This is a genomic window from Paenibacillus sp. ACRSA, assembly GCF_022346845.1.
Lineage (GTDB): Bacteria > Bacillota > Bacilli > Paenibacillales > Paenibacillaceae > Paenibacillus.
Map to the genome: position 1 here is coordinate 1 of NZ_JAKRNP010000011.1, position 57671 is coordinate 57671.

At 44.2% G+C, this 57671-nt stretch carries 58 protein-coding genes, 1 riboswitch and 1 other annotated feature (1 of these 60 running past the window's edge); of the genes, 19 read left to right on the plus strand and 39 right to left on the minus strand.

What is annotated here, in order from left to right; all coding sequences use genetic code 11:
• Window positions 1-222: 222 nt before the first annotated feature.
• The 3 genes from MH215_RS23510 to MH215_RS23520 all read right to left on the minus strand — a co-directional run bounded on the left by MH215_RS23510 (window position 223) and on the right by MH215_RS23520 (window position 3822).
• Window positions 223-1152, minus strand: coding sequence for a response regulator (locus tag MH215_RS23510; protein WP_239293574.1), 930 nt, complete (start codon window positions 1150-1152; stop codon window positions 223-225).
• Window positions 1149-2972 carry a histidine kinase gene (locus MH215_RS23515; protein WP_343224610.1) on the minus strand — a complete coding sequence of 608 codons (1824 nt, stop codon included), beginning with the start codon at window positions 2970-2972 and terminating at the stop codon, window positions 1149-1151. The genes MH215_RS23510 and MH215_RS23515 overlap by 4 nt, the downstream gene beginning before the upstream one ends.
• Before the next feature lie 208 nt (window positions 2973-3180).
• Window positions 3181-3822, minus strand: a complete 642-nt coding sequence (locus tag MH215_RS23520) for an NAD(P)-dependent oxidoreductase (protein WP_239293663.1) — start codon at window positions 3820-3822, stop codon at window positions 3181-3183.
• A gap of 255 nt (window positions 3823-4077) precedes the next feature.
• Here MH215_RS23520 and MH215_RS23525 point away from each other — a divergent pair, with 255 nt between their 5' ends.
• The gene (locus MH215_RS23525) at window positions 4078-4395 is read left to right on the plus strand and encodes a hypothetical protein (protein WP_239293576.1); all 318 of its coding nucleotides are present in this window, start codon (window positions 4078-4080) and stop codon (window positions 4393-4395) included.
• Between the two features lie 112 nt (window positions 4396-4507).
• Here MH215_RS23525 and MH215_RS23530 read toward each other — a convergent pair whose 3' ends face one another.
• On the minus strand, window positions 4508-4864 hold the full coding sequence (locus MH215_RS23530; protein ID WP_056702365.1) for a HesB/IscA family protein: 357 nt from the start codon (window positions 4862-4864) through the stop codon (window positions 4508-4510).
• A gap of 560 nt (window positions 4865-5424) precedes the next feature.
• On the opposite strand from MH215_RS23530, the gene mqnE reads away from it, so the two are divergent.
• Complete coding sequence (mqnE, locus tag MH215_RS23535) at window positions 5425-6531, plus strand: aminofutalosine synthase MqnE (protein WP_056702363.1); 1107 nt, start codon at window positions 5425-5427, stop codon at window positions 6529-6531.
• A gap of 298 nt (window positions 6532-6829) precedes the next feature.
• Window positions 6830-7891 (plus strand): NAD(P)/FAD-dependent oxidoreductase, encoded by a 1062-nt coding sequence (locus MH215_RS23540; protein WP_056702361.1) that lies wholly within the window; start codon window positions 6830-6832, stop codon window positions 7889-7891.
• Here MH215_RS23540 and MH215_RS23545 read toward each other — a convergent pair.
• Window positions 7888-8142, minus strand: a complete 255-nt coding sequence (locus MH215_RS23545) for a YuzB family protein (RefSeq protein ID WP_053783252.1) — start codon at window positions 8140-8142, stop codon at window positions 7888-7890. The genes MH215_RS23540 and MH215_RS23545 overlap by 4 nt on opposite strands.
• A gap of 80 nt (window positions 8143-8222) precedes the next feature.
• Between MH215_RS23545 and MH215_RS23550 the strand changes: the two genes are divergently transcribed.
• On the plus strand, window positions 8223-8468 hold the full coding sequence (locus MH215_RS23550; RefSeq protein ID WP_053783253.1) for a NifU family protein: 246 nt from the start codon (window positions 8223-8225) through the stop codon (window positions 8466-8468).
• Between the two features lie 129 nt (window positions 8469-8597).
• Here MH215_RS23550 and MH215_RS23555 read toward each other — a convergent pair whose 3' ends face one another.
• Window positions 8598-9362 (minus strand): SDR family oxidoreductase, encoded by a 765-nt coding sequence (locus MH215_RS23555; RefSeq protein WP_056702357.1) that lies wholly within the window; start codon window positions 9360-9362, stop codon window positions 8598-8600.
• Window positions 9363-9555: 193 nt separating this feature from the next.
• Between MH215_RS23555 and MH215_RS23560 the strand changes: the two genes are divergently transcribed.
• Complete coding sequence (locus MH215_RS23560; protein ID WP_239293577.1) at window positions 9556-10536, plus strand: DUF2167 domain-containing protein; 981 nt, start codon at window positions 9556-9558, stop codon at window positions 10534-10536.
• A 313-nt stretch (window positions 10537-10849) separates the two neighbouring features.
• Window positions 10850-11851 carry a DUF2167 domain-containing protein gene (locus tag MH215_RS23565; protein ID WP_239293578.1) on the plus strand — a complete coding sequence of 334 codons (1002 nt, stop codon included), beginning with the start codon at window positions 10850-10852 and terminating at the stop codon, window positions 11849-11851.
• A gap of 160 nt (window positions 11852-12011) precedes the next feature.
• Here MH215_RS23565 and MH215_RS23570 read toward each other — a convergent pair whose 3' ends face one another.
• The 6 genes from MH215_RS23570 to MH215_RS23595 all read right to left on the minus strand — a co-directional run bounded on the left by MH215_RS23570 (window position 12012) and on the right by MH215_RS23595 (window position 17638).
• Entirely contained in the window at window positions 12012-12848 is an 837-nt protein-coding gene (locus MH215_RS23570; RefSeq protein ID WP_056702353.1) for a MetQ/NlpA family ABC transporter substrate-binding protein, read from the minus strand.
• Between the two features lie 83 nt (window positions 12849-12931).
• Window positions 12932-13591 (minus strand): methionine ABC transporter permease, encoded by a 660-nt coding sequence (locus tag MH215_RS23575; protein WP_082560583.1) that lies wholly within the window; start codon window positions 13589-13591, stop codon window positions 12932-12934.
• Window position 13592: 1 nt separating this feature from the next.
• Window positions 13593-14630 carry a methionine ABC transporter ATP-binding protein gene (locus MH215_RS23580; protein WP_239293579.1) on the minus strand — a complete coding sequence of 346 codons (1038 nt, stop codon included), beginning with the start codon at window positions 14628-14630 and terminating at the stop codon, window positions 13593-13595.
• Window positions 14631-14755: 125 nt separating this feature from the next.
• Window positions 14756-14898, minus strand: a riboswitch (SAM riboswitch).
• A 140-nt stretch (window positions 14899-15038) separates the two neighbouring features.
• Complete coding sequence (locus MH215_RS23585; protein WP_239293580.1) at window positions 15039-15779, minus strand: Cthe_2314 family HEPN domain-containing protein; 741 nt, start codon at window positions 15777-15779, stop codon at window positions 15039-15041.
• Window positions 15780-15997: 218 nt separating this feature from the next.
• Window positions 15998-16936: a COX15/CtaA family protein gene (locus MH215_RS23590; RefSeq protein ID WP_239293581.1), complete on the minus strand. Its 939-nt coding sequence runs from the start codon at window positions 16934-16936 to the stop codon at window positions 15998-16000.
• Between the two features lie 357 nt (window positions 16937-17293).
• Window positions 17294-17638: a thioredoxin family protein gene (locus MH215_RS23595; RefSeq protein WP_239293582.1), complete on the minus strand. Its 345-nt coding sequence runs from the start codon at window positions 17636-17638 to the stop codon at window positions 17294-17296.
• A 116-nt stretch (window positions 17639-17754) separates the two neighbouring features.
• Between MH215_RS23595 and MH215_RS23600 the strand changes: the two genes are divergently transcribed.
• The gene (locus tag MH215_RS23600) at window positions 17755-19026 is read left to right on the plus strand and encodes a DUF2515 family protein (protein ID WP_239293583.1); all 1272 of its coding nucleotides are present in this window, start codon (window positions 17755-17757) and stop codon (window positions 19024-19026) included.
• 201 nt (window positions 19027-19227) lie between these two features.
• On the opposite strand, the gene MH215_RS23605 is transcribed toward MH215_RS23600, so the two are convergent.
• The 11 genes from MH215_RS23605 to MH215_RS23655 all read right to left on the minus strand — a co-directional run bounded on the left by MH215_RS23605 (window position 19228) and on the right by MH215_RS23655 (window position 32605).
• Window positions 19228-20856 carry a putative polysaccharide biosynthesis protein gene (locus tag MH215_RS23605; RefSeq protein ID WP_239293584.1) on the minus strand — a complete coding sequence of 543 codons (1629 nt, stop codon included), beginning with the start codon at window positions 20854-20856 and terminating at the stop codon, window positions 19228-19230.
• A gap of 63 nt (window positions 20857-20919) precedes the next feature.
• On the minus strand, window positions 20920-21360 hold the full coding sequence (locus tag MH215_RS23610; RefSeq protein ID WP_056702865.1) for a DUF456 domain-containing protein: 441 nt from the start codon (window positions 21358-21360) through the stop codon (window positions 20920-20922).
• Window positions 21361-21414: 54 nt separating this feature from the next.
• The gene (locus MH215_RS23615; RefSeq protein WP_239293585.1) at window positions 21415-22164 is read right to left on the minus strand and encodes a Cof-type HAD-IIB family hydrolase; all 750 of its coding nucleotides are present in this window, start codon (window positions 22162-22164) and stop codon (window positions 21415-21417) included.
• A 320-nt stretch (window positions 22165-22484) separates the two neighbouring features.
• On the minus strand, window positions 22485-23357 hold the full coding sequence (locus MH215_RS23620) for a metal ABC transporter permease (RefSeq protein WP_239293586.1): 873 nt from the start codon (window positions 23355-23357) through the stop codon (window positions 22485-22487).
• Window positions 23357-24319, minus strand: coding sequence for a metal ABC transporter permease (locus MH215_RS23625; protein ID WP_239293587.1), 963 nt, complete (start codon window positions 24317-24319; stop codon window positions 23357-23359). The genes MH215_RS23620 and MH215_RS23625 overlap by 1 nt, the downstream gene beginning before the upstream one ends.
• Window positions 24320-24322: 3 nt before the next feature.
• The gene (locus MH215_RS23630; protein WP_239293664.1) at window positions 24323-25108 is read right to left on the minus strand and encodes a metal ABC transporter ATP-binding protein; all 786 of its coding nucleotides are present in this window, start codon (window positions 25106-25108) and stop codon (window positions 24323-24325) included.
• 72 nt (window positions 25109-25180) lie between these two features.
• Complete coding sequence (locus tag MH215_RS23635) at window positions 25181-26125, minus strand: metal ABC transporter solute-binding protein, Zn/Mn family (RefSeq protein WP_275446312.1); 945 nt, start codon at window positions 26123-26125, stop codon at window positions 25181-25183.
• 256 nt (window positions 26126-26381) lie between these two features.
• On the minus strand, window positions 26382-28349 hold the full coding sequence (locus MH215_RS23640; protein WP_481857482.1) for a peptidoglycan D,D-transpeptidase FtsI family protein: 1968 nt from the start codon (window positions 28347-28349) through the stop codon (window positions 26382-26384).
• A gap of 284 nt (window positions 28350-28633) precedes the next feature.
• Entirely contained in the window at window positions 28634-30658 is a 2025-nt protein-coding gene (locus MH215_RS23645) for a peptidoglycan D,D-transpeptidase FtsI family protein (RefSeq protein WP_239293588.1), read from the minus strand.
• A 105-nt stretch (window positions 30659-30763) separates the two neighbouring features.
• Window positions 30764-31909, minus strand: coding sequence for a transglutaminase domain-containing protein (locus MH215_RS23650; protein WP_239293589.1), 1146 nt, complete (start codon window positions 31907-31909; stop codon window positions 30764-30766).
• A gap of 240 nt (window positions 31910-32149) precedes the next feature.
• Window positions 32150-32605 (minus strand): ATPase, encoded by a 456-nt coding sequence (locus MH215_RS23655; protein WP_239293590.1) that lies wholly within the window; start codon window positions 32603-32605, stop codon window positions 32150-32152.
• Window positions 32606-32819: 214 nt separating this feature from the next.
• On the opposite strand from MH215_RS23655, the gene MH215_RS23660 reads away from it, so the two are divergent.
• Both MH215_RS23660 and MH215_RS23665 read left to right on the plus strand, forming a co-directional pair.
• Window positions 32820-34001: an MFS transporter gene (locus tag MH215_RS23660; RefSeq protein WP_239293591.1), complete on the plus strand. Its 1182-nt coding sequence runs from the start codon at window positions 32820-32822 to the stop codon at window positions 33999-34001.
• 167 nt (window positions 34002-34168) lie between these two features.
• Window positions 34169-34516 (plus strand): toprim domain-containing protein, encoded by a 348-nt coding sequence (locus tag MH215_RS23665; RefSeq protein WP_056702325.1) that lies wholly within the window; start codon window positions 34169-34171, stop codon window positions 34514-34516.
• Window positions 34517-34624: 108 nt separating this feature from the next.
• Here the strand turns inward: MH215_RS23665 and MH215_RS23670 are convergent, their stop codons facing one another.
• Entirely contained in the window at window positions 34625-35236 is a 612-nt protein-coding gene (locus tag MH215_RS23670) for an SCO family protein (protein ID WP_239293592.1), read from the minus strand.
• Between the two features lie 471 nt (window positions 35237-35707).
• Between MH215_RS23670 and MH215_RS23675 the strand changes: the two genes are divergently transcribed.
• Window positions 35708-36688, plus strand: a complete 981-nt coding sequence (locus MH215_RS23675; RefSeq protein ID WP_239293593.1) for a metal-dependent hydrolase — start codon at window positions 35708-35710, stop codon at window positions 36686-36688.
• Between the two features lie 106 nt (window positions 36689-36794).
• Here the strand turns inward: MH215_RS23675 and MH215_RS23680 are convergent, their stop codons facing one another.
• Window positions 36795-37016, minus strand: a complete 222-nt coding sequence (locus MH215_RS23680; RefSeq protein WP_056702318.1) for an alpha/beta-type small acid-soluble spore protein — start codon at window positions 37014-37016, stop codon at window positions 36795-36797.
• 119 nt (window positions 37017-37135) lie between these two features.
• On the opposite strand from MH215_RS23680, the gene MH215_RS23685 reads away from it, so the two are divergent.
• Complete coding sequence (locus MH215_RS23685) at window positions 37136-37333, plus strand: hypothetical protein (protein ID WP_239293594.1); 198 nt, start codon at window positions 37136-37138, stop codon at window positions 37331-37333.
• A 122-nt stretch (window positions 37334-37455) separates the two neighbouring features.
• Here MH215_RS23685 and trpS read toward each other — a convergent pair whose 3' ends face one another.
• Window positions 37456-38448 carry a tryptophan--tRNA ligase gene (trpS, locus tag MH215_RS23690; protein WP_239293595.1) on the minus strand — a complete coding sequence of 331 codons (993 nt, stop codon included), beginning with the start codon at window positions 38446-38448 and terminating at the stop codon, window positions 37456-37458.
• Window positions 38449-38537: 89 nt separating this feature from the next.
• Window positions 38538-38815: a binding site (T-box leader), on the minus strand.
• Window positions 38816-39107: 292 nt separating this feature from the next.
• On the opposite strand from trpS, the gene MH215_RS23695 reads away from it, so the two are divergent.
• Window positions 39108-40082: an aldose 1-epimerase gene (locus MH215_RS23695; protein ID WP_056702313.1), complete on the plus strand. Its 975-nt coding sequence runs from the start codon at window positions 39108-39110 to the stop codon at window positions 40080-40082.
• A 216-nt stretch (window positions 40083-40298) separates the two neighbouring features.
• A complete protein-coding gene (locus tag MH215_RS23700) occupies window positions 40299-40532 on the plus strand; it encodes an alpha/beta-type small acid-soluble spore protein (RefSeq protein ID WP_024634588.1) in 234 nt (77 codons plus the stop codon).
• 76 nt (window positions 40533-40608) lie between these two features.
• On the opposite strand, the gene MH215_RS23705 is transcribed toward MH215_RS23700, so the two are convergent.
• Together MH215_RS23705 and MH215_RS23710 are read right to left on the minus strand one after the other, a co-directional pair.
• Window positions 40609-41022, minus strand: a complete 414-nt coding sequence (locus MH215_RS23705) for an O-methyltransferase (protein WP_239293596.1) — start codon at window positions 41020-41022, stop codon at window positions 40609-40611.
• A gap of 359 nt (window positions 41023-41381) precedes the next feature.
• The gene (locus MH215_RS23710) at window positions 41382-43178 is read right to left on the minus strand and encodes a M3 family oligoendopeptidase (RefSeq protein ID WP_239293597.1); all 1797 of its coding nucleotides are present in this window, start codon (window positions 43176-43178) and stop codon (window positions 41382-41384) included.
• A gap of 180 nt (window positions 43179-43358) precedes the next feature.
• Between MH215_RS23710 and MH215_RS23715 the strand changes: the two genes are divergently transcribed.
• Window positions 43359-43541 (plus strand): YycC family protein, encoded by a 183-nt coding sequence (locus MH215_RS23715; RefSeq protein ID WP_239293598.1) that lies wholly within the window; start codon window positions 43359-43361, stop codon window positions 43539-43541.
• Window positions 43538-43771 (plus strand): hypothetical protein, encoded by a 234-nt coding sequence (locus tag MH215_RS23720; protein ID WP_056702306.1) that lies wholly within the window; start codon window positions 43538-43540, stop codon window positions 43769-43771. Before MH215_RS23715 ends, MH215_RS23720 begins: the two co-directional genes overlap by 4 nt.
• Window positions 43772-43797: 26 nt before the next feature.
• Here the strand turns inward: MH215_RS23720 and MH215_RS23725 are convergent, their stop codons facing one another.
• Window positions 43798-44529, minus strand: coding sequence for a DUF2225 domain-containing protein (locus MH215_RS23725; RefSeq protein WP_056702304.1), 732 nt, complete (start codon window positions 44527-44529; stop codon window positions 43798-43800).
• A 36-nt stretch (window positions 44530-44565) separates the two neighbouring features.
• Window positions 44566-44943 carry a globin domain-containing protein gene (locus tag MH215_RS23730; protein WP_128103471.1) on the minus strand — a complete coding sequence of 126 codons (378 nt, stop codon included), beginning with the start codon at window positions 44941-44943 and terminating at the stop codon, window positions 44566-44568.
• 585 nt (window positions 44944-45528) lie between these two features.
• On the opposite strand from MH215_RS23730, the gene ylbJ reads away from it, so the two are divergent.
• Both ylbJ and MH215_RS23740 read left to right on the plus strand, forming a co-directional pair.
• Window positions 45529-46803 (plus strand): sporulation integral membrane protein YlbJ, encoded by a 1275-nt coding sequence (ylbJ, locus tag MH215_RS23735; RefSeq protein WP_239293599.1) that lies wholly within the window; start codon window positions 45529-45531, stop codon window positions 46801-46803.
• A gap of 104 nt (window positions 46804-46907) precedes the next feature.
• Window positions 46908-47711, plus strand: coding sequence for an NAD kinase (locus MH215_RS23740; RefSeq protein ID WP_056702297.1), 804 nt, complete (start codon window positions 46908-46910; stop codon window positions 47709-47711).
• A gap of 66 nt (window positions 47712-47777) precedes the next feature.
• On the opposite strand, the gene MH215_RS23745 is transcribed toward MH215_RS23740, so the two are convergent.
• Window positions 47778-48200 carry a YutD family protein gene (locus MH215_RS23745; protein WP_239293600.1) on the minus strand — a complete coding sequence of 141 codons (423 nt, stop codon included), beginning with the start codon at window positions 48198-48200 and terminating at the stop codon, window positions 47778-47780.
• 10 nt (window positions 48201-48210) lie between these two features.
• Window positions 48211-49110 carry a lipoyl synthase gene (lipA, locus tag MH215_RS23750; RefSeq protein ID WP_056702296.1) on the minus strand — a complete coding sequence of 300 codons (900 nt, stop codon included), beginning with the start codon at window positions 49108-49110 and terminating at the stop codon, window positions 48211-48213.
• 215 nt (window positions 49111-49325) lie between these two features.
• Between lipA and MH215_RS23755 the strand changes: the two genes are divergently transcribed.
• A complete protein-coding gene (locus MH215_RS23755) occupies window positions 49326-50402 on the plus strand; it encodes a peptidoglycan DD-metalloendopeptidase family protein (protein WP_239293601.1) in 1077 nt (358 codons plus the stop codon).
• A 143-nt stretch (window positions 50403-50545) separates the two neighbouring features.
• Here MH215_RS23755 and yunB read toward each other — a convergent pair whose 3' ends face one another.
• The 3 genes from yunB to zwf all read right to left on the minus strand — a co-directional run bounded on the left by yunB (window position 50546) and on the right by zwf (window position 54465).
• A complete protein-coding gene (yunB, locus tag MH215_RS23760) occupies window positions 50546-51433 on the minus strand; it encodes a sporulation protein YunB (RefSeq protein ID WP_239293602.1) in 888 nt (295 codons plus the stop codon).
• Between the two features lie 217 nt (window positions 51434-51650).
• Window positions 51651-52544 (minus strand): phosphogluconate dehydrogenase (NAD(+)-dependent, decarboxylating), encoded by an 894-nt coding sequence (gnd, locus tag MH215_RS23765; protein ID WP_239293603.1) that lies wholly within the window; start codon window positions 52542-52544, stop codon window positions 51651-51653.
• 466 nt (window positions 52545-53010) lie between these two features.
• Window positions 53011-54465, minus strand: coding sequence for a glucose-6-phosphate dehydrogenase (gene zwf / locus MH215_RS23770; RefSeq protein WP_239293604.1), 1455 nt, complete (start codon window positions 54463-54465; stop codon window positions 53011-53013).
• Between the two features lie 414 nt (window positions 54466-54879).
• Between zwf and MH215_RS23775 the strand changes: the two genes are divergently transcribed.
• The gene (locus tag MH215_RS23775; protein WP_056702287.1) at window positions 54880-55200 is read left to right on the plus strand and encodes a winged helix-turn-helix transcriptional regulator; all 321 of its coding nucleotides are present in this window, start codon (window positions 54880-54882) and stop codon (window positions 55198-55200) included.
• A gap of 205 nt (window positions 55201-55405) precedes the next feature.
• Here MH215_RS23775 and MH215_RS23780 read toward each other — a convergent pair whose 3' ends face one another.
• From MH215_RS23780 to MH215_RS23795, 4 genes are all read right to left on the minus strand, one after another.
• The gene (locus MH215_RS23780) at window positions 55406-56221 is read right to left on the minus strand and encodes a hypothetical protein (RefSeq protein ID WP_239293605.1); all 816 of its coding nucleotides are present in this window, start codon (window positions 56219-56221) and stop codon (window positions 55406-55408) included.
• The gene (locus tag MH215_RS23785; RefSeq protein ID WP_239293606.1) at window positions 56214-56702 is read right to left on the minus strand and encodes a hypothetical protein; all 489 of its coding nucleotides are present in this window, start codon (window positions 56700-56702) and stop codon (window positions 56214-56216) included. The genes MH215_RS23780 and MH215_RS23785 overlap by 8 nt, the downstream gene beginning before the upstream one ends.
• 63 nt (window positions 56703-56765) lie before the next feature.
• Window positions 56766-57161 (minus strand): DUF6258 family protein, encoded by a 396-nt coding sequence (locus MH215_RS23790; protein WP_239293607.1) that lies wholly within the window; start codon window positions 57159-57161, stop codon window positions 56766-56768.
• A 37-nt stretch (window positions 57162-57198) separates the two neighbouring features.
• On the minus strand, window positions 57199-57671 hold the 3' portion of the coding sequence (locus tag MH215_RS23795; protein WP_239293608.1) for an SMI1/KNR4 family protein. Its footprint extends 382 nt past the window's final position; 473 of the gene's 855 nt are visible here — the last part of the coding sequence; the start codon falls outside the window, past its right edge; it ends in the stop codon at window positions 57199-57201.

The following is a 57671-nucleotide window of genomic DNA, read 5'->3' on the forward strand; positions in this document are numbered from 1 at the left end:
GGAAATCCGGGGACAAACGCGACCGCGCCGCTTCTCCAGAATCAATTCCGTCCCCTCCACTACGTTGCTGCTCATGGCTACTTCTGCAATCCATGTTGAGTCGATTATTGGAGTAGTAGGGGTAATTCGGTGAGCGAAATAGCTATTGAATAACTTGTTGATAGTAAACACAAATCACAACAATCGCCCGCTACTGTTCTCAGCATGTGGGCGATTTCTTGTTCAGAACATTTTTTTCATCTCATAGTATTCCGCTTTTTTCTCATCGCCGCGTTCCCTATAAAACTGGATCAGGATATCCAATGCATTGTCGAACTTCACCTCGTAAGGCTGCTGTATGCTTAACGTCCATGAATACGGCTTATTTTCAAGTAACAAGCCTCTATATAGCTCCACCATTTGCTCAAGCATTTCCATTTTACTCTTATCTTCATTATAACGTTCACTGAAATGATCGAACTCAAGTAAATCCAATTTCATGTCTTCAAGGTTTAGACTAATATGCCCCAGTCTGCTCTTAAGCATATGTTGGATTCCAAACGTGTTGAGTCGCTTCTTCATGTAATATTGCGTCGTATATAAGTTTGCATAACCCTTTTCCATCACTAACTCCGGCCATATATCATTGATGATTCGTTCTCTAGATACGGATTTGCCGTTCATACATAACAAATAGGCGAAAAGCTCTTCTGTTTTTTTGGTTCTCCAATTGTCGTCGATCCTTTTTCCATCAATCGATACAACAAAATCGCCGAAGCACTTGACCTCAATTTTGTGTACAATGCTGCTTTTGGTTCTAATCTTCTTTATTTTTTCTAGTGTGACATAAAGCTGTTCGAACTTCACCGGCTTTACGAGGAAATCCAACGCTTTTGTTTCAAGCGTTTCGGTCACATAAGCATGATAAGCAGATGTAAAAACAAAATCCATATCTGGTCTTTTTTTAAACATCATCCCGAGCAAAGTTATGCCATCGGTCTCCGGCATTTCGATATCCAGAAAAGCTAGGTCAGGCTGTGTGTTGCTCAACTCATCCAAGGCTATTGCAGGATCTTCATACATTGCAACCACTTCGACACCAGGAATTTTCTCCAACTTGCTTTTCAAGTTCCGCAGCGCATAATATTCGTCGTCTATAATTATAACCTTCATGGCTGCTCCTTAATGGGTATAATGAAACGAACTGCCGTTCCTTTACCCTTCTCACTGACGATTTGAAGTTGTGTTCCATACTCGGCCACAAGCCGCGCGTTTATACTGGCAAGGCCAATGCCCTTACCCGCTGAATATTCAAGCAGTTTATCTTTGTCCGCCTCTTCAATGCCAACACCGTCATCTTCTACTGATATGAAGTAGCCCTGTTCAAGCTCATTGGCCCTAATCGTGACTGTACCTGCGATTTTCCGTTTACGTATACCATGTTTAATCGCATTTTCCACCAAAGGTTGAATCACCATACGTGGTACTTTTAATTGAATATTTGGATCAATTTCATAGTTGACCATTACTTTATTTGGGAATCTAGCTTGCTCAATGCGAACATAAAACTTGATTGCATCTAGCTCTTCATCGATAGAAATATATCTCTCCGAATTGCTGTAGTCGAATATATTTCTAAGATAATGGGATAGATCGTTGACCAGGTTTCCCGCTTTTTCTTGATTTTCAGCAATAACGCCTTCGATCACGTTCAAGGTATTGTGAATAAAATGTGGATCCATCTGTGCGCGTATAAAAGCAAGCTCAAACTGCTTGGATTGAATCTCCGAGTTTACATATAAAACATGATTGCGGTGCTTCTCTTCATTAAGAGCATTAATGATCTCTGCGAGCGAAAGAGCAAAAGCGATCGCCGAAACACACGAAAGAAAGAATAAATAATAACTGATAATGTAACTTTGAGGCATCACACCAAAAACCATCATATAAAATATGAGCACCGACACCAAACATAAGAGCCATGCGGTAATGAGGTGCGGCGAACGAATGGTTTTGTTCCTTATTCCTTTAAACATAATAATAAAATACAATACGTACATCAAAGCAGACGCACCTGCACCAAATGCTCCCAACTCTTTACTGACAAAAAGAAACAGCAATAACGTGATGGGGTAGAAACCAATGAGCAGCTTCAAACAAAAATCGATCTTAGGGAACCTGGTTTGGGTCTGAAAAATAGCTCTCATAAAAATCGCGATGGCAAGCGACATAAAAATACCGATGCCCGTCGAATATTCCGCAATCCAGTAGGCGTATTCAAAACCGGTAATGTTTACAAGCCCTGTCATGACTGCATTCCACAACAAGGTCGTGAATACATAAAAACAGGATTTTATAAACGTTTTGTTTCTAATAGCTACGCCCAAGAATAAGTTATAAAAAAACAAGGCTACGGCAATGCCGACCAAGATGCCCCCAGCCCAGACATTGATCATACTATTCTTTCTAAAGAGATCCTCATTTAAGATCCCTACAACAAAATTTTGTCCATATAGAGATTTGCTTGTCATGTATATATATTGATTATGATCAAAATTAGATGGAATTTTGATTGCAGGGTAAACGTAGTTAATCTCATCGGAATTGCCCTTATATGCGTATCCGAAATGCTTTGGTATGTAATCGTTACTTGTCGGGAGGTATATCGTTACATCTTCAAAAAGAGGGTTGTTTATCGTGAGGTAATTAACTTCATCCCCATTATACCGGTTTAATTTTATTTTGAACCATAATTGAACCGGGGAGTAGCCAACCTTAGAATAGTTGCTCGGTAAAGCTTTGAATTGCTCACTAACTTTAACATCGGACAAGGTCATGTTTCCTGATTTGTCTCGTAATATTTCCATACTGATCGTATCTTTGGATTGGTTCAAATCCTGAAAGTAAATGACGAAAACAAAAACGGTGCAAAGTGATATGGCTATAAATATAGTCATTACTTTCAAGAAAAATGTAGTGGATTCGGATCTCATAAACAACTCCTCAGTAAACTCGAACGCTGTCGACTTATGGAGGTAATTTTACCATGGTTCTGTCTATCCTACAAAAGGATTTGTTATAACGTTCTGTGCGAGCTAGTGCTTCACCATGCCTGAAATACTTAACTACATTATCAAGAAACGGACGTCGATCTATGGAGATCAGCGTCCGTTGTTATGTTTAATCTTTAGTTGTAACCTATTACTTCGCTTCGCCAACTACAGTAAAGCGTTCGTTTTTGTGTTGCGGATTCTCGATCTCATCTACCAACGCAATCGCATAGTCTGCATAGCTAATGTAGCTATTGCCTTCGCTGTTAACCATGATAACATCATTGCCTGCTTGATACTTACCTGTACGAACGCCTTCTGGGTTGAAGAATCCAGCCGGGCTCAGGAAAGTCCATTGAATACCAGTGGATGCTTGCAGATCCAGCAGGTTTTGACCTTGGTTTGTAGCAGTTGCTTTGTATGCATCAGGGAAACCTGGAGATTCAAATACACGCAATGTTTTGGACTCGTCTGTGAACAGACTTCCTGCACCACCAACAACGATTAAGCGCGTATTAGGCGCATCCTTCAAAATGTTGATCAACGCTTGTCCTGCTTCAACATGGCGATGCTCTTGTCCTGGAGCTGCGCCGAATGCGTTAACGATAACGTCAAATGCTTTGATATCCTCAGCAGTAAGATCAAAAACTTCTTTTTCCAAAACGTTAAGGGACTTATCTTCCACCTTCGCTGCATTACGAACGATTGCTGTTACTTCATGCCCTCTGTCTACTGCTTCTTTCAGAATTACACTTCCTGCTTTACCCGTTGCACCGATAATTCCAATTTTCATCATAATCTCTCCTTCGGCTATGTGTTGTTTTCCTAAAACTCATAATGTAACTATAGTTGTTACAACTAATCTTGTCAATACCTTAAATTTCATTATTTGAACAGAAAAATATTGTCCTTTGCTCACTTCCTCGAAACATTGCTTTCCATATATAGAAGAAGGGATTGTCTTTAGTATGTCGAATATACGTGTCTGTGATTACTAATTAACTTAACCTACGTCGAGCAATAACTTGTTGAGAAGGAGCTGAGGTATATGAGCTTTGAAGATCAAGTCGCCATGATATTAAGACAGGCGAATCGTTCCGCTATTTCCACTGAAGCACTTATTCAAAAGATAGATACAACCCTCCATCATCTGATTGAGCGATTAATTCAGACAGGTACTCAAGCAACGGTTGACCGCAGGGAAGAAACTTCGCCTCACACCTGGGAGGTTACAGTTGGAGACTTTTCCTTCGTTTTATTTTCATCAGATATTTTGGAGGCGGCTGAAGAGAATGAAGATTATATCGAGGCGGTTGTGGAGGAACTCTTTATCCAAGAACTTGAGCATGCTGTTTCTGGCGAGTAAAAAAATTTAGTGTACGTATATCGATGTCCTAAGGGGCATCGTTTTTTTTGCACACAAAAAAACCTCCACAGCGCAGTTGAACTACGCCATAGAGGTATGATCTAGCTAAATCTTAGCAATCTTTATCCGGTACGCCAGCTTCTTCACGTGTACGGAAAGAAGATCCACAGCCACATGTTGCTACTGCATTCGGGTTATGAATGGTGAATCCGCCGGTCATGCCAGACTCTTCAAAATCAATTTCGAGACCATTCAAATATTTCAGGTTCTCTTTCTCCACGACAACCTTCATATCCTGAATATCCATATAGAGATCCTCATCGGATTCTTTATCGTCAAAGCCCATGGCGTACGAAAATCCGGTACAACCCCCCGGTGCTACACCAAGACGCAGGAACATGCCAGGTGTCTCTTGCTGTGCAAGCATTTCTTTCAATCGGTCAGCAGCCGTTTCGCTGATGTTAATCATGCCAGGTCACTCTCCTTTTTCATATATAATCATGTTCAAAAAGGCATCCTTCGTAATCGTAAGCGAACTTTTTGAACAACTTTACATTAACTCTTCCTAAATTATACTCCACCCCGTCAAGGGCCTCAAGTGAAGTTTGCCCGTTTCCGCGTTCCTCCTGAACTCCTTTTTCTTCCCAGTGTATTGAACCCCCGGGACACGAGGTTTATAATGGATAGGTGGTCGCTCTGAAATGTCGATATTTTGTCATGACTTATTCAGATGATGGTCATAATTGGAGTTGTAATTTTTTTCACATTTCGAGACTGCAACGCAGTCCCCAATGCATATAGAGTCATTAGACTCCTTTTTCTCGAACAAATAAGTCATTGCACAATGCAGCATATGCTGCACCGGGTAAATAAGAGTTAGTTTAACAATAGAAGGCGGTAGTTGACCGCGTTTTTTCTATGTGAGCTTTTGCATCCATCCAGTTAGTGGTTTCAAGCTTCATTATACTGATGTAGCCCTGCAAACAGTCCTATACTACTTAATCCGGTTAAGAACAGGAGGAATAACAAATGTCTACATTAGTTACACCATTTACAGACAAAAGAATGGCCGAGATCGTCGAGAAGGTTCAAAATGGCGTAAGATTGAGCGTGGAAGACGGTGTCTATCTGTATGAGACAGATGACTTGCTCACGCTGGGTCAACTGGCTAACGAAGCCAACCTGCGGAAGAACGGTAAGAAGGTATATTTCATCGAGAACATGAGCCTTTATTTCACCAACGTATGCGAAGCTCGCTGCGCATTCTGTAATTTCCGTAAAGACCAGGGTGAAGAAGGCTCTTATACGTTGTCCGGTCAGGAAATGATTGATTATGTGGAAGAACATATTCATCCAGGCGTACGTGAGTTTCATATCGTAGGCGGGCATAATAATCATGTTCCTTTTCAATATTATGTCGACTCTTTGCGTGCTTTAAACGAAAAATATCCGGATGTCACGCTGAAAGCCTACACAGCTGCCGAGATTGATTTCTTCACTCGCATCAGTGGTCTGAGCATTAAGGAAGTTCTGCAAGAGCTGCAAAAAGCAGGTCTGAAATCACTGACTGGTGGCGGTGCGGAGATTCTATCTGATGAGTATCGCAAAAAAATGCGCGTAGACAAAGCCAATGTTGATCGCTATCTCGAAGTACACCGCACTGCTCATAACCTAGGCATGCGTACTCATACGACCATGCTGTACGGATCCATTGAATCCTACGAGGATCGTGTGAATCACATGGTTCAAATTCGTGAGCTTCAAGATGAGACAAATGGTTTTATGGTGTTTATCCCGCTCTCCATGCAGCCTAAGAGCAAAAGCGCAAGCATCATGCGTCGTAACTCTGCTTACGAAGATCTCAAAACCATTGCGATCAGCCGTCTGATGCTCGATAACATCGACCATGTTAAAGCGTATTTCATTAATATTGGTCCACAATTAACACAAGTGGCTCTCAGCTTCGGTGCTTCCGATGTGCACGGTACAATTGTACGCGAGAAGATCAGCCATGCTGCAGGTGCACTCACACCAGAGGGATTAACTCGTAAAGAGCTGATCTGGTTAGTTAAGGGTGCTGGGCGCATCCCTGTAGAACGTGATACGTTCTATAATGAAATTCAAGTATACGAGTAATATCTCTTTTTACTTTTCTCAGCCAAATTCAAGCATTGAATCGCATTCAGGTAGGATATAGCTCGGCTGCTTCTTCCCAACAATTCGTTGTCTAGGTCAGCATTTTCGACTATATCTTCATTCCTGAAGTAATCTCTAGGGTTGTACCCACGGTACAATCGTGCTGCACGATATCTGTAATTTGAAATGCATATTTTCTGATTATCAAAATAAAGACAATGGAGCAGCTATGGAAGCATAGCTGCTCCACAGGTTGCAGCCCCGCTTAACGGGACTGATGCAGAAAGGAAGCCGAGTCATGAAAAATTTCGTCGTTCTCGGAGGCGGTTATGGTGGCCTCACGATTATTAAAGAACTTCTTGAAGGTAAAATTCCAGCAGACACACAAATCGTATTGGTGGATCGCAGCCCTTTTCAAGGACTAAAGACTGAATATTACGCACTCGCAGCAGGCACCGTATCCGATTACGACCTGCGCATCCAATTTCCAGTTCACGAAAAAGTTACGTACCGTTATGGAGAAGTAACGGCGATTGATCTGGAACAGCGTCAGATTGAATTTGAAGGCCAAGACCCTTTGGAATATGATAAACTGGTGATTGGTTTAGGTTGTACCGACCGTTTCCACAACACACCAGGAGCAGAGGAATTTAGCTGCACCATTCAGAGCTTCAGCAAAACAAGAGAAACGTATCTTCGTCTCAGCGAAGTAAAAGCTTATGGACAAGTACACATCGTTGGTGGCGGTCTAAGTGGTGTAGAGATAGCCGCAGAGCTTCGTGAGAGCAGACCCGATCTGAATATCAGCATCCTCGACCGTGGTGAACGTGTATTGTCCGCCTTTCCACAACGTCTATCTGCATATGTTCATGAATGGTTTGGCGAACATCAGGTCGAAACCCGTGGACATATTGCCATTTCCCGTCTTGAAGCAGATGGAATTTATAATCGGGATGAAGAAATTTTGACGGACGCCGTAGTATGGACTGCAGGAATCCAGCCGGTCAAAGTTGTACAGGATCTGGATGTCACTAAAGACCCCCAAGGCCGTGTTGTTCTTAACGAATATTATCAAATTCCTGAATATACAGATGTCTATGTTGTTGGTGACTGCGCTAGCGTACCTTACGCTCCCAGTGGTCAAGCAGCAGAAGTACAGGGTGAACAGATCGCTCATATTCAGCATGCCCTTTGGAAAGGTGAAAAGCCCAATCCACACCCTCTTAAGCTTCGCGGCACGTTAGGTGCGCTCGGTAAGAAGGCTGGTTTTGGGCTGATGGGCAAAACGTCCATGATGGGACGTGTGCCTCGTATTTTGAAAAGCGGTGTGCTCTGGATGTCCAAGCGTCATCTCGGTTAATCGAGATCCAGCTCACTCCAAGCATCGGCTTCAGCAATTTTGGCTAAGATGGCATTGTACAGATCTTCGACCTTGTCGGTAATGACTAATTCGCCATTCACCAGTGCAAAAGGAGTCATGTAACATTGCCCACAATTGCTGAGGCAGCCGTATTCAATCACATCATAATCTGGATTCTCCTCCAGTTGATCCATGACTTCATCGGTGCCAAAATGCATATTGTTAGCACAAAATTCAATAATTGGTCTCATTTCAGTTCACCTGCTTTGTTTGACCATTTTAATTTATGGCCATTTGTAATATAATATATAGAGGAAAGGAGTTGAACAATATGAGCGAAAACGCACAAAGCACCATGTATGATGAGGTATCTGATGTGCTTGATAAACTTCGTCCGTTCCTGCAACGCGATGGCGGTGACGTGGAACTGGTCGACGTGGAGGATGGCATCATTAAGCTGAAACTGGTCGGTGCCTGCGGCAGTTGCCCAAGCTCCACCATTACCTTAAAAGCCGGGATTGAACGCGCCCTTCTTGAAGAAGTTGAGGGTGTACAAGAAGTCGTACAAGTATTCTAATCAATCCTTCACGAAATAAACCTCAAGAGCCTTTCGCTTCACTTGAAGCGGAGGGCTCTTTTTTTGTGTCTATTTCTTACTTAGTATAGTTCACATTCTTAGCTCTACCGCTTCATATCTCATTGTTCTCTAGATCGTCGGACGAATCGGATCAAGTCCTCCAGACACATCCATTATGTTACCTGTAATAAAATCCGAATGGTCTAAGCAGAGGTACGTAATGACACGTGCAATATCTTCTCCACTGCCAGGACGTCCTCTTGGTGTTTCCTCGTCCCTAATCCCGGCAATCTCATCTATCGTTTTCTCTTTATTAGCGCCGCGAATATCACCAGGACATACCATATTCACGGTTATTCCGTAAGGTGCTTCTTCCACAGCTAATGTTTTGGTAAAAGAAACCAAGCCCACCTTCGCGGCCGCATATACAGCTCGATGAGGCCATGATCTAGCTTCTCCGGCATGACTGAATCCAAAATGGATTATGCGTCCCCACTGCTTACGCCGCATCTCTGGCAGCACATACTGATCAAGCAGCATGGGTCCAAGCAAATTACCCTGTACTAACATTTGTATTTCCGCTTCTGCATATTCGGCAAACAAACGGCGCTCACGGACAAATGGCCCTGCATTATTCACAAGAATATCAATGCTGCCCAGCTGTTCTTCCACCTGTTTAACCAAAAATGTAATCTCTTCGGTCTTCGAAATGTCAGCCTGGATTGCAATACAATTAACGCCTTTGGCTATGATTTGCGCCTGAAGCTCCTCTGCTTCGAGTCGGCTATTCACGTAATTCAGGGCAATATGACATCCCTGATCCGCCAGACTGAGAGCTGTCATTTTTCCAAGGCCTTTGGCACTTCCCGTTATGAGGGCAATCTTCCCCTTCACGTCCATCCCCCTCTTCAAAGAGCAGTCATTCATTAGTATAAAAGATTTATCATCCCCTCACAACTTGCATATTGTATAGGGATTTTATTTCTGTAATTCCAGATATATCTTGCCAGTCATATATAGCTATGTTAGTGTCGGTGATATCGCGTAAAAAGGTCTTAATATGCAAGGAATATGAAAGGATTGTGAGATGATCATTTTTAAAAGAAAATGGAAAACATTTATGTTGTTACTAACCCTTAGTTTCTTAGCTTTCTCAAATGCTTCTCAAGTAAATGCAACAACCCACGTAGAGCAATCTCCGGATACGTATAACTGGATTGCTGGATCAGCTACTGTCGATTTAGACAGCAAAGCTACTCTAGAAATCCCTGAAGACTATTTTTATCTGGACAAGGCCAACACACAACGTTCAATGCTCAACGCAGGTGCCAAACCTAACGGTAATGAAATTGGCAGTTTATACAACAATAGCGAGATGGGGGCATGGTATGTTGTCTTTGAATATGTGAGAACCGGTCATATCCGAGATGACGATCAAAAACTCGATCCGAACGAACTTTTAAGTAGTTATATTCGCGGCACAGAAGCAGAGAACAGACAATCCGAGTTTGAAGATCGAACTTACGTAACGGGTTGGGAAATTGAACCTACATATGATAGCAGCAAACATCAATTGATTTACTCTCTTGGCTTCAAGGATGCTTTTGAACAGACCTTGGTCAATTACAATGTACATATACTCACACGCGAAGGATATGTATCTGCTATTTTGGTTACAGATCTGGTTAACTTCCAACAGAACAACAAGATATTCGAGGAAACTGTACTTAACCAATTGAGTATCAATGCAGGATATACCTATGAAGAATATGATGCCTCGACAGACAAAACCTCAACGATCGGACTCAAAAGTTTAATTTGGGGCGGTATCGGTTATACAGGCAGTCCAACGAACAACTTATTGCTTTTTCTCAAGAAAGGATGGCCAGTAATTTTGTTTGTTGTGGTTGGACTGATTGTTTGGATTAGGTTTAAAAGATCAAAAGGAGATGAGGAAAAGCTCTCTCCTTCCGAGCGAATGATTCTACAAGAAGCAGATGAACAACAGCATGCCGATCAGAATGAGTTATCACATTACCGCCAATCTGAGCAGTCATCTAATAAATAAATACAGCTATTAGCAACAAAAGCTTACATCTCTCATTTGGGGTACATGGTCTTTGTGCTACCCCCAACTCAAAATCATCTTATTTGCAAAAAAGTGTAAACCTCAGACTAAATACTTATATTCCCAGCCTTTACTTTGATATCAATTAGGTCTTAAGAAGTAAAATACCCCCTAAATAACCATATATACCTTGTCTGTTAAGGGTGCCTATGGTAATGTCTATAAGTCGTTTCTTTCTGTGAAAGTAATGACACAATACATATGATCATGTAAATATAAGCATTACATGGCACCTCTGAAAGGACTTATAGTAATGATGAAAAAATGTGTAGCATCCCTTATCGCAATACTGCTGGTATTTACATTACAAGCCCCCTTCTCCATCATAGCCTCAGCAGAAAGTGACAGCACCATCGAAGATTATCAATGGTTAGACGGACCACGCGATGTCGTTCTCGACAACAAAGCCTCCCTAAAACTGGTTGAAGGACTTACCTTTTTAGATGCAGCCAACACGCAACGTTTCATGGAAGATACTGAATCCTTCCCGAACGGGACAGAGATCGGTAGTATCTATGGAGCCGGCGAGAATTCGAACTGGTACGTGATCTTCGAGTACAACGACCCTGGACATATTGACGATAGTGACAAGGACAATCTCGATGCTGAAGAGCTCCTAGACAGTTACAAACGAGGTACAGACGAACAGAATGAGAGAACCACTCCTGATAACCAATTATTTATTACTGGGTGGGACATTGAACCGACGTATGATAGTTCCAAACACCATCTGCTGTACTCCATTGGTCTGAAGGATGCTCAGCAGGAAGCACTCGTTAATTACAATGTGAATGTACTGACACGTGAAGGCTATATCGGAGTTATTCTAGTTACCGACAGTGCTAACTTCGAGGAAAACCGAAGACAGTTTGAGGACAGTGTTCTCTCCAATCTTACCGTCACTACGGGGAACAAGTATGAGGAATTTGATGCTTCTATCGACAAAAAATCAGAACTCGGTCTTACCAGCCTGATCCTTGGTGGTGCAGGAGTTGCTGTTGCCAAAAAAGTAGGATTGTTATTGTTGCTCAAAAAAGGATGGTTTGTGATCGTCGCTCTAGTCGTTGGTGCATTCGGATGGCTACGTAATAAGCTGACTAGACGCAAAAAAAATGATGGTGAACATCCAACGGATGAGAACTCTCTTTCCCCTGCTGAACAGGCGTATCAACAGCATACCGCTGGGCAGGAATCCATTGAACACACCCATTCATCCACTCCCGATTATTCAGAGAATGACCCAAATAAGCGCTAACGCTCTACCCACACTAATGAATCACAAGCAAAAGCCCTACACCCTTGTTTATAAGGTGTAGGGCCTTTCTGTTTTATATCGATACGGCACTCAATAATATCATTCAACATCAAATGATATACGTGCTCGACTCTTTATGTTTCGTTCGTTAAGTTATCCCTTAAAATGCAGGTTCAACTGCACCTTGGTAACGCTCTTTGATGAATGTTTTTACTGCTTCGGAATTCAGAGCTTCTGCCAGTTTCTTGATAGCATCTGCGTCTTTGTTATCTTCACGAGCTACAAGAATGTTAGCGTAAGGGTTACCTTGCAGATCCTCGATTAGAAGAGCATCTTTTTCTGGATTCAGATTCGCTTCCAGTGCATAGTTTGCATTAATGAATACCAGATCTGCTTCATCCAGTTGACGAGGCATCATCGCTGCATCCAACTCAATGATCTCCAAGTTTTTCGGATTTTCAGTAATGTCTTGCAGTGTTGACGAGATGTTTGTGTTGTCTTTAAGCGTAATCAGACCTTCTTTTGCAAGCAACAACAATGCACGGCCACCATTAGATGGATCATTCGGGATTGCAACTTTTGCGCCGTCTTTCAATTCATCCAGTGATTTGATCTTTTTGGAGTAACCACCAAAAGGCTCAACGTGTACAGGAGTTACAGTAACGAGGTTAAAGCCACGTGCTGCATTTTCTGCATCTAGATAAGGTTGGTGTTGGAAGAAGTTAGCGTCCAATTGTTTGTCAGCCAGTTGTTGATTCGGTTGAACGTAATCATTAAATGTTACAACTTGCAAACGAATGCCTGCTGCTTCAAGCTCAGGCTTGATACTTTCTAGAATTTCAGCATGAGGTGTAGGGGATGCTCCCACTTTCAGTTCAACGGTACGTGGTGCGCCAGCAGAATTGTCTGCACCGCTATCTGCATCCTTGTTGTTTCCGCATGCTGCTAATACTGCAATCAGCATAATACTTAGTAGAGCAAATGACCATTTTTTCATGTGTAAAACCCCTTCTCCAATAATTTTTTTTGCATGCAGCATCCTTATCCAAATTGATAAGAGCGAGTCATGCTGTCTATGTGTTATTTCCTGGTGAACAATTTAACTAGACGATCTCCAAACATCTGAAGTACCTGTACTAAAATTACAATCAATACTACCGCGACAAGCATGACTTCTGTCTGATAACGATAGTAACCATAGTTGATCGCCAGTGTTCCAAGGCCACCACCACCAACCATACCTGCCATCGCCGTATAGGAAACCAACGTAACAATGGTAATGGTTATACCTGCAAGCAAACCGGGCAGCGCCTCTGGTAGCAGAACACGTCTTACAATCTGCCCTGTAGAGGCGCCCATCGCTTGTGCAGCTTCTATAACACCACGATCTACCTCACGCAAAGTCGTCTCCACAATCCTCGCGAAGTAAGGTGCTGCTGCAATGACAAGTGGTGGGATTGTCCCCAGTACACCTGTAGCCGTCCCAACGAGGGCGCGAGTAACGGGAAGTAGAGCAACAATTAGAATGATGAATGGAACAGATCGCAAAATATTTACAATAACAGACAGAATCGAGTAAACAAGAATTGATTTTGCCGATTGGGATCTTGCCGTCATGAAGAGTAGCACACCTAATGGTAAGCCGATAATTACAGTAAACAGACCTGATACAAGAAGAATCTGCAGTGTCTCAATAGACGCTTTGCCGACCTCTTCCCAATGTACAGTTGAAAAATCCATATTAACGAAGCACCTCCACATCAAGTCCCTGCTCGACTAATTCACGGGTAGTTGAGCTAATTGCAGCAGGATCTCCCTCAAAACGAACGATAAGCTGTCCATAAGGGACTTGTTTGATCGTAGAGATTGTTCCTTGCAGAATCGCGAAATCAACGCCGGTTTTGCGAACGGTGCGTGACAGAATAGCTTCATACGTCTTCTGCCCCAAGAACGAAATCTTCACCAAATGAGATTGCTCGCCATTCTTACGGCTGTTCTCTGAGCTTGCCAGACCTTCCTCTTCGAGTAACAATAAATCAGTCGCCTGACCTTGCTGCATGAAATCTCGTGTGATGGCATGCTGCGGCTTGAGGAATACTTTCGTAACTGGGCCCTGTTCAACGATGCCGCCCTGATGAATAACTGCAACCTGATCACAGATACTCTGGATCACATGCATCTCATGAGTAATCAGCACAATCGTTAATTCATACTTCTGGTTAATATCCAGCAGAAGCTTAAGAATAGAACTTGTTGTCTGTGGATCAAGAGCAGACGTCGCTTCATCACAGAGCAGGACATCTGGATCACTGGCGAGTGCACGTGCAATGCCGACCCGTTGCTTCTGTCCTCCTGACAATTGTGCAGGATACTTGTTACTATGCTGTTCAAGTCCGACCAAGGTGAGCATTTCCTTTACCTTACGGTCAATCTCCGCTCTGGGCGTATTAACCAACTTCAGTGGAAATGCAACATTGTCGTAGACCGTAGCAGATGAGAGTAGGTTGAAATGCTGAAAGATCATGCCGATCTTACCTCGTTGCTGCTGCAATTCCGACTTGCTCAGACTGGTCAAGTTAACTCCATTAACCCACACTTCACCTTCAGTAGGTCGCTCCAGTAGATTTATACATCGAATCAATGTACTTTTACCTGCACCTGAATGCCCAATGACTCCGAAGATCTCGCCTTTGCGTACATTCAGATTCAGATCCGCAAGCGCAGTCGTAGCCTTTGCGCCTCTACCATATGTTTTGGTTAGTCCCTTTAATTCAATCAAGTAATACTCTCCTTCCCACTGCCTACACCTATCTTTACCCGAAAGAGAGGAAAACTCCCATTCATGCAATAAAAAAAGAACCCTTTGCAGAAACTGAAAGGGTTCTTCGCTTGAAAGAATATACCTTCTCATCTGCCAAAATCGCGCTTAACGCCATTTTGTAGGAATTAGCACCTAACATCTATAAAGAATGACACGTTGGCCATTGTCGTTATAAATCGGTTGCCGGGCTTCATCGGGCCTGTCCCTCCGCCGCTCTCGATAAGAAATATGATATTGTAAGTTTGTATAAGTTCGTGTAATTCCGCAGTTATACTGTTCAGATAATTCATGTTGAAACATATTACATTTAATGTCCTATTAGGAACTCAGTATAATGCAAGTATTCCGATTTGTCAAAGGTAAATATTATGATTTTACACCGTTAGTGCGCTCTCTAAAACCTTGTTGAACCCACATTTTATTAATGTATCCATAAGACGCCTTCAAAGTAGTACACACCATATCTAATCCTTGACGCAATTCATTTAGATGCTGATCCAAGTCCTCCAGCTTCACTTTCCCCTGCAACGTCTGATGCAGTTGCCACAAATCATCTTGCATCTCAGAATTCATGTAATGAATCTCCATGTTTCTGCGTTTGCGTAATTTGCTCATGGGCTCTCGGTATACATCCTTAATCTCAATCAACTTCACAGCTAGTTCCGAATGCATCTTCGCATATCCAAACTGTCGTAACACGGTAAAATAAGAGAAATGCGTTTTTACTTTGGTTGTATTGAGCTGAAACAATTCATTCAGCACCGTTCCTGTCTTGTCCAAAATGGCAAAGCAACGAATGAATCCATCCTTGTAAAAATAAACATACCGGGCGTATTCCGCCTTTTCTTCACTGGTCATGTCTTCTGTAGAACCTGCTTTTACCTTTTTCCGAAAATGAGATGCTGCAAAGCAACTCTGCTCCAGTTCATCCAACGAAGAAATTAACCCCTGCGTCCAAACATATAACTTGCGATAATCATGCGTTGGGTCTTGGTTCTTCTCCAGTTGTCGTTGCAGTAAATCCAAAGTCTCCACCATTGAATCAATAGCTTCCTCCAAAATACCCTCATTTTGGCGCGGCGGTTCGCCTAGCAACGTTCGCAGCATATACAGCCTCCTCTTTGCATTCTGCTGATCATGGGATGCTTAATCATGTTAAACAAAATCGGGATCAGAGTAAATGCATGAATGCTGCTTCGCTTAGGTTGCCCTGTCATGCCTAACATCAAACAAAGTCCACCTCTCCAATGATCTACATCATTGAAAGGCAGACTCTGTATGTTGTCGTAATATCACTTCCGATATCTTGAATCTGTATACTTGATTTAGAAACGATTAACTGGACGATGCAGCTTGTATACAAGGAAACTCATGTACGTTAGAACTCCGAACAATATGGCAATATCCAACATATGAGCAAGTGCAACGAACATGTATACTTCTGGGCGCCCCATCGTAAGCATCATCACGAATCCAATGAAAACTTGGAGCAGGATGAGCACTACAGCGATAACACCTAATCTTCGAAGTTCGGTGTTATCCGGGTGTTTGCGATATGCATAATGACCCAAAATTGCGATGACAATAACCAAGGATAATGCAGCCAAACGGTGAGCGAATGCTACAGCTACCCCTCCCGATAACTCTGGAACAATCTGTCCATTACATAATGGGAAACCAGAGCAGCCTCCCGCTGAGTCGGTATGGCTCACGAATGCACCTGTGTACACAACGAGATATGTGTACACAGTGGAAAACCAGACCAGATTACGAAAGCCTTTGGTTACTCGAGGGTAATTATTCAATCTTTCTAGCCCTCCGTGACGCGCCTCCTGCCTTATTCCCAGCGCCATCATAAGAGAACTCGCGAAGGCTATGATCGAGAATCCAAAGTGCAGCGCCATAACGGCGGAAGATTGGGAGAACACCACGGCAAAGGCTCCCATGATTCCCTGGACAATAACAAAAATGAGCGTTAGTAATGAGAACAATTGTAGATCTCGGCGTGACTTACCAAACCGCAAAAATGCTACAAAAGAGGCAATCGACAGCAGACCTGCCAATGCGCTTACGGCACGATGTGAATATTCAATTAGGGATGCTACCGTATGTGCTGGAACAAGCTTTCCGTTACACAAAGGCCACTCTGTGCCACAACCTAATCCGGATTCCGTCTTAGTAACAATGCCCCCACCGAATGTCGCCAGGAACATTACAAGACAAGTTAATACGGTTAACCACTTAAACAAGGTTAAATGCTTCAATTTTTTCTCACCTGCTGTTGGTTTAAGATGGCGAAAAACATCGTTTTTCGCTTGATTCAGTACTTTGACACATAATTCACAACTAAACTCATTATACCGGATAAAAGTGTCATTGACGCCGCGCTTTGTGACAAAATGTTAACGTCTGTTTAAAAAATGACCAGAAGGTCATTTTAATTCAAATTTTAGACACAAGGCGTTCATTTCATGCTTCTGCAATTGTATGAAAACGGTATGTATAGGTTCACACTCACATCTTAATAGTGTCTCCTGAACTTTAACGAACATACCAACAGCCACCTCTCCGATGATGGAAAAGTGGCTGTTAACATATGTAACCTTTAAAATGGATTGTTTTTATTTGTGGATCGTTTTATACACTTCAACAGCTCGATCAAGGAACTGCTCAATTTCTTCTCTAGATTTACGAAGCTTATTCACATAACGAACCAGCTCGCGTCCATCTGTATACGCCACAAAACTCGGTATGCCGAGGATGTTTTGTTCTTCGCTAACCGTCCCCACTTGATCAACGTCAACCTCAACCAGTGTCAGCTCACGAGCATACTTGTCCTCTACCTCAGGCATAAATGGATCGATGTACTTACAGTCTCCACACCAATCGGCTTTAAATACAGCTACGGTCAATCTCGGAGATTGAATCGCAACATCGAATTCAGATTTGGAAATTATTTGTTCCATGATCACATCTTCCTTTCTTTTCCTTGTCTTAACCTAAGTGAAGCAAATTGCCGAGTGGAAGTCAAATATTCAGTACATACTGAGGTTAGAGCAATCATGAGAAAGGATGACGAGCAATGCATACTCACAAAACAGATTCGCCTCCACTGGAGTCCTTTTTTCACATTGTGCGTTCCATTCCTGTTGCGGCGAGGGAGGTCTGGCGTGGCAAACAGGCGGCGTGGCAAGCCTCCAATCAACTACGTCATCCTTTACGTGATTTGGCTTGGCAATCTGATGTCGCTCAATCCTTGCAAGAAGAAGTTGAACGATTATTGCCTGGAACGGAATCGGCTGCCACTAGACATGCCCGGAGCGCGATTGTATGTGAAGAGGACTGCATTATTTTAGAAGAAATTCATAGACTGACGGCGGAGCATAATCGAAGTAATATTACCCGCACAGCGGCCTATCTAGAATGTTATGAACAGTATCCTGAGCTTCATTGGGCGTTGCTGGCTCATATGGTTTCACGCAACGGTGGATACCATATGACAGATCTACAGAGTGGTCTAATGCACAACCTACAAAGTCAAACCGATCGAGAACATATGTATCGCATGATTGAGCGTTGTAACGCACTTATCTTCCAAGATGCCTACCCTCAATTATTGTTGTATATGAATAGCCGAAGACTGGGACGAAGTTGTTTCCACCTACTCCCACACTTCCATATCTCCGTCTTTATGACTCCCTTTTGGGAGCGATTTTGGCTGGAACGATGCAGCTCGTTGCTTAGTGTGGCATTAATTATTAATGAGCAGAACTATATTGAGAGCCGGGTTGTGCAGCATCCTTATTTCAAAAAAGAAGTGCTGTCCAAGCCTGCCTTTCATCTGCATAACCTGGCTGGGCTCAACCATATCGTATTCCCACTCGGACGTGGAAAAGGACTTACGGGTCGAGTCATTGAACATTTCAGCAAGCTGGATGAACGTATTATGTTTGGAAAAAGCCTGTATGCTATGCTGTTCGGTACCCAGCAAGTATTGACGCAAGTACTAGAATTCGCCCGTTCCGTACCCCATCGCGGATCGCGTGCTGAATATTGGCCAGGCTTGTTCACAGCCCACGAGGAGCATGCTGGAAAGAATGAGTTTTATAGCAAAGAATTATTGGAGCTGGAATGGCTTCCAGAGGGTCAGCGACTGTACAGCCCTGAGTTACTCGCTGTGTGGCAGGACACACCCTATGAGCCGATTACAAGACAGGACTGGCTCCAGAGTAGGGATTGCCTTGGCCATCTAACCGCACCACGTCGACCATGGCTATTCGAGATAAGTCACGAACACCGATATGGGTTGCTCAAAACTGCGGCCGCTCATGATGCCAAAACTTTATTACATTAAGTATCATCACATCTTATTAAGAAACAACATAGCAAAGCAATCTATATCCAGAGCTTGCTTTCTCTTCCTTCGAGCATATCTGGTACACATACCTAAAAGCCTGTCCACTGAATAAATACAGCGAACAGGCTTATATGCAACGCTTAGATATTGGTTAAAGGCAGGCCTTAAGTTTAGGACATATGACCGGTTACAACCCGGTTACCCTTGTTGCTCTACTCCACGTTGCAGACGCATCAGTGGACGTAAAACCTTTTGCAAAATACGTGGATAACTTCCCAGCTCATCCTTACGCAGCACACGCAGTACAATCAAGAGTACAAGATAGATAACAACAACCAGTGCACCAACAACCAGACAGGTCATCAGGAACGATACACGGGATGGTAAGAATGAGCTAAAGACCATATTTCCTAACCAGTTTGTGCCGAAGCCAGCACCTGCAGCAAGCAATACAGTCAACAGGAACCCTTTCCAACGATCACCCATGATTGAGAAGGTTACTATTTTTCTCAGCACTCGGAGATTCAGATACGTAATCACTAAGAAACATAGCGCTGTAGCAATAATGATGCCATAAATGCCAAAGATCGGTGCAAGAATCAGACTCGCCACCAATTTGATGACTACCCCTATAGCTACACTGATCATCGTAATTCGTGGTTTACCTACGCCCAGCAAGATGGAGTTTGTTGTCATCATCGTGATCTGGAATATGGTACCGAAGGTAAGCAACGCAATAATCGGTGTTCCATCTAATGAACTAAATAATAATCCGTTCACAGAATACGCCGCAGTACAGAGCGCAATAACAATAGGCATACCTGTCAGAATCGAAATACGCAATGCCAGCGTAATCTGATTCTTCAGATGAGTCTCATCCTTACGAGCGAATGCTGCCGAGATAACCGGCACCAATGATTGACTCAAGGCGATGGCTAAAATCGGCGGAATACCCGCAATACTTTGTGCCTTCGCACCCAAGATCGCAAGCACGGCTGTCGCTTCTTCTAATCCATTACGACCACTTAGCAATGGAACGACAAGGGATGAGTCAATGAAGTTAATTGCAGGAACCGCCAGCGATGATAGAACAATCGGAATAGACAGCTTGAAGATATCTGCGTAAATGCCGCGCATCGGCAATTGCTGAGCTCGCTCCATTTCAAACTGGGCTTCACGATCTTTACGACGTAATTTCAAAGTGAAGTACAGCATAACAGCAAAAGCACCAATACTTCCGAATACACCACCGAAGGAAGCACCCGCAGCAATTGTCTGATCATCATAATTCCATTGCAGCATAATGTAGGCCACGATAATGGCAGTTCCTACACGGGCAAATTGTTCTACAATCTGTGAGATACCGCCAGCCGTCATGTTGCCTCGACCTTGGAAATAACCACGCATCATGGCAATCGCTGGGAAGAGTAGCAAGGCTGGTGCTAGAGCACGAATGGCACTAACGGATTCCGGTACCTTTGAGATATGGGTCGCGTAGAACGGTGCGGCAAACCACAGCAGTGTCGACATAACAACACCAGCCACAGCAGCGAAGATCAGGGCTGCTCGGTAGATCTGCTGTGCTTCGCCTGCTCGTCCTAGTGCGTAGCGTTCGGATACCATTTTACTCAGCGTACTTGGTATACCCGCCGTAGCAACTGTTAACAGCATTAAATATACCGTATTGGAAATGGTAAACGATGCGTTACCGATATCGCCGAGGATATGCTCAAGCGGCACACGTTGCACAAGACCAAGCACCCTTGCAATGAGCGCTGCTGCCGCTAGAATGAGCGTCCCCTTAATAAATGTTTCCTTCTTAGACAAACCAATTCCCCTTCTTTCCTCCACACGGACGTGCACCCAGATGACGCTCGCACTCGCTAATGTCTATGCGAATCGAACCACCCAGATAATAAAGAGCACAATCATGACGATTTGCAAAATAATTTTCATCACCGTACTTGTGAACAGTCCCACCACGGAACCAAAACCAACTTTGGTCGCTTTGGAAGGAGATGATCCTCCGATAAGTTCCCCAATAAAGGCACCGAGGAATGGGCCTAGTACAAGCCCGAACGCCGGGATGACAAATGGACCAATGATTACACCAATCGTACTTAACGTGGTGGATAGTTTGGAACCGCCGAATTTCTTAACGCCCCAGGCGCTAACGACATAGTCAGCCACGAACAGCACAACGACGATCAAAATCTGAGTAATCCAGAACCATACACCAAACGGGTCAAAACTAAAGAACCATCCATAGACCAGAAATGCGAAGAATATCGCTACAGCACCCGGTAAGATTGGATAGACGGTTCCCGCCATGCCTACTGCAAACAGAAGTACAATTAAAATCCAACCAACGGTTGCGAGCAAAGGTTACTCCCCCTTTAAAATATGTTCACGGATGACTTCAACGATGCCATCTTCATTATTGCTCGCCACAATGAGATCTGCCGCTTCTTTCACTTGCTCCTGGGCATTCCCCATAGCTACGCCTAGACCTACAGCTTCAATAACCGCTAGATCGTTCAAGCTATCGCCGACCGCGACTACCTCAGACATCTCAATGCCAAGCAACTTACACACTTCAGCTACACCGCTCGCTTTGGATATGCCTGCCGGGTTAATCTCAATATTTACAGGTGAAGAATTCGTCATCTGCAGACCGCCAAGTTCCTGTAGTTCCAGCATGATCTGGTGACGCACTTCGTCAATCTCAGTGGTATATCCGAACTTCAGCCATTCCAAGCTTTCGATATTGTCTGTCCAGCGATCACGGTTGAACAGCTCTTCCACGGAGTATGCCCAGTACCAGCTATTATATTTCTCCCCAATCTGTTGCAGCTTGCGGATTAATGACGGATCCATCAGATGGCGGAAATGTAGATCATTCGGAGCTTTCCACACTTCACTACCATTCACGGTAATCATCGGCGTCTCTAAACCAAGCTGTACCGCATAAGGCATAGCATGGAATACCGCTCTTCCTGTAGATAGACATACATGTACGCCGCGACGCATCGCAATTTTGATCCATTTGGACGTTTCCTGTGTAATCTCATGATTATCATCTAGCAATGTTCCATCCATATCAAGTGCTAGCAATTTGTATTTCAGTTCACTCATGTTGTATTCCTCCTCAGTTGTCTCTCTTTATTCCCATCCAACATACTTTCACACAAAGATCGCCCGGTATCCGCACAAGCGGACGCCCCGGACGTCACAGCTAACGACATTTTACCACAGATCATCCATATGCAACAAAATAACCAATATGAATCAATGTAAACATCATGAAGCTATGAAGCTGTCATCCTATAGAAGAAATACGATGAATGACATGAGTTAAACCAGGTGTTCAGAGTCAGATCTCGTTTCCTCCGCAACAAAAAAACGCCTGCATTAGCAGACGTTTGAACTCTTTTTATCTAAAGTTATCTTCATCATTAACGTGTAGCAAATTTACGGCGAGCATAACGGAAGATAATCCCGTGTTTCGGAGACAATAGCAGCGCGAGTACAAATAAAATACCGGCAACCGCCACCATGCACCCTGCAATGGAAGCATCCAACATATAAGCCATGATGTAGCCTCCAACCGAGGAAGCAGCTCCAACCAGCACGCTGTACAGAATCATTTTGCCAAGTCGATCGGTTAACAGATACGCTGTTGCCGCGGGTACAATCAACATACCTACAACGAGAATAGAGCCCACACTTTCAAATGAAGCCACAGACGTCATGGAGACAAGTCCCATGAGCAAGTAATGGAACACCACTACAGGAATACCACAGGCAGCCGCCAGTGCTGGATCGAAGGCACATAGCTTGAACTGTTTATAGAACAGCCCAATAACCACCAGGATGACCAACAACGTAATTCCCAGCATCCATACTGCTCTGGGTCCAACATCCGTACCACCTATCATCAGTGTATCCCACTGCACATAGGCAATCTCGCCAAATAGGACGCAGTCCAGATCCAAGTCAATATGCTGAGCATTCAGACTGATCAAGATGACACCTACTGCGAATAGAGCCGTAAATACAATACCGATGGAAGCATCGGATGATAGCCCCCCGGACTGTAGACTCTGGATTAAAAATACAGTTAACAAACCAAAGATCGTTGCACCGAGTAACATCCATAACGAATCTCTGGAGCCACTCCACAAAAAGGCGATTGCAATACCGGGAAGTACCGCATGACTAATGGCATCTCCTACTAGTGCCATCCGACGCAGGATCAGAAAACAACCCAAAATTGCGCAAGCTGATGATACCATAATTGCCGTTAGAATAATCCAAAACGTAGCCATTACACATCCCCCCGTTCTTGCTGGCCATTTCGCTGAGCAGAGAGTGTCTGAACGGCAGCATGCTCTGTTCTCAAGTATGCTGACCTGGCTTGAATACTTCGCAAGCGACGAGCAAGTAATCCTCGGCGCGGAGCGAGTAAGGCAGAGCCTGCGAACAAAACGGTCGCCGCTAGTACAGTCACAGGACCTGTTGGAAGATTCGGAACCATTGTACTGAATACCGTACCCGTCGCACCACTTAGGGCTCCAAATAAACCTGCGAGCACTACCATTAATGCGAGGGAATCTGTCCAGCAGCGTGCTGCTGCAGCCGGAGTAACCAACAGAGCAGCTACAAGAACCACACCTACCGCCTGTATGCCTGCAACAACCGCAATAACAGTCAATAGTAGGATAAGCTGTTCTAGCATAGCGACAGGCAATCCCATACCTCTAGCAAAGCCGGGATCGAAACTCACCAGCTTGAACTCCTTGAACCATACGAGGCAAGCGATTAACAATACCAAGCAAACGCCGCCCATCACATACACGTCCGTCATGACCATGGAAGCTGCCTGACCAAATAAATATTTGTCGAGTCCACTCTGACTTCCACCCGCGCCTTGCTGAATACGAGTCAACATTACTGCGCCAATTCCAAAAAATACAGTAAGCACGATCCCCATTGCCGCATCCTGTTTAATGCGGGAATACCTTGTAATCCACGAAATACCAAACGTAGCTATAATTCCAGCAACGAGAGCACCAAACAGAAAGAGTCCAACCGATTTAGTCTCTGTCAACATAAAGGCAATACAGATACCTGGCAGAGCTGCGTGTGCAAGTGTATCACCCATGAGACTCTGACGGCGTAGAAAGGTAAAGGAACCGATGATACCACTGCTGAATCCCAGTAATAAACATCCGAGAAGTATCCAGCGTGTGTTCGGATCCGTCAGAATGGAAAGTACCCAGTTCCACATGTCTTACACCTGACCTTTCTCCGCCCGACTTCCGATCATCGCGATCCGACCTCCGTACGTCTCTTGCAAGGTATCCGGTACAAATACTTCATGAGTAGGTCCACCTGCTACAAGTCGTCCGTTTAACAACAGCACATGGTCAAAATACTCCTCCACCGTTGCCAAATCATGATGTACAACAAGCACAGTCTTTCCTTGTTGCTTCAACTGCTCCAGCAAAGATATGATCGCCTTTTCTGTTGTTGCATCAACCCCGGCAAACGGTTCATCCATAAAATATAGATCTGCATCCTGAACCAGCGCGCGTGCGAGAAATACCCGTTGCTGCTGGCCGCCAGAGAGCTGGCTGATCTGACGGTACATATAGTCGCCCATGCCGACCTGCTCTAAACAATGGGCTGCCAGATCACGTTCCTTCTTGCCTGGGCGACGGAACCAACCCAGATGACCATAACGTCCCATCGTCACCACATCCAGCGCATGGGTAGGGAAATCCCAATCCACTGACTCCCTTTGCGGAACATACCCGATCCGTCTCCGTTGCTCACGATAGGATTGCCCGAAAATACGTACATCCCCATGCATTTTGGGAACCAGCCCGAGCACTGCTTTGATTAAGGTTGATTTACCTGCTCCATTGGGGCCGAGAATTCCGATGAGCTGACCTTCCGGAATATCAAAGGATACTCCGCTTAGAACAGGTTTCTTATGATAAGCGACTGCCAAATCTCTCACACTGAGAGGAGCTGTTGCAGACTGTTTTTCCTGTTGAGCATGATTGTTCGTCATGCCATGAAGAGAATTTTTAGATGATGTTAACTTGTTCATTCACGTTCCACTCCTCTCTTGATCCTTCTTCCATCACTTCAATGCCTCGACAATGGTCTGGATATTATGCCGAATCATACCGATATATGTGCCTTCCTCCGTACCTTCAGCACCCATGGCATCCGAGAACAATTCGCCGCCAATGGTGACCGTATGTCCTTTTTCCGCCGCTCCAGCAATAATAGCTTCCATCGCTTTTGCAGGTACACTCGACTCTACGAACACAGCTTTGATCTGATTCTCTACAAGATAATCACGCAGTTCACTGACATCTTTTGCACCATATTCCGCTGCTGTGCTGATCCCTTGCAGTCCCATGACGTTCATGCCATAAGCCTGCCCGAAGTATCCAAATGCATCATGGGCGGTGACGAGCACTCGACTTGCCTCCGGAATTTCTTGAATCTGCTGACGAACCTCTTCGTCCAATGCTTTTAATTGGGTTAAGTATTCCTCGGCTTGAGCTTGATATTGTTCCTCATGCGTTGGATCTGCCTTAATCAACGTATCGCGAATCGACTCTGTCGCATGAATCCAATGACCGACATCAAACCAGACATGAGGGTCGTATTCGGTACCACCCGTTTCTTTACCAGAACGCAATTCTTCAACAGGGATATTTTCAGTTACAGCTGTAACGATTTTATTATTGGACATCTTCTCCAAAATATCTGTCATCTTACCTTCCAGATGTAATCCGTTATACAAGATCACGCTCGCTTGCTCTAACTTACGGATGTCTCCTTGGGAGGCCTTATACAGATGGGGATCTACTCCTGGTCCCATTAATCCGGTAACGTCAACATATGCTCCGCCTACCTCACGTGCGACATCCGCAATCATTCCAGTCGTTGCTGTTACTTGCACTTTCCCATCACTGCCGGTCTGCGCCTCACTTGAACAAGCAGTAAGTACCATAATTAACGCCAACGCCGCAAGTGTAATAAACCCTCGTTGAATACTCCTCATCTTCACCATTAACAATCTAGACAACCCCTTTCCTTCTCCTAAAATATTTGTCCACATCTAATTTTGTTGTACAAGGTATTAAAATTTAATCTAAGCTAATAATGTTTCCCTTGTGCAAATTTTATCCGATGAAAAATAAAAAGGCAAGGGAAAATTTCCCCTGCCTGTCCTACATCAGTTGTAAGCCGTCTATTTAGGCTCATGACCTCGAATGTATCTTTCACACGTTTTCCTACCACGGAGGAATCTTTATTTCCTCCAAACCTTATTGTTGCTCAGCATCCTTCTTACCTTTGGGAATGCCGTTTAGACCATACACTTCGTCGTAGGCATCAAAGATTTTGCGGGCAACTGGAGCGGCACTAACCGAACCAAATCCCCCTTCGGGTACAACGACTGCTACCGCAAGTTTTGGATTATCCCGTGGTGCAAAAGCGATAAACACGCCATTTTCCTTTTTATTCGGCCCCGTGCCTTGCTCCGAGGTTCCTGTTTTCCGAGCAAAATCATAGGCAAATCCATCAAATGAGCTTACCTTTGTCACCATCCCGCGGTGTACCTCATTCCAATATGCATCCGCAAACTCGACCTCGTTTAATACTTTGGGTTGGATCTTCTTGACCACATTACCATCCGCATCACGGATCTCCTTCACCAAATGTGGCTCCATCCGCTTACCTTTATTGGCAAGCATCGTCGTATATTGGGCAAGCTGAAGTGTGGTGTACTTCGCTTGTTGGCCGAATGATGCAAAAGCCAAACGCGTCAGCCCAGATTCATGATCCTCCTTGTATTCCAATCGTCCCAAGAACTCACCAGGTAGATCTACACCCGTAGATACGCCAAGGCCAAAATCCTTCATGTACTCATCCCACTTATTAATACCTTCTACCGAGCCATACTTATTCAGTAATCGTTTACCCACCATATCAATCATGAAGGCATTCGATGATTTCTCAATGGCTCGTCTCGCCGTGATGTGCCCATTGTATGCGGAATGTGAGTTTTTCACTTGTCTTCCGTCTTTCCCTAAGATTGCATAACCCTGATCAAAATAGGTCTGTCCAGCTGTAAACAGCCCTTCCTTCAAGCCGATCAATACACTGAGCGGTTTGATAACCGATCCAAGTAGTACAACGGATTCTGCTTTCTTTCTCGAATCGTCCGGTGGGAAAGAAGCCATCGTTCCGTTACGATACACAAACTTAATTTTGTCATAATCCCAATCGTTTGGATCATAGTCCGGCATGCTCGCCATGGCTACGACATTGCCCGTATCCACTTCCATCGCTACTGCATAACCAGTAACCGCTTTAGGCAGTCTGCGCAGTTCATCGGTGATAGCCTCCTGTGCTGCCAGCTGAACTTCCTTATTAATCGTGGAGATCAGGCTATAGCCCTTCTGCGGCGGCGTCTGCTCCATCGCACCCTCTGGCAAATTACGGGCATTGATGTCGATCGACTGGTAACCACTGCGTCCCCGAAGCACTTCCTGATATTGAAATTCCAGACCGTCTACCCCAACATTCTCCTGCTGGGTATAGCGAAGCCCAGGGTCACGCTCCGTCGCTTCAGCCTCACCAATTTTTTTATACTTTTCTGAGTTTTGCTGTTGTCCCTTGAACTCTCTCGTATATCCAATGGCCTGAACGGCAACTCCATCAGGATCATATCTTCGTACGTTCTCCTCCAGTACCATCGCCCCTGGATACTCTGCTTTTTTTTCCATGAAATAAGCAATTTCTTGCGTATTCAGATCCGACTTTACGAGCCTTGGCGTATATCCATGCGCCTTCTGGGATTCAAGATCCAAGCGTTTAATAATCTCTTCTGCATCCGGTTGCTCCGGATCTCCTGGGTTAAACTGTTGGAACACACCTGCCAGATCATCAGCTAACTCCCGCGCTTCTTCTTGCCTCGCTCCTCTACTGTAGTCCTCATATAACATCACATACAGAGACTGTACAGGCACGGAATATGCCAATGCCACTTCTCCGGTCGCATCATAGATTGGTCCACGCACGGGTGCAAGTGGAATATCCTTCGTGTTACGGCTCGTTTCCATGTAGGTGAGCTCAGGCCCCTCAACAAATTGTACAAAGGCTAACCTAAATATCAGGATGCTAAATATGACAAAGGCTGCGAAAAAAAACATATTAAGCCTTGCGCTCGATAGCTTATTAACAGGTGGATCTTCCGTAACCATTTTGCTCTTTTTCCATCGGTTAAACATGTATTAAGCCTCTCCGTTCCTACGTTCATATTCGCTGTTCTTCTATGAGTTTATCAAAGGTAACCCACAATGTCCCCCAAATATTGGTTACATTTTCGTCATAGGTGAATAGATCGCATAAATTGGTAATACACCAAATAACTAACAACATGAACAATCTCAAAAACAGTCTTACATGCGCTATGTCTTTAAGTCCACTTCACCGTAACTGTTGTAGAATTGGACGATATCAAAAATAAAAGAGGCTCCCTAGAGGGAACCTCTTAATACTAACTGATACGTAGTTACTGCGTATCCGTTTCATCATTTTGCTTTTTCTTCGGAACTCCGTCCAGTCCAAACTCCTCATCATACGCATCGAAGATTGCACGTGCAACAGGTGCTGCACTGCTTGAACCGAAGCCCCCTTCGGGGATAACAACAGCTACTGCAAGCTTAGGATTGTTGCGAGGAGCATAGGCAATAAATACCCCGTTATCAACATTTTTACCGCCGACAACCTGCGTGGAAGTACCTGTTTTCCTTGCAAAATCATACGGGAAGCTACTAAAGGCCGAAACCTCTGTTGCCATACCGCGCTGCACTTCATTCCAATAGGCATCATTGAAATCTACAGTACTCAGCACTTTCGGCTTGATCTTCTCTACAATGTTACCTTCCGAATCCCGGATCTCACTCACTAATTGAGGCTCCATCCGTTTTCCTTTGTTAGCTAGCATCGTTGTATATTGAGCAAGCTGCATGGCTGTATATTTACCCTGTTGTCCAAAGGAAGCATATACAAGTCGAGTAAGCGAACTTTCGTCATCATTGTTGTAATCCTTAAGACCAGCATATTCGCTTGGTAGGTCAACGCCCGTTTTTACGCCTAGTCCGAATTGTTCCATGTACCCATTCCACACATCAATACCTTTGGCACCATAACGACTATATAAGTTTTTACCGATCTCATCAATCATAAATGTGTTAGAGGAGTGACGAATGGCATCACGAGGACGTAGCAGACCGTACACGTGACCGCCTGAGTTCTGCACTCTACGATTATCTCCACCAAACGTCGTTGAACCCCTGTCCGGGTAGACTGTGTTTGTTGTAATAAAGCCCTCTTTCAAACCGATCAGCACACTAAGTGGTTTGATCGTGGAACCGAGCAATACAACCGATTCCGCCCTCTTTCTGGAGTCGTCTGGTGGGAATCCTCGAATCGTACCATTTAAATAGACATACTTAATACTATCGTACTGCTCATTCGTAATACTTCCGGTTCTCCATACGTTGGTATCGTAATCTGGCATACTGGCGGCAGCCACAACTTTACCAGTGTCTACTTCCATCGCAACCGCATACCCCGTTTTGGCATTAGGGTGCAACTTACCCGACACCGGATTACGGTGAAGCCAACTGAGCTGATCCAATATCGCTTGCTCTGTCTTCACTTGAACATTTTTGTTAATGCTGGCAATCAGATCATAGCCTTTCTCGGGAGGGGTCGTCCCCGCTACACCTTCTGGCAAGTTCCGCAAGTCCACGTCCACCGAGTTATATCCGCTCTTACCACGCAGAGCATCCTGGTATTGAAGCTCAAGTCCATCGAAGCCTACAAACTCATTCTCTGTGTATACGAGACCTGGATCCTTCTGTGTTTTGTTCGCCGCGTCAATCGCTTGATATTTGTCGAGTGATTTGGAACTTTTGAATTTCTTCAAATAACCAATTGTCTGAACAGCTACAGTATCTGGGTCATAGTATCGTACACTTTCCTCCACAATCTGGATGCCCTTGAACTCATCCTTATGCTGGAGGAAATAAGCGACCTCCTCTTCGGACAGATCACTCTTAATCAAACGTGGCATAAACCCATTGGCTTTACGCGAATTCAAATCCATCTCTTCGATGATATTTTCCACGGTAAGTGATTCAGAGTCTTTGGTTTTGTATTGCTCAAACACATCATGAAGCCGAGTAGCGATATCTTCCGCTTCTGGCATATACGGACTCGGTTTTCCACCTACGTCGCCATAGTTTTTATACAGCGTTAAATATAATGATTGAATTGGCTTCGAATATGCCAGCTTCACCTGACGTGTTGAATCGTAGATCGTACCCCTCACCGGAGCAAGGGGAACATCCTTCGTAATGTTGCTGGCTTCTTCTTGACTGAGTTCTGGCCCTTCAACAAATTGCAAAAACGCCAAACGTACAATAATTACGCTAAAAATAACAAAGGAAACGAAGAAAAATACGTTAATACGGTAACTAAAACGCCGTTTATCCGTAAATTCATCCTTCTCTTTTGAATGATTGTTCATTCATCCTACCTCTTTCATGACTTGGTGCATACCGTGTAAAACGAACTTACTCACGGCATGATAACTTGGCAACGTCGTCATATCCGGATCATGCCCGGTGTATTGTTATGTTGTCTGATCTTTCAGATGGGTATCGGCAAAATTCGGAGGATTGAACCAGTCACCACTCACTGCCCATGTCGGGTCCAGTGGAATCCAGCTCTGGGAATCACTCAAATAAATCTCGTTCCATGCATGTGGGCCGTAACCGCCCTGTCCATTATAGCCAAGACCTGTTACAACCTTAACCTCAAGCCCTTGTGATCGAGCCATCACCGCGTATAAGCGGGCATAGTCGATGCACACACCCTTACGCGTATCAAACGTATTTTGCGGCGTTTGCTCATGCCAAATGCCTTTTTGTTCATAATCGTCTACTTTGCCGTAATCATACTCGATTCGTGAACCTACCCAATCATACAGCGCCCGCGCCTTCTCTTCCTCCGCGGACTTGCCTTGCACAATTTCCTGTGCCGCAGACTCGATGTCAGCCGGGATATTATGATCAATAACATCATACTTCCGCTGTAGAATACCACCCAGTTCTTTCTGCACAGCCTGGGTAAATACAGGGAGCTTGTCCTTGATCAGATTGCCGGACAATGGCTCAATCACAGATTTGGCTCCTTGCATGTAGATCGGTGAAGCCTCCACGTAACGACTGAACATGCTGCCTGGATAGAGGCTCACAATCATGAATAAAATGGCAATGACAATCATCCCCCGTGCAGAGCCGATAATCGCACCAATGATTGCACCGGTTACACGGCTAAAGAAGCCTTTCGGCCAGCTCTCCTGATCTGCCGAATCATTCCTTTTATAAAAAAAGGACGAAAGAAACCCGAGAATCAACCGGATAAATCCATAGCTAATAACGAATAACACAGCGAACCGCATCAACGGAAAATCAGCAATGGCTGTAACTAATGTATAATACATCTGCTCCCAGCGATTCAAATCTCGGTTAGGGATCGTCCCGGCATACGTAGACAGCCATTGCTGAACATATGGCGCCAGCCATAACGTCAGACCAACAGACAGCAGAATACTGATGACCACCATAATACCATCCATGAGGAAACCAAATAGTCTGCCTGCGGAACGCGATGCTCCTCTAGACCACCCTTGCAGCAATGAAGCTGCCACAATTAACAACAGCACAATGGTGATACCGTTGAATTCCCTCAGGCTGTCCAGCCAACTTTGCAGCACGAATTCATTCCCCCTTTACTAAGAAGCTGGAGTTCAAAAAGGACGGTGTTCAGTACCGAGAAGATGGAATAAAGCTAGAAATGGAGTAGCGGAGCGTAGATCAAACTACGTGAGCAACTACATGTTTCCGAAGGAAACAAGCTTCGTAAGCATCCCGCTTATTTCGGCTGAATTCCATATTCGACGCTGAGATGCCGCAAGGCATCCCTCGTAATCAACATCGGTCTTTTTGAACAACCTCTAAGAAGCTGGTGCTGTTACGTTCCCTTTAGCTTTATCAACAAAGGTACGTATCGTTTCGTTGTCCAAATTCCATTCTCCCAGGGAGATCCCGCGAAGCACGACATTAACTTTGTCCGAGCCTGCAGTGCCTTTAATCTCTACATTGGGACTTGTAATAGTGAATTCTCCATTCTGTCCTTTGGCATAGGTCGCCTTAGACGCTTCGTTCACCATAAGGTTCGTTGCTTCTTTCTTCAATGTGTCCATCGTACTGCTTTGAACATCCGTTACCGTCTGTTTGATCTGGTCAATGGAGATACCACTGTATATCAGTAGAGCCGCAATAATGATGATGGCAATCGCCCATTTCAATACCGTTTTGACGACATTCAGAACAAAGAACAAAATGATCAATGCGACAACGATCACAAGCCAGTTCTGCATCACAAACTCTTTAATTACTTCTATGTCCATGACTACACCTTCCGAATTAGAGTTGAGTACACACTTCCCGAATATTATACATGATTTCCGAACCTGCTGTCAGCTAAGCCTATATGTGCAAAAATAAAGGGTCTAAGTTCGTCCCTCCGGGCGTACAAGTAGTACCATGAGGTTCTGCGTGATATACGCGAATACCATGATACACCACCGATGAACATGCATCGTTTAACAAGGAGGGGCTTTTGTGAAAACGGCCATATGGCTCTATTTATTTTTGTTTCTTGCTGTTTTTGATCTGCATGCCCAGTATCCAATCCTGACGCCATTCGCGATTTCGCTCGGGGCAGCTCCAACATTCATCGGTTGGATGATGGGCATCTACTCCTTGACTCATTTACCTGGTAATCTCATTGCTGGCACGCAAATCGACAAACACGGTAGCCGCCGCTACATTGTGTTCAGCCTGTTAGGTGCGGGCATCATTCTGCTCATTCAAGCCCAGATCCACACCCCCTGGCAGCTGCTCGCACTTCGCTCCATCAGCGGGTTTGTGCTCGCCTTTCTATCTCCTGCCTGTCTAGCTCTGCTAGCTCAGTTGTCTCGTGATCCGGTTATCCAGGGCAAGTATATGTCTGGTCATGGTGTAGTGCATACACTCGCATCCGTTGTATCTCCCGCGGCAGGAGCACTCATCGTAGGTAGTATGGGATTTTCGGCAACCTTTGCAAGCCTTGGTTATTTGCTCATTCTGACAGGTGTTATCGCCTTTTTCTCCATGCCCAAAGGGTTAATTGAGCCACAGCCTGAGAAGGTAACTGAGCCTGCCCAGCCAAGTCATTTACCTGAGAGCAAAAAGGTGTTTCTACCCGTATCCTGGCGTTATTTTGCGTTGCCACTTGTCATAGCTTGTGCCCAAGGTATCCTGTTCTTTGAACTGCCTCTTCGAGGAGGCGGCCATTCCTCCATCATGTCTACAGGACTTCTATTTTCCATCATTAGTATCGGAGCCTTATTTACATTGAGTATGTTATTTCTTAACCGATATTCACCTAAGCTACGTGTAACCGTAGGTGTATTGTTGATGTCCCTTTGCTTCTTCGCCTTAGCAGCTATTCCTCAGTTGCCTTTGCCCACTGTCCTGTTTGTACTCGGGATGTCCAAGGGCATCACGTTTCCTGCAATGGCAACCCTGTTTATTAGGCTAAGCGGTGGCAACAAGCTAGGTCGAATTTTCTCTCTGCAATCCATCGCAACATCCATCGGATCATTCATTGGTCCGATCGCAGCTGGACAGATTCGTGTGGGAGTCTCTCCTTATTTTATCGGATTCATCTTATTGATGGTTGGTATTCTTCTGCTTCCTTATTTCACTTCCAGACGAGAAGCTTCATTGTCAGCGTCTGACCCCAAGAGTGTTTTGGGTTAATATGATAATAGACGTTTATTTAACATAAATCCCTGCAAGAGTTTGTTTTTTGCTAGTCCTTTGCATCATTCCCCTATTTACAGCTACACTATATATGATCCGTCGATTTCCGCGACAACATTTCCCGGGGAATGTCGACACAAGCTCTCGAACAAGAGGTGAATATGATGCCTATTCATGTCATCGTGGAAGGTAAGAATGATCGTAGCAAACTCAAACGATTGGTTGGGCCTGAGATCAACATTTTGTGTACGTTTGGAACACTGAATTCCTTAAAGCTTGAGACGCTTAAAAAGCAGGTTGGTTATGATGAAGTCTATCTGTTTATGGATAATGACAGCTCTGGCAAGAAGATCAGAGGCGTTCTGCGGGATGCTTTTCCGGATGCGGAGCAGATGTACACCAGACGTGGTTATGCGGGGGTAGAAGGAACACCGGATGAATACATCATTGCTCAGTTAGAAAAGGCGGGATTAGAGGCATATATTCAATATCCTGAACAGCCGTCATTTTAAATATGCCCAATACAAAGAGGCACCTGCTCAGATCTGTGTTTGATCTGGGCGGTGCCTTTGATTGTTATACATTTCATGAGATACCCCCGTACCCCACCAGCTCATTGCTTACTCCTTCATTAGATTGCGAATATCTTCTGCGATTACAGCTGGATCAACATCGTTTGTAGCGCCTGCACTGTAAATCTTACGCAGTTGATTATTTCGATCCACCAAACCAATCAGGTTCATATGTGCAAAGTCATCTATAGTCTCACCCTCAATCAGAATCTGAAAGGATTCTCTGGCGAATTTCTTCGTCTCTTCCATATCCCCGCGGAGGAAATACCAACCGTTATAGTCGGCATGGAAACGATCGGCAAATTCCTTAATCTTCTCCTTCGTGTCCACCTCTGGATCAAACGATATGGATACAAACGAAGCGTCATTGCCAAATGTGTCGTCCTCTTTCAACAGATCTTGCACTTGAGAAAGCGTAAATGTCGTTATCGGGCATACATCTGGACAACTGGTGAAATAAAAGTAGAATAAACGGACTTTCCCTTGAGTATCCTCAAGCGATACGGTGTTCCCATCTACATTTTCCATAGAAAAGGATTGGATTTCTCGAATTTCGGGTAATTTCTCCTTGCCTGCAAACAGATTCCCCCACATCAGATATACAACCATAACGAGTGCTAATGCGAGTAATATCCATGTCCATATATACTTTTTGAACATAATCCTCTTCCTTTCTCCCTTGTCGTTACAATGAAGACGCATACATAGGATGAAATAAAATGGCTTAAACTTTGTTCTTGCTCCCCATAAGTAATCACGTTGATAAATGACGGCCTATTCCTTAATTATGTATGTCGAGAAAATCCACCTATTGTAGAGCACTCTACTATTGTACATGTTCTTCTGTAACATGCCTACGAAACTTTTTGAACATGCCGCTTGAAATGGTTAAGCCGTTCCTCTCTTTATCCGATATAAAGTTTATCACAGAAAATTCCAAAGGAATTAGCGATGCTTGTACAAATATCGAACAAAAAGCATATTAATTTGGCCTTTGTTTTGCAGTTGACCTGTTTTGCTTCTTGGCAGACGGATAATATACACTATAGATGGGTATCACCTAGATAGAGAATGATTAGAGGTTGTTCAATTAGTTTGACGAGAACGATCTACACAACAAAGGAGACGTTTATGGATACTTCTACACATTTTGTCATGGGCATTGGTTTGGCTGGGCTAGCTTATGTTGATCCTGTTGTAGCCTCAAGCCCCATGCTTGCAGCAGCGGTAATGGTCGGTACGATCGCTGGCTCACAAGCCCCTGATATTGATACTGCGCTGCGTCTCAAAAGTAATTCCCTGTATATTCGAAATCATCGTGGGATGTCCCATTCCCTGCCGTTTCTCCTGTTATGGACATTGCTCATTACAGGTGTAATCGCATTGATCTTCCCTGGTGTCGCTATTGCACATGTTGCCATATGGACGGCTGTGGCGGTCTGTGTACACGTATTTACGGATCTGTTCAATACGTATGGTACCCAAGCGGCGAGACCATTTACGGATAAGTGGATCGCGTGGAATATCATTCATATTTTTGATCCGTTTCTGTTCGGTTCACATGTCGTAGCAATCTTGCTCTGGGCTTTTGATGTTGTAGCACCTGCTCCATTGTTCGTCACGCTATATATCATCATCGGCTTGTATTATATTTGGCGGATTATTGCGCACGCACAGGCTGTCTCTAAGATAAAACGAATGGATTACAGTACAGATGCTATTCGTTATGTCGTTATACCCACCATATCCTGGAATCGTTGGCATGTGGTGAAGCGTTATGCAGATGATCGCTATGAGATTGGAAAATTAGATCGTTCTGACCTGACTTGGAATCTGCAAGCTTCTTCGTCTACTCATGCAGCGGTAGCTGCTTCTCGTCAGTCACCTGAGGTGCAAGCATTCCTGTACTTCACATCGTATGCTGTAGCTGAGGTTGAGGAATTACCTGCCGGATACAAAGTCCGCTGGGCAGATGTCCGTTATCGACACCGCAAACAATATCCATTTGTCGCTGTCGTTGTCATGGATCGAAATTTTGAAACCATCGACACGTATGTGGGCTGGTTAAGTGACGAAAAAATGGATAAAAAACTTTTGTCGGCACGCTCTTGACGAAAGTGTGCCAAGAAGGGCACAATCAAGATAGGAACTAAACCGCGCGAAAGCCCGGAGCATTCCGCTCCGGGCTTTCTGGTTGTTGCTGTTTGGTTATGATGAATTATTTGCCAGACCCAGCCAGAGACTGCTCAGCGATTTGTACCAGACGTTTGGTAATATATCCACCCAGAGATCCTGTCTCACGGGAAGTGTAGTTACCATAGTAACCGTCTTGTGGAATAGTTACACCCAGTTCCTGTGCAGCTTCCATTTTCAATTGTTGCAATGCTGCAGTTGCTTGAGGTACCACCAAGTTGTTAGAAGAACGAGATCCTTGAGCCATATTTTAAATCTCCTTTCAATCTGTGTCTGTAATGTAATGCAAGCTTGCAAGATTATTATGTCTCGCACGCTTCAGGTTATACGGAGATTCATTAAATCTTATGATGGAGGTTTTTTCCAATGAGCAAAGGTCTATCCTTATGGTTTGCATTCTCTTCCATTGTTTTGTTAACGGTTACAGCAATTGCGATGTCGTACTCTGGCTGGCTGGCCGCGTTAGGATTTATTTTGTCCATGGGTAACATCGGTTGGGGCTTTGTCATCCGCGCCAAAAAAGAACGTCGCGAACTCCAGGCATCAACGGGTTCAGCTTCTTAATTCTGTGTTTTTGAGCAAAGTCTTATATACTCTAGTCAAACAACAAAAGAGGAGCCTATGGCTCCTCTTTTGGCTATATCTAAAACTCATTGCTCTATATCGTTGGATTCAAATATGACTTACTACCGTGCACGTCTTGGTACAAAGCCCATACGTTCTTTAACATCATTAAGTGTTTTGGAAGCTACTTCTTCTGCCCGACGAGCGGAAGCATCGAGAATATCAGTTAATTCGCCAGATTCGCGAATCTCACGATATCGTTCTTGTAATGGCTCAATGACGGAAACGACAGCCTCTGCCAATCCTTTTTTGAATGGACCATACATCTGGCCTTCATACTGATCGGCAACCTGTTGAAGAGTCATGCCAGCACATTCCGCGTAGATACTCATAAGATTGCTCACTTCCGGTTTATTCGCCGGGTCATACACGACTTCACGTCCTGAATCTGTTGTGGCACGACTGATTTTCTTGCGAATCTCTGCCGGTGTGTCCAGAAGAGCGATATAACTGCCTGCATTCGGATTACTTTTACTCATTTTGGAGGAAGCATCATCCAGCGACATTACACGCGCACCCACTTGTGGAATGTACGGATCTGGAATGGTGAAATACTCGCCATAGCGGTGATTGAAGCGTCCAGCAAGATCACGTGTAAGCTCCAAATGCTGCTTCTGATCCTCACCTACTGGAACAAGGTCCGCATTATATAGCAGAATGTCAGCTGCCATTAGAGACGGATATACAAACAGTCCTGCTCCAACCGAATCTTTGCCTGAAGACTTATCCTTGAACTGAGTCATACGCTCAAGCTCACCCATAGAAGTGAGTGTTGTCATTAACCATCCCAACTCAGCGTGCTGAGGCACATGAGACTGCAAAAATACGTTGGACTTGGTCGGATCAATGCCAGCTGCAATAAACAGTGCAGCTACTGCCTCGGATTGCTCACGGAGTGCAGCAGGTTCCTGAGATACAGTAACGGCATGAAGATCCACTACCATGAAGTGACACTGATAATCATGCTGCAGCTTCACAAAATTTTTGATCGCACCAATGTAGTTACCAAGCGTAAGTTTACCACTCGGCTGAATTCCAGATAATACAGTTTTCATAAAAGTAATGCCTCCTCGAATTTAGCTCTGACCCGGTTAACTCCGGGTAGATCATGTATTCTCCGCGGACGCAAAAAGATCCCACGCCCGCAAGGGACGTGAGACCGTGGTGCCACCCTTATTCGTGTCCCTTGATAAGTAGATTCTCTGTACTTACGCACATCGATTCAACAACAAGAAACACCTTCATTGTTCCGTAACGTGGAATATACGTCAGAACCTACTGCGGGATAGAGCCAACATCAGCTACCCGGTTCAACTCCGCACTCAAGGGGCCATTCGGCAAAGAGTTCACACCGGTTCACATCACCCACCGGCTTTCTGAAGAGAGTGCCCTCCACTTACTTATCCCTATCATCGCTTTAAGCAGTTGTTTAAAAAGTCCTTTTTAAACAGACATTTTCAAGTTATTCAACTTGTAAATAAACCTATATCTGAATACCATCTTAATGCCATCTACACGGATTGTCAAAAATTAAGAATGAGCTTTTTTTTACCCACTCCACTGAAATCTGTTATGATGGAATAGCTTAACCCTATTCCAAGCATTCGCGTGGATTGCTTAAGGGATTGCTGGCATGTACACAATGACACGCCTGCAGCGGAAGATTAAAAAAGCCGCTTGCAGACAGATTTCAAGTGGGAAAAGGAGCATCGATATGAAACAAGTGACCAAAGGCCAATGGAATGGTTACGACACGTATATCCTACATAGCCGTGAATTGGAGATTACCCTGCTACCGCGTCTTGGAAACAATATCATTTCTATTCGCGATCTCGTGCAGGGACGCGATGTCGTTCGCAGCCCAGAAGAAGATGATCTTGCATTTTATCTGCAGAAACCGTATCACTTCGGTGTTCCGCTTCTCATTCCACCTGGTCGAATTCATCGTGGACAATTCGAATATGAGGGCGTCCATTACCAGTTCGATCAGAACACAGCCAACGACAACCACATCCATGGTCTCCATCGTACACAATCCTGGTGTGTCAGTGACATAGAAGAGGATGAAGATGGATGTGCCATCACTACGGAATTACTTACTGAGAACGAAGATCACTGGATGGAGCAATTCCCTATTCCTCTCAAGCTAGAGATGACGTTTAGGCTGCAAAATGCTGTCCTGAGCCAACAGTTGCGTGTAACGAATTTGAGTTCAACTCCTGCTCCATTTGGAATGGGATATCATACATGGTTCCTACTTGACGGCGCACCTGCCGAATGGACACTTCAGCTGCCTGTTTCAGGTTTATATTCACAGAATGAAGAACAGTTGCCTACAGGTGAAATTGCTGAGCTAGGCGAATGGGCTGCCTTGAATGAAGGTATGAATATGCAAGGCCGAAATTGGGATACACTTCTCAAGGCTGACGAGCATAAACCGGCTATTGCTCAACTACGACGTCAGGATGGATATCTGCTGAATTATTCAGCAGATGAACGATATTTCAAGCATTGGGTTCTCTATACAAAAGGCGAATCCGATCAATTCCTGTGCATTGAGCCTTACACCTGGCTCTCCGATGCCCCGAATCTGTCTTTATCAGATCAGCAAACGGGATTGATCCGACTGGAACCACAGCAGCCAGTAGAGCTGGTTACGCGGATTGAAGTTGTTCCTCCAGTAGAGTAACGTTACAAAGAAACAACTCTATCATGCACCTTATCATGCTCAAAGACGTACGTTCTTCATTTTACCTATACGCCAGAAAGCCGATCCTTATAGGATCGGCTTTTTGCTTATACCCTTCACATCATTAAACCCTAAAATTTCCCTTACGCCATATGATGTATATTTCTTCATTCTCTAACCATACTAACATCACCAACCCATAAGGAGGTGACACACATGTACGGAGGCCAAAACCAAGGTAATAGAAACAGTTCTAACAATCTGGTTGTTCCCCAAGCAACAGCAGCTTTGCAACAATTGAAAATTGAAGCGGCACAAGAGCTGGGTGTAACCATTCCACAAGATGGATACTACGGTAACTACACTTCCCGTGAGACAGGATCTCTGGGAGGATACATTACTAAACGTCTGGTACAAATCGCTGAGCAGCAATTATCGGGTCGTTCTTAAGAACTCGAAAGCATGCTTACGTGGTAAAGCTAAAAGCGGCCTTCTTCGGAAGTGCCGCTTTTGGTTATACTGACGCTTAGGAAGTTGATTCCATTCCTGAATCCTTGTATGTATTTGCCCTAGGATAACGAATCATTAAGTTAGCCATATTGTAATTGGATTCCATCGTTGCATCTACCAAAATCATGCCTTGTCTTACTGTAAAGTCATATGAAATTTCTCCATGCGTCCAATTCTTCTTAAATTTCAACGTCTCTAATGCCATAACCCGGAAAGAAGACCGTTGAGCTTCATTTAATCCCTCATTCTCCACTTCTAATTGTCCATTCCGCCCAGATATCGGATTATGTCGAATTCCGAATTTCCCAATTACGTTATTGCGTATTTGCACAAAAACAACACCTGAATCTAATCCCGCCAACTCATGATCAAGCTCTTTGAACACCAGATCTAACTGTCGTGCTAATGAAAGCTGGTCAATTTTTACCATACTGATCCTCCTTTATGCACTTCATCCCTTCATAACAAGGACTTACGACTCATTATATGACAATATATATAGTCATTCAACAATAACAAACAAACTTGGGTATTTATTACTATAATTTGCACAAATAATTGCCATTTCCGCGATTAAAACTGAGTTTTTTCTCTGTATTGCGACAAAATAATTGTATCTGCCGTGTCACAAAAAAGACTGCCACCCAAATGACGTGCATCGGGCTGGCAGTCTTGTATGATATACAAATGGCATTTGTACCTCGCTAAAAATCAAAGCTTCACTATAAGTGGGTGTTCAGAAAGGGCTTGATTAAAGTCTGCTTTTTGGACAACCTCTATAAATGCTTATTAGTGATCCTCTGTCATCTCAAGGAACTTTTCAATGTCAGCAATAACTAGATCGGCGGCATTTTGCCAGAACTCAGGCTTAGTTAGGTCAGTCCCCAGATGTTTATCTGCCAATTGCTCTACGGTCATTCGCCCCGTATCTCTCAGCAAGTCATCATATTTATCTGCAAAGGCTGTTCCCTCTTGCTGTGCTCTAGCATAGATTCCTGCACTGAACATATAACCGAACGTGTACGGGAAGTTATAGAAAGGTACACCTGTCAGATAGAAATGCAGCTTCGATGCCCAGAAATGCGGATGATCCGATGCTAACACACCACAGAATGCTTCTTGTTGAGCATCCACCATTAATTTGGATAGTTCATCGGCACTAACAAGTCCCTTTTTACGTTGCTCATAGAAACGATTCTCAAATAAGAAGCGAGCGTGGATATTCATAAAGAATGCTACACTCCGTTGAATTTTATCTTCCAACAAAGCCAACTTCTCTTGTTCATCTGTCGCCGCTTGAACAAGTGCATCAGCAACGATCAATTCAGCAAAAGTAGATGCCGTCTCCGCTACATTCATCGCATAGCGTTGATTCAGCGCAGGCAACTCTTCCATGATATGCTGATGGTATCCGTGTCCTAACTCATGAGCGAGTGTCGAAACATTTGATGGAGTCCCAGAGAATGTCATGAAGATTCGAGTTGCTTTGCTCAGTGGCAGAGATGTACAGAATCCACCTGGACGCTTACCAGGACGGTCTTCAGCTTCAATCCAACGCTTCTCAAACGCCATCTCAGCAAATTTCGAAAGCTTGGGACTGAACTTCGCGAACTGTTCAACAATATTAATCGCAGCTTCATCATAAGTCACTTTGCCACCCGATTTTCCAACAGGAGCATCGACGTCACTCCAACTCAGCTTGTCTACGCCAAGAAGCTTCGCTTTGCGCTCTAGGTAACGAACTAATGAAGGTTTGGCTCCGTTAATAACATCCCACATCGTATCCAGTGTCTGACGCGACATCCGGTTAATCGCCAAAGGTTCCTTAAGGATATCATCCCAGCCACGCTTCTCATATAACTTAAGACGGAAACCAGCAAGATGATTCAGCGTATCCGCACAAAAATCCTCGACGTCAGTCCAAGCCTCTTCCCACTGTGCGAAAACCTTTTCGCGTACAGTGCGATCACTGTCACTAAGCTTGTTGGAAGCCTGCCCTGCTGATAACATGACTGTTTCTCCATTTTGCTCAAATGGAATGTTAATTTTTCCTACGATTGTATTATAGAATTTGCCCCAGCCATGGTAACCATCAACCCCTAAATCAAGAGCAAGACCCTCTAGTTCAGGTGACAGCTTCTCACGAGCTTGTGTGCGACTTTCGTTCAGTACAAAAGATAGTGGCTGAATGTCATCCCGAGCGATCCATGCTTCCCATACGTGATCTTCCGTTTCACTGAGTTTGTTATCAAACTGGGACTTACTGCTGCTCAGCATAGCTCCAAGAGAACTAATCGCACCTTGAAGCTGTGTAGCCTTCTTGTCCTTCTGATTCTGTGAAGAGAGACAAGATACAAAGGCCGATCCTTCGGAAGTCCGAATGTAGCAGCTCTGCAACAATTCCAATATCGGATCAAATGTTTTTGTTTCCTCCAGATTGCTTGGTACAGGTGTTTCTTTCAGTAGTTGTTGAAGGTTGCGAACATCCTGCTCAAGCTCAACTAGATATGCAGCAAATGACTCGGATGAAGAACCTCCACTAAAGATGGACTCCAGATCCCATACGGGATGTAATGGTGTTTTCATTTAATTAGGCACCTCTCTCTACAGATTGAATAACAAATGACGTAACAATGAACCCTATGAAGACTGTATTCCATTTTTCACTCAGCACAAATGTAATTAACTGAATAAACACTGGTTTTATGAAGACTGTATCTCTATACTAGAGGAATAGTTTAAGCTATTCTTTAGGAGGTAAATGTGATGAAACCTTTACAAGTATCGGCTGACACAGCCGTAAAATTAGCGGAATCCCTTGGTGTGCCATTGGAACACCTGATGCATATGCCCCAGCATATCTTGATGCAGAAAATTGCCGAGTTAGCCAAAGCTGAAGCGTCCAAGCCAACTGCATCCGAAGAAACCTCGGAAGGCGAGCAAGAATGATTCCTTTTGAGAACAGTTGGCCTTATGACATTGTGATGGGGGACATCTATGTACAGCAATGCCCGTTCTGCCATGCAAGCAATGTGTTGCTGCCCCTGAAACCGAAAGAGCTTGTACGCATCCGTGAAGGCAAGAAGAAATTGCTGGTCTTTCCTTGTTGTAACGGTAGTATGACGGTGATTGATAACGATAGTGACTACCTGCTGTCCAGCCGTCCAATTCGTAATTAATTGGATTCATAAGACGAATATAGTGCTTAGTTGGGGCTACGCTTAGTAGCCCCTTTTTCGGCTTCAACCATCTCTTCAGGTAGCTCCATTTTGCCAGAAATCATCTGTTCCCGCAGTAATGCCCATTGCTCTCTCGAGGCACGAATCATAGCCGCATCTGTAATACGTTTGTCCTGAATGACTCTTCCAAACCATTTGACCGCCTCATGGAAGCGACCTATCCTACGATTTAATTCCCCCAGCAAATAAAGCAATCGGGCTTCATTTCCACCTGTGCCTTCCCGCTCAAATACCCTCACATACGAGTCTAGACTAAATTCCAAGAAACGACGTTCCTGCTCATGATCCTCACGGTAGCGGTATAACCAAGCGATATGATGAAGTAAACCAGCAACGACACGATCCTTCTCTTGGATCACTTGCGCACACAACAGTCCAAGCTTGTACGTTGCAAGTGCCTGATCGATCGTCCGTGCCCCGCTATAATCGCGTTTCTCCCAACGGTTACCGATCTGATTCTTGAAATTTTGCCGTTGTGTATCACTTAAACGTTCCGTTGAATTCTCTGTAGAAGCAAATCCACATTCGGGACAGATACGCACAACGTAAAAGTCCGGGTTCTCTAGTTTGTAATAAGCGCAGAAGTCGGAATCAGTTCGGTAAGGTCTCTTCAAACTTGGTCTAACCCGTGAAGTTTCAAACTCATTTTCACAATAGTGACACGTTATTTTCACCTTATACAGCGGTTCTAGTTCCACTCATTCCATCCCTCTCCCGTAAGCTTGTAATCGGAACTAAGGCGTGTTCACAAAGTGATGTGCCGGTCCCGATAAACGCTGCAGGATAAACGAATGCAACGGTTCTTCAACACCGATCTGTGTCAACGCTTGATTCATACATGAGAGCCATGCTTCAGCTCGTTCAACCGTCACTTCGAAATGCATATGGCGGGCACGCATCATCGGATGACCATATGCCTCAGAGAACAAGGCAGGACCACCGAAAAATTGAGATAAAAACATGTACTGTTTATCCATCACTGGCTGAATATCTTCAGGAAACAATGGTGCTAACTGTTCATTTTGCATAACAATCGGGTAAAAGGCTTCTACCAGAGCTCGTACACCTTGTTCCCCGCCGAGATTTTCATAAATACTTAGCGTAGGTTTCATTGATTTGCCCCCACATTAGTTGTGTCGAATTTTGGCATATATTACACTCCTATGCTTAATTGTGAACTAAAATTAAAGACCAGGTTACATACACCCTAATCCTCATTCTATCAAAAAAAAACCAAAAGTCCTATCTAACATCACACAAGATATGGATTATTATTTAACAATTTTGCGTATGACAGTATGACATGGACTTACTTACGACTAGATAATAACAACAAAAAAAGCGCCAAACCTAAGGTTCAGCGCATCATTTATTCATTAATAGCTTCGCCAGTCCTCTTCTTCAGAGCGTACAAGCGACGCACGTATAACATAGACAAAAGCACAGACTAGGACTCCGGTGACAAGACTCATAATCATCACTCCATCCGAAATGAATTCACCCGTTAGCAGATTGAGGTGACGTTCAGGCGTTTTTTTTCATTTTAGCATACATCGTTTAAAAATACAGCCATTTTTGCAAGCGCTTTCTATTGTAAATAGGTACTTAGTTGTACTGTTTGTCCGCCTTAGCTCATATATTGATGGCACAAGGCCTTATTCTGCCGGAAAGCCATTTTTCTGAAAAGGAGAGGAATCATGTCTGCTCTTGGTAAGCTGCAAAAACTAACCCACGTCATGTTTATACTTGCTATCCTCGCCCTATGCATGCTCATGATTCTATTTCCGGCAGAAACGTGGCAAGCGGGTGTGCGTGGACTTGCCATCTGGTGGGACGTGTTGTTCCCCTCCCTTTTCCCTTTTTTAGTTTTGTCTGAGCTACTCATCGGGTTTGGGATTGTTCATTTTCTCGGTACGTTACTTAATCCACTTATGCGTCCAATTTTTCGTGTACCGGGGAGCGGCGGGTTCGTATTCGCTGTCAGTTGCGCATCCGGTTATCCTACAGGAGCCAAGTTAACTGCGCAGTTGTGGGAACAGAAGTTGGTTACCCGAGAAGAAGGAGAACGCCTCGTAGCTTTCACCACCTCATCTGATCCCATTTTCATGATCGGTGCCGTATCTGTCGGCTTCTTCCATAATGTTGCCATCGCGCCAGTGTTAGTCGCTTCACACTATGCTGCCGCATTTATCGTCGGACTACTGATGCGTTTCCATGGCAAAGGAACAGATCAATCCAATAAACACTCAATTAGCGAATCTAAAGTTTACCCTTCACATCCAAATAACATACAAAAGAATAAACTGAAGCTCGCGATCGAGGCGATGCATCAGGCTCGAATGGCGGATGGTCGGGCATTGGGCGAATTATTGCGCCAAGCCATTGCCTCATCCCTTCGACTTATTATTATCGTTGGGGGGTTAGTTGTATTCTTCTCCGTCATCATGGAGCTATTGGTACAAACAGGCTGGCTGGGCGTGTTATACCAATGGACGGAATTAGGTCTAGTTCATGCTGGGCTGCCCCCGGCTCTGTCCCAGAGCCTTGTAGGCGGGTTATTCGAAGTGACTTTGGGAGCCAAAGAGGCCGGAGCCGCAGGAGCAAGTATCCCCCTTATGTACAAGGCGGCAGCCGCAGCATTTGTATTGTCTTGGGGTGGACTCTCTGTTCACGCACAGATTATGAGCATACTGAGCAACACCCCTATGAGGTATGGGCCTTTCCTGTTAGCTAGAGTCTTCCATGCACTCATCGCACCAATACTGGTGTTGTTGCTGTGGGTACCCATTATGGGAACGATGGATGCGCCTGCGTTTGCCCCGACTTCCCCTAATCTCATCCCCTCTACATACACTCCGCATTGGGGAACGGTTGTTGTTACGGGTCTCGTTACCCTCGGGATTGTGGTGTTCCTGCTGCTGATCTGCTCGTTAATCATTTCTCTATTTTCAAACAGACATGTAAAAAGATAATTCGTTTTGTCCATCTTTAAGGCCAGGAATATCAATCCAACGTTGTGTTCTTCTCCGGAATTGATTATCATCGGTAGTATAATGACCACAAAGGAGCTTTCATCTTGAGATACTATGTTCAAGACCGCGGAGACCAGTTATCGATTGATCTCAGTCAGCAATTTCACGCGCTGGCCAAAGAGGAAGGATTCAAGCTGGATGCAGAATCACCCGAAATTGTTGTCTCTATCGGAGGCGATGGTACGATGCTGCAGGCGTTTCATAACTTCATCGACCGGATCCCGGACATTGCTTTTGTTGGGGTTCACACAGGGCATCTCGGATTTTATGCCGACTGGAAGAAGGAAGAATTAAGAGAATTGGTAAGACTCATGAGCGGAAAAGGGGATTCGGAGCACCTTAAACCCCGCATTGTGCAGTATCCGTTACTGGAGCTGGAGATTCGTAAGAAGTCTGGCAATTCCTCTTATATCGCGTTAAATGAATTTACGTTAAAAGGGGTAGATGGTACCGTTGTTGCTCAGGTTGACATCAATGACGTCACTTTCGAGATGTTTCGTGGGGACGGCATCTGTGTCTCGACGCCATCTGGCAGTACAGCCTACAACAAGGCACTTGGTGGAGCTATGGTGCATCCTACAATTGATGCGATTCAGATCGCTGAGATTGCTTCCATTAACAATCGCGTGTATCGGACGCTGGGTTCACCAGTTATTTTGCCGAAGCACCATCACTGCGATATCTTCTCGCGCAAGGATCAACGTCTGTTGATGACGATTGATCACGTTAACGTTATGGTTGAGGATCTTATCTCTGTACGCTGCCAAGTATCTAGTCATAAAGTGAGCTTTGCGCGGTATCGTCCGTATCCGTTCTGGAATCGAGTGCGCACTGCCTTTCTGGACTAGCTACACGACTTGCTATGCCAATGAGAGTTATCTTCTGATAACAAGCTACAAAAAAAAGCGGCTCCTCTAGGAGCCGCTTTTTGCTTTGGCTGGTGGCTGATCTTTGCACTTTTGTAGAACAAAGTACGCACAACCAAAGTTGCAATATTCATTAATGTAGTCCACCATACTGGAGATCGTTGAATCCTTCGTTGCTTTGGGATGATTGTCCCGGTAGAAGCCCTTCAGACGTAACTGACTGTAACCCCAGTCTCCGATAATATAATCGTATCTTTCCAGCACTTCGCTGTACCGATCACGGAAAACTTCCGTGTTCCATCCTTCTTTGTGGTTCTGTACGATTTCGTAATTTTTCCCACCGACTTGAACGATGATTTTTTCTTGGGGTTTGTCCTGAGGTTTGTCTTGAGATTGATCCTCAGGTTTGTCCTGAAGCGACTCTTGAACCTCTTCTGTACTTCCTTCTTGCACTTCTATATCGTCCATCATGTATCCTCCATCATGCGTGTGTTGCCGCCTGTTCCGCATGTTTGGTAGCTGACTTCACCTGTTCATGCGCATGGTAGGAACTACGCACCATCGGTCCGGATTCCACGTGGCTGAATCCACGTTTCAAACCTTCCTGTTTCAGTGCTGCAAATTCCTCTGGCGGATAATACTTTTCAACAAACAGATGTTTCTCGGAAGGCTGCAAGTACTGACCAATCGTCATAATATCGCAATCTACTGCCCGAAGATCATCCATCGTTGACAGAATTTCATTATACTCCTCACCGACACCCAGCATAATACTTGATTTTGTCGGGATGTTCGGCTGCATTTCTTTGGCACGAGCAAGCAGTTCCAGGGATCGTTTATACTTCGCCTTCGCACGCACTTTGTCTGACAACCGCTCAACCGTCTCAATGTTGTGGTTCAAAATATCCGGTTTGGCATCCATAACAATCTGCAACGACTCACGATCGCCTAGAAAGTCTGGAATAAGTACTTCAACACTGCAGAGTGGCAACCGTCTACGTACAGCCTTCACCGTCTCCGCAAAGATTGTAGCCCCGCCATCCTTCAAATCATCACGAGCTACGCTGGTAATGACACAGTGCTGCAGATTCATCTGTTCTGCCGCCTCTGCTACCCGTTCTGGTTCTTGCAAATCTAGTTCCGTTGGCAAGCCGGTATTGACCGCACAAAAACGGCATGCCCGTGTGCAAATATCGCCCAAAATCATAAAAGTTGCCGTTCGATTGGCCCAGCATTCATAAATGTTGGGACAGCGTGCTTCCTCACATACTGTATGCAGCGTTTTGGAACGCATCATCTCTTTCATTTCCTGATAATTATCGCCGGTGGTCAACTTGATCCGAATCCAATCTGGTTTCGGTTCTTTAACACGTTTAGCCAATGCGTAAACCTTCTTTCTACTGAAGTTAGGCTGTTGCTCGGAACATATTATACCATGAAAGCGTTGGAAAAACTCCCATTTGTCTCATCTTGTGCATCACAGCTCTTATATGCAAAATGCTTACATGGATAAAATCACGACTTTTGAAGAACCTAGGATATAGCTTATTCACTCGGCAATCGTGTTTATCATCTACGGAAAGGGGCTGCTTCCCTGTGCAAGATCGCTTCACAACGCGGTTTACCTATACTTTCTGGATTAAAACGATTCTCGCAGGCACATTGCTTCTCCCACTCTTGCCTGTAGATGTCCATGGTAAACCCTCTATAACCACATCACAAGTCCAGAACCAGGGTGCAGAACAAAAACCTGCTGAAATTTTCGCTGCACGCCGTCATCTATATGAAAGTATCGGGCAGATAACCGGGATACCCTGGTACAGATTAGCAGCGATTGATCAATATGAACGAACCATTACACGTGCACACCCGAAGGATCGCAATCATCCTGAACGGCTGACAGGCATCTATATGACGTCTCCAGCATGGAGAGGCTGGTTAAACCCGGATGAGACGGATCAGCATCCGGCCTCCATTCTATTTTTCAACGGGTATGGGCGAGATGGTTCGGGTGACGGCATTGCAGATCCCAACAATGATCTAGATCTACTCTACAGTTTCGCTAGTGTTATTCAGAAGTATGGAAACCGTCAGGAGGACTTCAACATTGCTCTATGGGAGTATTATCATAACTCCAGATCGGTACAGCGCATTCAGCAATTCGCTAAGTTATACGAGCATTTCGACAATCTTGATCTATTTGGACATGCATTCCCCGTCCCGTTAGGTAGCAATTACTCCTATCGTAGCACATGGGGAACCAAACGAAGCTGGGGAGGCTATAGAATTCACGAAGGTACGGATATCTTCGCTCCTCACGGCCTTCCTGTCCGCAGCACTTGTTATGGTGTTGTAGAGATTAAGGGTTGGAACCCATTCGGTGGTTGGCGGATTGGTATTCGGGATCTGAATAATCACTACCACTATTACGCACATCTATCTGGCTTTGACAAAAACGCCCATATCGGTGAAGTTGTAACGCCAGGTCAAGTCGTAGGTTGGGTAGGTAGCTCGGGTTACGGAAAACCAGGAACTCAAGGCAAGTTCCCTCCACATCTTCATTATGGTATTTATCGAGATAGTGGTCTGACGGAATGGTCGTTTGATCCCTATCCATCGTTATCTCATTGGGAGCGGGAAGAACGCAAACAGAAGAAAAACAAAAGCAAATAAATGTTGATGACAATGGATTTTGTAGTGTAATGTGTTCTTCCTCAGATTGATACGACGTAAAATATCAAACGTTTAAACATCGAACGTAAACCCAAAAGAGCCTTATGTTAAGGCTCTTTTGGGTTTTGTCTTTTATTTTAAGCTTAATGATTTCCATTCGTGTTGGGCTGCGTTCCATTGATCTCGGGCATCTCCTCCAGATCAAACACGCCTCCTTGTGAGCCTTCAGATGGCATTTGCTGCTGCGTAGGAGCTGGTGGGCTCGTCGATGGACTTGCCGGATTAGAAGTAACCCCTCCCCCGCTTGATACCCCTGAATGACCTGATGGGAGTGCGATAGCTGGAGCCTGGCTACCATTGCTGCCTACAGGTTTTCCTTGATTATCATAGTAGTACATCGGTACATCGCCTACAACGAGCAGGTACGAGATCGGAATCTCTGTATCCACCGTCTCAGGTTCCATATCAAACGGCACCACCACAGCAACCTCTGCAATGATGTGAATGTATACTTCGACCAAGATCATATTGATACCGGCATTTTGCTGACGAGTGTTCAGGTCTACTTTTACCGCCCCCTGAGGCTCAATACGAACCGGGATATTGGGGCCAAATGATGCCATCACAGGGCTGCCTAATGCTTGCCCAAGTGGTATTTTCTCTTTTAACATATGCACATTCTGTAGGGTGGACTGCACGATGTTCATCGTACTTGCGGTGATTCGCATATGCTCGTTGTAGTTCAGCATAAAACCAGACACTTTCCCGGCAGTATCCGTCTTCCAATCGATTAAGCCTTCCGTTGTCTTACCTTCTGCCACCTGTGCCGTAATCGCTTTGTTGATCGCCTCGGTGGCAATCTGCTTCACCCTAATTTTGGCTAGGTGCATAATAGGGGGCTTCATTTTCTTATCCACATAGGCAAACCCCTGCATTAAACAAAAAGCAGTTACTAATAAAATGATCAACCACATTTTACGCTTGCCACTTGGCGGCTTACGGCGTCTCCGGCTTCGCCATCTTCTTCTCATCAATTTAGTGTCCCTCCCCTGCGGGATGAGCTATACGAGGTTGTTCTAACCCGACTAGGTATATGTTATCCTTATGCACTGTTGTCCCGAAAAAGAAGGACAGCACCTCTTATATGATAAGTTGGCATACGCCCCCTTTTATAAACGACAAAAAAAGTGCACCCTCCCACTACATCTGTGGAAGAGTACACTTATTACCATGGTCAAAATATATGAATTAGTTCTTCTCGACAGCGTGACCGCCAAACTCATTACGCAGTGCAGCTACCACTTTACCTGTGAACGTATCTGTCTCCAGGGAGCGATAACGCATCAACAAGGACAACGCAATAACAGGTGTAGCCGTTTGAAGATCAAACGCTGTTTCAACTGTCCAACGTCCTTCACCGGAAGAGTGCATAACACCTTTGATTTCATCCAAGTTCGCATCTTTGGAGAATGCACGCTCTGTCAATTCCATCAACCAAGAACGAATAACGGAACCGTTGTTCCATACACGTGCAACTTGCTCGAAGTCGAAATCAAAACCACTTTTCTCCAATACGTCGAAACCTTCACCGATGGAAGCCATCATACCGTACTCGATACCGTTGTGAACCATTTTGAGGAAGTGACCGCTGCCCGCTTTACCTGCGTACAGGTAGCCGTTCTCTACGGATGTATCTTTGAATGCTGGTTCAACCACTGCCCATGCTTCAGGGTCGCCACCGATCATGTAACATGCACCGTTGCGCGCACCTTCCATACCACCGGAAGTACCTGCGTCCATGTAATGGATGCCTTGTGGTTTCAACTCTTCATAACGACGGATGGATTCTTTGTAGTGGGAGTTACCCGCTTCAATGATGATGTCGCCTTTGGAGAGAAGTGGGCTAATCTCAGCCAATACTGCATCTACTACGTTGTGAGGTACCATAATCCACAATACGCGTGGGGATTCGAGAGATGCAACCATTTCTGCATAAGAAGATACGCCTTGTGCGCCGTATTCTGACATTTCTTTCACAGCTTCAGTGTTCAAGTCAAAAGCTATGACTTCATGTTTGTGATCAATCAAGTTTCTTCCAAGGTTCAATCCCATTTTACCTAATCCAACGAGTCCGAGTTTCATAATAAATCCTCCTGTAATGTGAACTATGTTTAAATTTTATTTTTGTTCAGATAAGAAAATAAGTACCAACACGGACCAAGTAGCCGTTCCGGTGTCGATTCGTTCTTACGATCGCTCTTATCCCCAGATTTTTTTAATCTCCTTTTACAAGAAGAAAATCCGGGGATAAAGGCGCACGCTTTCGCTTCTCCAGAATCGATCTCGACTCCTCCACTACTTTTCCCCGTCTCATCCAACTCATTTTCAAACCGAACGCCATCTATATTCAAAAATTTCCACAGCCTTCTAGGTAAAGATAAGCGGAAGGTCTTACGCAAAATTGGAATGGTACAATTGGAACTTTGAAGGCATTACTTCTATAGAAATGAAATCGTATGTTAGATTTCTTTATATTGGCTTAGTCTATACAGGCTCTCAAAGCTTTAGATTTGGCAAAGCTTATTGGTCAGTGCTTAGACCGGTTATCTTACCACCAACGGAAGCCGTTCTCAGCTGTCAGGCGGTCTGCTGACTCAGGGCCATGTGAACCTGCCGCATACGTATCCAGCGGCACACTGCCTTCTTGGAAGGCTTCTTGAATCGGTTGAACCCATTTCCATGCCAACTCAACTTCATTCCAGTGTGCGAAGAAAGTGGAGTCTCCGCGCATTGCGTCGAAGATCAAATTCTCATATGCTTCAGGCACATTGCGTTTGCCTGAGCTGAACGTCATACTCATCGGTTCCACATCACCATGGTTCAATGGATTCTTCGCATTTAATTGAAGCGAGATGCTTTCTCCTGGTCCAATTTCAATGGTTAGCAGGTTCGGCTCCATCGTATTCTCGGATTCATGCCCTGTTTTCAGTGGAGCTTTGAATTCAACAACGATTCGGGTAGATTTCTCAGCCATACGTTTACCTGTACGGATATAGAATGGAACCTCACTCCAGAATGGATCATCAACCCACAATCTTGCAGCTACATAGGTTTCATTCTGAGAACCAGCTGGGATACCAGGCTCGTCCAGATAACCAACAACAGAAGAACCTTGCAGTTCACCTGCTGCATATTGAGCACGAACAACCTCGGTTGCGATATTCTCTTTCGACAGTGGACGAAGAGACTCGGCAATCTTACGTTTCTTAAATTGAATTTCTTCTGGCGTACAACGCTTCGGCAAATGTAAACCGATCATCATCAGCAACTGAAGCATGTGGTTTTGGAACATGTCACGAAGTGCACCACTTTGGTCATAATACGCAGCTCGTTCTTCAACACCAACAGTCTCACTTGCTGTAATCTGTACATTGGCAATGTAACGGTTAGACCACAAAGCCTGAATAACTGGATTCGCATAAGTTAACGTCTCCATATTCTGAACCATCGGTTTACCGAGGAAGTGGTCAATCCGATAAATTTCTTCTTCTGCAAAGGTATTGCTAAGCTTCTCATTTAGTTCACGTGCGGATTGCAAGTCATGTCCAAATGGTTTTTCGATAATCAGTTTCTTCCAGCCTTTAGTGTTACCGAGTCCACTTTCTTGGATATTCAGTGCGATCGGCTCGAAGAATTCTGGTGCTACCGACATGTAGAACATGCGATTCTCAGGAATGCTAAGTTCTTGCTCACGCTGTTGAACCAATTCAAGCAGTTTGGTGTAATCTTCAAGCTTCGTATTGTTTAGAGAACAATAGCGGAAAGCCCCAATGAAATCACGTACCTGGGACGCTTCCTCTGGAGTTTGGCGTGAAAATTCATGCAATGACTTTTCGACATTCGCCTGAAAGTCTGCATCCGACAATTCACGCCGACCCAGACCAATAACGGAAAAGGATTTCGGCATTTTTTGATCCATGTACAGATTATATAATGCAGGGTAAATCTTGCGTTTTGCTAAATCGCCTGTTGCCCCAAACAGGACAAATGTCATTGCATCCATTGGAGTGCCTCCTGTGCTCTGTGCAGTATAGTATATGATGTTGCAAAATGTTCAAATCCAAGCATGACAAAAGACGGAATAAGTGGGTATGCTACCCGCCTTGCCTCCGTTTACATATCCGGCTTGAATTTAACATGGAACATTCCTTCTCTCCACAACTCGTTTGTAGGTTATAAATTGTAACCATTTGAATTAACGTTACCCATATTACACCTGTCGTCACAATTCGTCAACAATCATGTCGAACCTGTGAACACCAGTGTTTACAGGATTTTTCTTTGATGATAACGCTTTATGTGGTAACATTAATAACAATTGGCATGTGACCTTTTATACATAAAGCAACTAGACACCAAGGTTACAATAAGTATACTAATGCTATAATAAGCATAACCAAACTAAAGGAGTACAATTATGAGCGAGGATAAGAATGCCAAGCAAATGTGCGAAAAAGTGGAACAATCTTATCAGATCATTGGCCGCAAATGGGTAGCCCTCATTATTCATGCGTTAATGGAAGAACCCAAACGTTTCAGTGAAATTCACGCTTATATCCCTGACTTGAGCAAACGTGTGTTGAATGAACGAATGAAGGAACTTGAGGAAGAAGGACTAGTGGTTCGTCATGTGGTTACAGAACGTCCGGTGCGGACAGAATATATGTTGTCCCGCAAAGGGACAGAGCTCGGGAGGGCATTAAGTGCCGTGGAACGATGGGCTGATAAGTGGCTTTAATGAAGGATATAACTAGATATTGATGTAGTGAAATTTAATTGAATTTAATTGAGGTTATATTGAAATGGTATAAGGGATTAATCGAGATTTAGACGTTGATGCCTACTTTTATTTGTATCAGGAGCGAGGGAGAACTAGCGAATTGTAATTAGTCTTTCTCAGTTCGCTCCTGGTTCTTCATGTTAAATAATTATATCTTTCCCATTCACTTCGGTAACGTAAATATAACGTCCAATGGATCTTTCCCTGCAAAAAATGCATCGTACAATCTCTTCACTTCAGGTGAATCCAAATCCTTCTCTTGCGAGTTAATCAACTCTTCCAATGTTTCCAGAACGCTTATTTCTCTTGCTGACAGCACCTTCGAGTTCAGCAAGAGTTCTTTTTGATTAGGAAGCAATCCTCTAGGCCAGCAATCCGCATAAACGCCATGGTAAGTATCATACAAGAACGTAATTTGGCTGATGCCAGCATATTTTCGAACCTGTGGATGCACCAATAACAGAAATTGTGCAATGATCCCAGAACGCCATCTTATACTTGAAACTTCTTTGGCCTCTGTGAGTAGTTTTGATTCATTGCCTGGCGATTCGGTCACATCATCCAGTTCAAATCGGGAAAGGATTGTGATGGTCTTTTCTTTATCCACATGTTTTATTAATTGAATCACGACCTCTTGTTTACGCACCCCAGCATGAACAAATCCATTTAAGCAAGATATAATATCATCTAAATTAGTAGCATGATCACGTATACATCGGATGTATTCATTGAAAAGTTCATCAGAATATCTAACACTGTTCTCATCCCAATAATACGATTGAACTATCGTCTCAATTAATGAAGCTCGGTCATATTTATCATCAATTCGTGGTAGAAGTTCTATCATATATTCCACAAAATCATCACCACAATATTCTAGAATCGGCGGGATGTATTTTATTTTCTCCAGTAAAACAAAGAATGTCAGATACTCTATCGTACCTTTATCTTTGGTTAGATTTTTAAGTATTTCATTCATATGAATACAGCTCCAATTGTTCTAGCTGTTTCAATGCGATGTGCTGATAAGGCTCGCACAGTTTAGTTATTTTTTGAATCAATAAAGGGTTCTCTAACTTTTTCTCGTCTGCATAGATTTCTTTCCATATGTCATAGAAACTCACACCATAATGAATAGAGGATGTGTTCGCTGGGTCATCTTCATAACTTAATTTATTGATGATATCACGTAGACTTAATCTATTCTCAATAAATTGAAGGTAATAATAACCAACGGTAGTATCACTAGGTGAGAAGTTATTTTCTGTGTAATAACGCTCTTCCACTCTTTTTTCACATACAGCTGTCCCAAGTTCCACGATATTCTTCGCTAAAGACACGTCATAAATCCAGTATTCCACCTGGCTCTTCTTTAGAATCTGTCGATCTGCCCAGTCCTGCCAATCAGGTTTGGTATAATATTCACTCTCACATGCTATGTATAGATAATCTGCGATCATGTTGTTGTCTCCTTACATGCTTATCTCAATATTTGCTTTGAATTCTCTACAATGTAACTCGTTTCATTCTAAGATCTTCATACCTGGTTTCATTGGGTCTTCCAAATGAATTCTGCTAGCGACTATACTTGTTATTACTTCAATTGAATCTTGACCCTTTGCTGAATACGCTGAGAAAGTGAACAAAAACATGCCATCGTCCAGCTCTTCTACCTTCAACTCAGTAATGCTATCGTTAGGAATGTAGCCACTCGGCTCCATCCGGATGGATTCAATATTAGAGAACACAATGTACCCATTAATAATGTCTTCATCTGAGTAATAATTCCACGTAGTCGTTCTAACTCTAGATACTGTGGTCACCTGTATTCTCACTTCGGAGTTCCAGCCATCCATAATGATTTGCTTACAACCGCGATCACCAAGATAAATAGTTTGAATAAACGCTTTAGGATGCATAAAGCTACACTTCCCTCATTTTCATGTGCTTAGTTGCTCAAATCGTTTTGATCATTCTTTTCCAGGTCCTTTGAAATGTATCGAAATTATCTGCAACTTTATATAGCCCCTCATTACGGGTAGGATCATCATACTCCATATCTTTCCAATAATAAATCCTCTCTAGATCATCCATCAAAATCTTGCCTCCAGCAGCAGCTTCTCCAATGAGAATGTGCCCAGTCGGAAATTCATCCTTGAACGTATTCCAATACGCAAGATCATATCGTTTCTCTACGTGAACACCAAATATAACATGTAATGGGATAACCTCATTTAATTCCTCCACTACAAACGTACAGTAATGAACAAGCACTTTACCTCCATTATGATTTCTTAGATATGTCCTGTAGCCTGGAGGCAGCTTCCTACCTAGCTTTTGTTCCAGCTCATCTAACATCACATCGGTAGCGTAGCCGAAACTTCTAAGAAAAATCGGATGTCCTTGATCAATCGCTTGCCTATATTTCT

What these genes read in the sequence shown, in the direction of transcription:
- MH215_RS23510 (WP_239293574.1), bottom strand. Translation starts at nt 1,152, where the DNA reads ATGAAGGTTATAATTATAGACGACGAATATTATGCGCTGCGGAACTTG.
- MH215_RS23515 (WP_343224610.1), bottom strand. Translation starts at nt 2,972, where the DNA reads ATGAGATCCGAATCCACTACATTTTTCTTGAAAGTAATGACTATATTT.
- MH215_RS23520 (WP_239293663.1), bottom strand. Translation starts at nt 3,822, where the DNA reads ATGAAAATTGGAATTATCGGTGCAACGGGTAAAGCAGGAAGTGTAATT.
- MH215_RS23525 (WP_239293576.1), top strand. Translation starts at nt 4,078, where the DNA reads ATGAGCTTTGAAGATCAAGTCGCCATGATATTAAGACAGGCGAATCGT.
- MH215_RS23530 (WP_056702365.1), bottom strand. Translation starts at nt 4,864, where the DNA reads ATGATTAACATCAGCGAAACGGCTGCTGACCGATTGAAAGAAATGCTT.
- mqnE (WP_056702363.1), top strand. Translation starts at nt 5,425, where the DNA reads ATGTCTACATTAGTTACACCATTTACAGACAAAAGAATGGCCGAGATC.
- MH215_RS23540 (WP_056702361.1), top strand. Translation starts at nt 6,830, where the DNA reads ATGAAAAATTTCGTCGTTCTCGGAGGCGGTTATGGTGGCCTCACGATT.
- MH215_RS23545 (WP_053783252.1), bottom strand. Translation starts at nt 8,142, where the DNA reads ATGAGACCAATTATTGAATTTTGTGCTAACAATATGCATTTTGGCACC.
- MH215_RS23550 (WP_053783253.1), top strand. Translation starts at nt 8,223, where the DNA reads ATGAGCGAAAACGCACAAAGCACCATGTATGATGAGGTATCTGATGTG.
- MH215_RS23560 (WP_239293577.1), top strand. Translation starts at nt 9,556, where the DNA reads ATGATCATTTTTAAAAGAAAATGGAAAACATTTATGTTGTTACTAACC.
- MH215_RS23565 (WP_239293578.1), top strand. Translation starts at nt 10,850, where the DNA reads ATGATGAAAAAATGTGTAGCATCCCTTATCGCAATACTGCTGGTATTT.
- MH215_RS23570 (WP_056702353.1), bottom strand. Translation starts at nt 12,848, where the DNA reads ATGAAAAAATGGTCATTTGCTCTACTAAGTATTATGCTGATTGCAGTA.
- MH215_RS23575 (WP_082560583.1), bottom strand. Translation starts at nt 13,591, where the DNA reads ATGGATTTTTCAACTGTACATTGGGAAGAGGTCGGCAAAGCGTCTATT.
- MH215_RS23585 (WP_239293580.1), bottom strand. Translation starts at nt 15,779, where the DNA reads ATGCTGCGAACGTTGCTAGGCGAACCGCCGCGCCAAAATGAGGGTATT.
- MH215_RS23595 (WP_239293582.1), bottom strand. Translation starts at nt 17,638, where the DNA reads ATGGAACAAATAATTTCCAAATCTGAATTCGATGTTGCGATTCAATCT.
- MH215_RS23600 (WP_239293583.1), top strand. Translation starts at nt 17,755, where the DNA reads ATGCATACTCACAAAACAGATTCGCCTCCACTGGAGTCCTTTTTTCAC.
- MH215_RS23610 (WP_056702865.1), bottom strand. Translation starts at nt 21,360, where the DNA reads ATGGCGGGAACCGTCTATCCAATCTTACCGGGTGCTGTAGCGATATTC.
- MH215_RS23615 (WP_239293585.1), bottom strand. Translation starts at nt 22,164, where the DNA reads ATGAGTGAACTGAAATACAAATTGCTAGCACTTGATATGGATGGAACA.
- MH215_RS23620 (WP_239293586.1), bottom strand. Translation starts at nt 23,357, where the DNA reads ATGGCTACGTTTTGGATTATTCTAACGGCAATTATGGTATCATCAGCT.
- MH215_RS23625 (WP_239293587.1), bottom strand. Translation starts at nt 24,319, where the DNA reads ATGTGGAACTGGGTACTTTCCATTCTGACGGATCCGAACACACGCTGG.
- MH215_RS23630 (WP_239293664.1), bottom strand. Translation starts at nt 25,108, where the DNA reads ATGACGAACAATCATGCTCAACAGGAAAAACAGTCTGCAACAGCTCCT.
- MH215_RS23635 (WP_275446312.1), bottom strand. Translation starts at nt 26,125, where the DNA reads ATGGTGAAGATGAGGAGTATTCAACGAGGGTTTATTACACTTGCGGCG.
- MH215_RS23640 (WP_481857482.1), bottom strand. Translation starts at nt 28,349, where the DNA reads ATGTTTAACCGATGGAAAAAGAGCAAAATGGTTACGGAAGATCCACCT.
- MH215_RS23645 (WP_239293588.1), bottom strand. Translation starts at nt 30,658, where the DNA reads ATGAACAATCATTCAAAAGAGAAGGATGAATTTACGGATAAACGGCGT.
- MH215_RS23655 (WP_239293590.1), bottom strand. Translation starts at nt 32,605, where the DNA reads ATGGACATAGAAGTAATTAAAGAGTTTGTGATGCAGAACTGGCTTGTG.
- MH215_RS23665 (WP_056702325.1), top strand. Translation starts at nt 34,169, where the DNA reads ATGCCTATTCATGTCATCGTGGAAGGTAAGAATGATCGTAGCAAACTC.
- MH215_RS23670 (WP_239293592.1), bottom strand. Translation starts at nt 35,236, where the DNA reads ATGTTCAAAAAGTATATATGGACATGGATATTACTCGCATTAGCACTC.
- MH215_RS23675 (WP_239293593.1), top strand. Translation starts at nt 35,708, where the DNA reads ATGGATACTTCTACACATTTTGTCATGGGCATTGGTTTGGCTGGGCTA.
- MH215_RS23680 (WP_056702318.1), bottom strand. Translation starts at nt 37,016, where the DNA reads ATGGCTCAAGGATCTCGTTCTTCTAACAACTTGGTGGTACCTCAAGCA.
- MH215_RS23685 (WP_239293594.1), top strand. Translation starts at nt 37,136, where the DNA reads ATGAGCAAAGGTCTATCCTTATGGTTTGCATTCTCTTCCATTGTTTTG.
- trpS (WP_239293595.1), bottom strand. Translation starts at nt 38,448, where the DNA reads ATGAAAACTGTATTATCTGGAATTCAGCCGAGTGGTAAACTTACGCTT.
- MH215_RS23695 (WP_056702313.1), top strand. Translation starts at nt 39,108, where the DNA reads ATGAAACAAGTGACCAAAGGCCAATGGAATGGTTACGACACGTATATC.
- MH215_RS23700 (WP_024634588.1), top strand. Translation starts at nt 40,299, where the DNA reads ATGTACGGAGGCCAAAACCAAGGTAATAGAAACAGTTCTAACAATCTG.
- MH215_RS23705 (WP_239293596.1), bottom strand. Translation starts at nt 41,022, where the DNA reads ATGGTAAAAATTGACCAGCTTTCATTAGCACGACAGTTAGATCTGGTG.
- MH215_RS23710 (WP_239293597.1), bottom strand. Translation starts at nt 43,178, where the DNA reads ATGAAAACACCATTACATCCCGTATGGGATCTGGAGTCCATCTTTAGT.
- MH215_RS23715 (WP_239293598.1), top strand. Translation starts at nt 43,359, where the DNA reads ATGAAACCTTTACAAGTATCGGCTGACACAGCCGTAAAATTAGCGGAA.
- MH215_RS23720 (WP_056702306.1), top strand. Translation starts at nt 43,538, where the DNA reads ATGATTCCTTTTGAGAACAGTTGGCCTTATGACATTGTGATGGGGGAC.
- MH215_RS23730 (WP_128103471.1), bottom strand. Translation starts at nt 44,943, where the DNA reads ATGAAACCTACGCTAAGTATTTATGAAAATCTCGGCGGGGAACAAGGT.
- ylbJ (WP_239293599.1), top strand. Translation starts at nt 45,529, where the DNA reads ATGTCTGCTCTTGGTAAGCTGCAAAAACTAACCCACGTCATGTTTATA.
- MH215_RS23745 (WP_239293600.1), bottom strand. Translation starts at nt 48,200, where the DNA reads ATGATGGACGATATAGAAGTGCAAGAAGGAAGTACAGAAGAGGTTCAA.
- yunB (WP_239293602.1), bottom strand. Translation starts at nt 51,433, where the DNA reads ATGAGAAGAAGATGGCGAAGCCGGAGACGCCGTAAGCCGCCAAGTGGC.
- gnd (WP_239293603.1), bottom strand. Translation starts at nt 52,544, where the DNA reads ATGAAACTCGGACTCGTTGGATTAGGTAAAATGGGATTGAACCTTGGA.
- zwf (WP_239293604.1), bottom strand. Translation starts at nt 54,465, where the DNA reads ATGGATGCAATGACATTTGTCCTGTTTGGGGCAACAGGCGATTTAGCA.
- MH215_RS23775 (WP_056702287.1), top strand. Translation starts at nt 54,880, where the DNA reads ATGAGCGAGGATAAGAATGCCAAGCAAATGTGCGAAAAAGTGGAACAA.
- MH215_RS23780 (WP_239293605.1), bottom strand. Translation starts at nt 56,221, where the DNA reads ATGAATGAAATACTTAAAAATCTAACCAAAGATAAAGGTACGATAGAG.
- MH215_RS23785 (WP_239293606.1), bottom strand. Translation starts at nt 56,702, where the DNA reads ATGATCGCAGATTATCTATACATAGCATGTGAGAGTGAATATTATACC.
- MH215_RS23790 (WP_239293607.1), bottom strand. Translation starts at nt 57,161, where the DNA reads ATGCATCCTAAAGCGTTTATTCAAACTATTTATCTTGGTGATCGCGGT.